51 protein-coding genes are annotated in these 55,441 nt (G+C 74.0%); 23 read left to right on the top strand and 28 right to left on the bottom strand.

Annotation, left to right across the window (positions count from 1 at the left end):
- The first annotated feature begins 77 nt into the window (after positions 1-77).
- From ACFVX9_RS24655 to ACFVX9_RS24645, 3 genes are all read left to right on the top strand, one after another.
- Positions 78-797: a response regulator transcription factor gene (locus ACFVX9_RS24655; RefSeq protein ID WP_063346183.1), complete on the top strand. Its 720-nt coding sequence runs from the start codon at positions 78-80 to the stop codon at positions 795-797.
- Between the two features lie 79 nt (positions 798-876).
- The gene (locus ACFVX9_RS24650) at positions 877-1,257 is read left to right on the top strand and encodes a pyridoxamine 5'-phosphate oxidase family protein (protein ID WP_063346182.1); all 381 of its coding nucleotides are present in this window, start codon (positions 877-879) and stop codon (positions 1,255-1,257) included.
- A 224-nt stretch (positions 1,258-1,481) separates the two neighbouring features.
- Positions 1,482-1,934, top strand: a complete 453-nt coding sequence (locus ACFVX9_RS24645) for a GNAT family N-acetyltransferase (protein ID WP_208869037.1) — start codon at positions 1,482-1,484, stop codon at positions 1,932-1,934.
- A 4-nt stretch (positions 1,935-1,938) separates the two neighbouring features.
- Here the strand turns inward: ACFVX9_RS24645 and ACFVX9_RS24640 are convergent, their stop codons facing one another.
- Together ACFVX9_RS24640 and ACFVX9_RS24635 are read right to left on the bottom strand one after the other, a co-directional pair.
- On the bottom strand, positions 1,939-2,385 hold the full coding sequence (locus ACFVX9_RS24640) for a transposase (protein WP_387983481.1): 447 nt from the start codon (positions 2,383-2,385) through the stop codon (positions 1,939-1,941).
- 93 nt (positions 2,386-2,478) lie between these two features.
- The gene (locus ACFVX9_RS24635) at positions 2,479-3,750 is read right to left on the bottom strand and encodes a hypothetical protein (protein WP_380487566.1); all 1,272 of its coding nucleotides are present in this window, start codon (positions 3,748-3,750) and stop codon (positions 2,479-2,481) included.
- A gap of 158 nt (positions 3,751-3,908) precedes the next feature.
- Here ACFVX9_RS24635 and paaI point away from each other — a divergent pair, with 158 nt between their 5' ends.
- Positions 3,909-4,319, top strand: a complete 411-nt coding sequence (paaI, locus tag ACFVX9_RS24630) for a hydroxyphenylacetyl-CoA thioesterase PaaI (RefSeq protein WP_380487568.1) — start codon at positions 3,909-3,911, stop codon at positions 4,317-4,319.
- Between the two features lie 66 nt (positions 4,320-4,385).
- On the opposite strand, the gene ACFVX9_RS24625 is transcribed toward paaI, so the two are convergent.
- The 11 genes from ACFVX9_RS24625 to ACFVX9_RS24575 all read right to left on the bottom strand — a co-directional run bounded on the left by ACFVX9_RS24625 (position 4,386) and on the right by ACFVX9_RS24575 (position 18,870).
- Positions 4,386-5,645, bottom strand: a complete 1,260-nt coding sequence (locus ACFVX9_RS24625) for a phenylacetate--CoA ligase family protein (protein ID WP_380380647.1) — start codon at positions 5,643-5,645, stop codon at positions 4,386-4,388.
- An 18-nt stretch (positions 5,646-5,663) separates the two neighbouring features.
- Positions 5,664-6,656 carry an SDR family NAD(P)-dependent oxidoreductase gene (locus ACFVX9_RS24620; protein WP_387983479.1) on the bottom strand — a complete coding sequence of 331 codons (993 nt, stop codon included), beginning with the start codon at positions 6,654-6,656 and terminating at the stop codon, positions 5,664-5,666.
- Positions 6,653-8,014: an MFS transporter gene (locus tag ACFVX9_RS24615; RefSeq protein ID WP_387983477.1), complete on the bottom strand. Its 1,362-nt coding sequence runs from the start codon at positions 8,012-8,014 to the stop codon at positions 6,653-6,655. Before ACFVX9_RS24615 ends, ACFVX9_RS24620 begins: the two co-directional genes overlap by 4 nt.
- A complete protein-coding gene (locus tag ACFVX9_RS24610; protein WP_387983475.1) occupies positions 8,011-9,240 on the bottom strand; it encodes a phenylacetate--CoA ligase family protein in 1,230 nt (409 codons plus the stop codon). Before ACFVX9_RS24610 ends, ACFVX9_RS24615 begins: the two co-directional genes overlap by 4 nt.
- On the bottom strand, positions 9,237-10,382 hold the full coding sequence (locus ACFVX9_RS24605) for a RimK family alpha-L-glutamate ligase (RefSeq protein ID WP_387983473.1): 1,146 nt from the start codon (positions 10,380-10,382) through the stop codon (positions 9,237-9,239). Before ACFVX9_RS24605 ends, ACFVX9_RS24610 begins: the two co-directional genes overlap by 4 nt.
- Positions 10,379-11,767, bottom strand: coding sequence for a KamA family radical SAM protein (locus ACFVX9_RS24600; RefSeq protein WP_387983472.1), 1,389 nt, complete (start codon positions 11,765-11,767; stop codon positions 10,379-10,381). Before ACFVX9_RS24600 ends, ACFVX9_RS24605 begins: the two co-directional genes overlap by 4 nt.
- 6 nt (positions 11,768-11,773) lie before the next feature.
- Positions 11,774-13,597, bottom strand: coding sequence for a class I adenylate-forming enzyme family protein (locus ACFVX9_RS24595; protein WP_387983471.1), 1,824 nt, complete (start codon positions 13,595-13,597; stop codon positions 11,774-11,776).
- A gap of 103 nt (positions 13,598-13,700) precedes the next feature.
- Positions 13,701-15,137: a flavin monoamine oxidase family protein gene (locus ACFVX9_RS24590; protein ID WP_387983469.1), complete on the bottom strand. Its 1,437-nt coding sequence runs from the start codon at positions 15,135-15,137 to the stop codon at positions 13,701-13,703.
- Positions 15,134-15,376 (bottom strand): phosphopantetheine-binding protein, encoded by a 243-nt coding sequence (locus tag ACFVX9_RS24585; RefSeq protein ID WP_063346173.1) that lies wholly within the window; start codon positions 15,374-15,376, stop codon positions 15,134-15,136. The genes ACFVX9_RS24590 and ACFVX9_RS24585 overlap by 4 nt, the downstream gene beginning before the upstream one ends.
- Positions 15,366-16,949 (bottom strand): amino acid adenylation domain-containing protein, encoded by a 1,584-nt coding sequence (locus tag ACFVX9_RS24580; RefSeq protein ID WP_387983467.1) that lies wholly within the window; start codon positions 16,947-16,949, stop codon positions 15,366-15,368. The genes ACFVX9_RS24585 and ACFVX9_RS24580 overlap by 11 nt, the downstream gene beginning before the upstream one ends.
- Before the next feature lie 223 nt (positions 16,950-17,172).
- The gene (locus tag ACFVX9_RS24575) at positions 17,173-18,870 is read right to left on the bottom strand and encodes a GAF domain-containing sensor histidine kinase (protein WP_363373498.1); all 1,698 of its coding nucleotides are present in this window, start codon (positions 18,868-18,870) and stop codon (positions 17,173-17,175) included.
- Positions 18,871-19,209: 339 nt separating this feature from the next.
- On the opposite strand from ACFVX9_RS24575, the gene ACFVX9_RS24570 reads away from it, so the two are divergent.
- Positions 19,210-20,076: a universal stress protein gene (locus ACFVX9_RS24570; RefSeq protein WP_380487588.1), complete on the top strand. Its 867-nt coding sequence runs from the start codon at positions 19,210-19,212 to the stop codon at positions 20,074-20,076.
- A 153-nt stretch (positions 20,077-20,229) separates the two neighbouring features.
- Here ACFVX9_RS24570 and ACFVX9_RS24565 read toward each other — a convergent pair whose 3' ends face one another.
- Both ACFVX9_RS24565 and ACFVX9_RS24560 read right to left on the bottom strand, forming a co-directional pair.
- The gene (locus tag ACFVX9_RS24565; RefSeq protein WP_387983465.1) at positions 20,230-20,748 is read right to left on the bottom strand and encodes a copper chaperone PCu(A)C; all 519 of its coding nucleotides are present in this window, start codon (positions 20,746-20,748) and stop codon (positions 20,230-20,232) included.
- Entirely contained in the window at positions 20,745-23,084 is a 2,340-nt protein-coding gene (locus ACFVX9_RS24560; RefSeq protein ID WP_387983463.1) for a heavy metal translocating P-type ATPase, read from the bottom strand. Before ACFVX9_RS24560 ends, ACFVX9_RS24565 begins: the two co-directional genes overlap by 4 nt.
- Before the next feature lie 611 nt (positions 23,085-23,695).
- Here ACFVX9_RS24560 and ACFVX9_RS24555 point away from each other — a divergent pair.
- Positions 23,696-24,133, top strand: coding sequence for a hypothetical protein (locus ACFVX9_RS24555; RefSeq protein ID WP_387983461.1), 438 nt, complete (start codon positions 23,696-23,698; stop codon positions 24,131-24,133).
- Positions 24,134-24,225: 92 nt separating this feature from the next.
- Here ACFVX9_RS24555 and ACFVX9_RS24550 read toward each other — a convergent pair whose 3' ends face one another.
- From ACFVX9_RS24550 to ACFVX9_RS24540, 3 genes are all read right to left on the bottom strand, one after another.
- Complete coding sequence (locus ACFVX9_RS24550; RefSeq protein WP_380482769.1) at positions 24,226-24,639, bottom strand: NTP pyrophosphohydrolase; 414 nt, start codon at positions 24,637-24,639, stop codon at positions 24,226-24,228.
- Between the two features lie 113 nt (positions 24,640-24,752).
- On the bottom strand, positions 24,753-25,163 hold the full coding sequence (locus ACFVX9_RS24545; RefSeq protein ID WP_380482771.1) for a PPOX class F420-dependent oxidoreductase: 411 nt from the start codon (positions 25,161-25,163) through the stop codon (positions 24,753-24,755).
- 25 nt (positions 25,164-25,188) lie between these two features.
- A complete protein-coding gene (locus ACFVX9_RS24540) occupies positions 25,189-26,484 on the bottom strand; it encodes a D-alanyl-D-alanine carboxypeptidase family protein (protein WP_380482849.1) in 1,296 nt (431 codons plus the stop codon).
- A 212-nt stretch (positions 26,485-26,696) separates the two neighbouring features.
- Here ACFVX9_RS24540 and ACFVX9_RS24535 point away from each other — a divergent pair, with 212 nt between their 5' ends.
- Entirely contained in the window at positions 26,697-26,894 is a 198-nt protein-coding gene (locus ACFVX9_RS24535; protein WP_363373336.1) for a hypothetical protein, read from the top strand.
- A 31-nt stretch (positions 26,895-26,925) separates the two neighbouring features.
- Here the strand turns inward: ACFVX9_RS24535 and ACFVX9_RS24530 are convergent, their stop codons facing one another.
- Positions 26,926-27,729 carry a TetR/AcrR family transcriptional regulator gene (locus ACFVX9_RS24530; protein ID WP_380482773.1) on the bottom strand — a complete coding sequence of 268 codons (804 nt, stop codon included), beginning with the start codon at positions 27,727-27,729 and terminating at the stop codon, positions 26,926-26,928.
- 82 nt (positions 27,730-27,811) lie between these two features.
- Between ACFVX9_RS24530 and ACFVX9_RS24525 the strand changes: the two genes are divergently transcribed.
- The 3 genes from ACFVX9_RS24525 to ACFVX9_RS24515 all read left to right on the top strand — a co-directional run bounded on the left by ACFVX9_RS24525 (position 27,812) and on the right by ACFVX9_RS24515 (position 33,728).
- Positions 27,812-28,663 carry a siderophore-interacting protein gene (locus ACFVX9_RS24525; RefSeq protein ID WP_380482775.1) on the top strand — a complete coding sequence of 284 codons (852 nt, stop codon included), beginning with the start codon at positions 27,812-27,814 and terminating at the stop codon, positions 28,661-28,663.
- Positions 28,664-29,251: 588 nt separating this feature from the next.
- Positions 29,252-32,602, top strand: coding sequence for a S8 family serine peptidase (locus tag ACFVX9_RS24520; RefSeq protein WP_387983459.1), 3,351 nt, complete (start codon positions 29,252-29,254; stop codon positions 32,600-32,602).
- 157 nt (positions 32,603-32,759) lie between these two features.
- Complete coding sequence (locus tag ACFVX9_RS24515; protein ID WP_380371559.1) at positions 32,760-33,728, top strand: alpha/beta fold hydrolase; 969 nt, start codon at positions 32,760-32,762, stop codon at positions 33,726-33,728.
- A gap of 63 nt (positions 33,729-33,791) precedes the next feature.
- Here the strand turns inward: ACFVX9_RS24515 and ACFVX9_RS24510 are convergent, their stop codons facing one another.
- The 4 genes from ACFVX9_RS24510 to ACFVX9_RS24495 form a co-directional block, all read right to left on the bottom strand.
- Positions 33,792-33,992, bottom strand: a complete 201-nt coding sequence (locus ACFVX9_RS24510) for a hypothetical protein (RefSeq protein WP_063346158.1) — start codon at positions 33,990-33,992, stop codon at positions 33,792-33,794.
- Between the two features lie 137 nt (positions 33,993-34,129).
- The gene (locus tag ACFVX9_RS24505; protein ID WP_387983457.1) at positions 34,130-34,711 is read right to left on the bottom strand and encodes a TetR/AcrR family transcriptional regulator; all 582 of its coding nucleotides are present in this window, start codon (positions 34,709-34,711) and stop codon (positions 34,130-34,132) included.
- Between the two features lie 120 nt (positions 34,712-34,831).
- Complete coding sequence (locus tag ACFVX9_RS24500; protein WP_387983455.1) at positions 34,832-36,223, bottom strand: amidase; 1,392 nt, start codon at positions 36,221-36,223, stop codon at positions 34,832-34,834.
- Positions 36,210-36,488 carry a hypothetical protein gene (locus ACFVX9_RS24495; protein WP_387983454.1) on the bottom strand — a complete coding sequence of 93 codons (279 nt, stop codon included), beginning with the start codon at positions 36,486-36,488 and terminating at the stop codon, positions 36,210-36,212. Before ACFVX9_RS24495 ends, ACFVX9_RS24500 begins: the two co-directional genes overlap by 14 nt.
- Positions 36,489-36,617: 129 nt before the next feature.
- Between ACFVX9_RS24495 and ACFVX9_RS24490 the strand changes: the two genes are divergently transcribed.
- Together ACFVX9_RS24490 and ACFVX9_RS24485 are read left to right on the top strand one after the other, a co-directional pair.
- Complete coding sequence (locus tag ACFVX9_RS24490; protein WP_387983453.1) at positions 36,618-37,520, top strand: MBL fold metallo-hydrolase; 903 nt, start codon at positions 36,618-36,620, stop codon at positions 37,518-37,520.
- A gap of 457 nt (positions 37,521-37,977) precedes the next feature.
- The gene (locus tag ACFVX9_RS24485) at positions 37,978-38,634 is read left to right on the top strand and encodes a DUF4328 domain-containing protein (RefSeq protein WP_387983486.1); all 657 of its coding nucleotides are present in this window, start codon (positions 37,978-37,980) and stop codon (positions 38,632-38,634) included.
- Between the two features lie 65 nt (positions 38,635-38,699).
- Here ACFVX9_RS24485 and ACFVX9_RS24480 read toward each other — a convergent pair whose 3' ends face one another.
- The 3 genes from ACFVX9_RS24480 to ACFVX9_RS24470 all read right to left on the bottom strand — a co-directional run bounded on the left by ACFVX9_RS24480 (position 38,700) and on the right by ACFVX9_RS24470 (position 41,945).
- Complete coding sequence (locus tag ACFVX9_RS24480; protein WP_387983452.1) at positions 38,700-40,130, bottom strand: VWA domain-containing protein; 1,431 nt, start codon at positions 40,128-40,130, stop codon at positions 38,700-38,702.
- On the bottom strand, positions 40,127-40,999 hold the full coding sequence (locus tag ACFVX9_RS24475) for an AAA family ATPase (protein WP_387983449.1): 873 nt from the start codon (positions 40,997-40,999) through the stop codon (positions 40,127-40,129). The genes ACFVX9_RS24480 and ACFVX9_RS24475 overlap by 4 nt, the downstream gene beginning before the upstream one ends.
- A 274-nt stretch (positions 41,000-41,273) precedes the next feature.
- Positions 41,274-41,945: a hypothetical protein gene (locus ACFVX9_RS24470; protein ID WP_063346150.1), complete on the bottom strand. Its 672-nt coding sequence runs from the start codon at positions 41,943-41,945 to the stop codon at positions 41,274-41,276.
- A 387-nt stretch (positions 41,946-42,332) separates the two neighbouring features.
- Here ACFVX9_RS24470 and ACFVX9_RS24465 point away from each other — a divergent pair, with 387 nt between their 5' ends.
- The 3 genes from ACFVX9_RS24465 (at position 42,333) to ACFVX9_RS24455 (ending at position 44,411) form a co-directional block, all read left to right on the top strand.
- Positions 42,333-43,085, top strand: coding sequence for a TetR/AcrR family transcriptional regulator (locus ACFVX9_RS24465; protein ID WP_063346149.1), 753 nt, complete (start codon positions 42,333-42,335; stop codon positions 43,083-43,085).
- Between the two features lie 142 nt (positions 43,086-43,227).
- Positions 43,228-43,884 carry a DUF6230 family protein gene (locus tag ACFVX9_RS24460; RefSeq protein ID WP_363373305.1) on the top strand — a complete coding sequence of 219 codons (657 nt, stop codon included), beginning with the start codon at positions 43,228-43,230 and terminating at the stop codon, positions 43,882-43,884.
- A 2-nt stretch (positions 43,885-43,886) separates the two neighbouring features.
- A complete protein-coding gene (locus ACFVX9_RS24455) occupies positions 43,887-44,411 on the top strand; it encodes a DUF6114 domain-containing protein (protein ID WP_380371536.1) in 525 nt (174 codons plus the stop codon).
- Between the two features lie 145 nt (positions 44,412-44,556).
- Here ACFVX9_RS24455 and ACFVX9_RS24450 read toward each other — a convergent pair whose 3' ends face one another.
- Complete coding sequence (locus tag ACFVX9_RS24450; protein ID WP_387983447.1) at positions 44,557-45,651, bottom strand: NAD(P)-dependent alcohol dehydrogenase; 1,095 nt, start codon at positions 45,649-45,651, stop codon at positions 44,557-44,559.
- Between the two features lie 158 nt (positions 45,652-45,809).
- Between ACFVX9_RS24450 and ACFVX9_RS24445 the strand changes: the two genes are divergently transcribed.
- Entirely contained in the window at positions 45,810-46,706 is an 897-nt protein-coding gene (locus ACFVX9_RS24445) for a helix-turn-helix domain-containing protein (RefSeq protein WP_380482791.1), read from the top strand.
- Positions 46,707-46,822: 116 nt separating this feature from the next.
- A complete protein-coding gene (locus ACFVX9_RS24440; RefSeq protein WP_387983444.1) occupies positions 46,823-48,100 on the top strand; it encodes a globin domain-containing protein in 1,278 nt (425 codons plus the stop codon).
- Positions 48,101-48,173: 73 nt separating this feature from the next.
- Here the strand turns inward: ACFVX9_RS24440 and ACFVX9_RS24435 are convergent, their stop codons facing one another.
- Positions 48,174-49,580 carry a selenium-binding protein SBP56-related protein gene (locus ACFVX9_RS24435; RefSeq protein ID WP_063346144.1) on the bottom strand — a complete coding sequence of 469 codons (1,407 nt, stop codon included), beginning with the start codon at positions 49,578-49,580 and terminating at the stop codon, positions 48,174-48,176.
- 247 nt (positions 49,581-49,827) lie between these two features.
- On the opposite strand from ACFVX9_RS24435, the gene ACFVX9_RS24430 reads away from it, so the two are divergent.
- The 6 genes from ACFVX9_RS24430 (at position 49,828) to ACFVX9_RS24405 (ending at position 55,299) form a co-directional block, all read left to right on the top strand.
- Positions 49,828-50,844 (top strand): alpha/beta hydrolase, encoded by a 1,017-nt coding sequence (locus ACFVX9_RS24430; protein WP_380343095.1) that lies wholly within the window; start codon positions 49,828-49,830, stop codon positions 50,842-50,844.
- Positions 50,845-50,927: 83 nt separating this feature from the next.
- A complete protein-coding gene (locus ACFVX9_RS24425; RefSeq protein ID WP_363373491.1) occupies positions 50,928-51,722 on the top strand; it encodes a fused MFS/spermidine synthase in 795 nt (264 codons plus the stop codon).
- A 186-nt stretch (positions 51,723-51,908) separates the two neighbouring features.
- The gene (locus ACFVX9_RS24420) at positions 51,909-52,721 is read left to right on the top strand and encodes a class I SAM-dependent methyltransferase (protein WP_387983443.1); all 813 of its coding nucleotides are present in this window, start codon (positions 51,909-51,911) and stop codon (positions 52,719-52,721) included.
- 202 nt (positions 52,722-52,923) lie between these two features.
- Positions 52,924-53,589, top strand: a complete 666-nt coding sequence (locus ACFVX9_RS24415; RefSeq protein WP_363373283.1) for a DedA family protein — start codon at positions 52,924-52,926, stop codon at positions 53,587-53,589.
- Positions 53,590-53,697: 108 nt separating this feature from the next.
- A complete protein-coding gene (locus ACFVX9_RS24410) occupies positions 53,698-54,366 on the top strand; it encodes an O-methyltransferase (protein WP_380371515.1) in 669 nt (222 codons plus the stop codon).
- 33 nt (positions 54,367-54,399) lie between these two features.
- On the top strand, positions 54,400-55,299 hold the full coding sequence (locus ACFVX9_RS24405; RefSeq protein ID WP_380371513.1) for a Gfo/Idh/MocA family protein: 900 nt from the start codon (positions 54,400-54,402) through the stop codon (positions 55,297-55,299).
- The last annotated feature ends 142 nt before the right edge of the window (positions 55,300-55,441 follow it).

Raw genomic sequence — 55,441 nt, 5'->3', positions numbered from 1 at the left:
CCCTGCGGCGGCCGGTGGGCGATGATGCCCTGGGCCCTGCCGGGAGTGTGCGGGGGTGACGAAGGTGGAGCCGCGTGATGGCGACCAAGACGGCGGGCGCCGGGGCACCGGCGCCGGTGCGGGTGTTCCTGCTGGACGACCACGAGGTGGTGCGCCGCGGGGTGCACGACCTGCTGGACGGCGAGCCCGATCTGGAGGTGGTCGGCGAGGCCGCCACCGCCGAGCAGGCGCTCGTCCGGGTGCCCGCGCTGCGGCCCGACGTGGCGGTGCTGGACGTCCGGCTGGGCGACGGCGACGGGGTGTCGGTCTGCCGCGAACTGCGCTCCCGGATGCCCGGCCTGGCCTGCCTGATGCTGACCTCCTTCGACGACGAGGAGGCGCTGCTGGACGCCGTCATGGCGGGCGCCGCCGGGTACGTGCTCAAGCAGATCAGCGGCACCGACCTGGTGGCCGCCGTGCGGACCGTCGCCTCCGGCCGCTCGATGCTGGACCCGGGCGCCGCCACCCGGCTGCTCAACCGCCTGCGCAGTGACGCCGAGCCCGCGCAGCCCGTCACCACCGGGCCCGCGCTGACCGTGCGCGAGCAGGAGGTGCTGGCGCTGATCGGGGAGGGCCTGACCAACCGGCAGATCGGCGAACGGCTCTACCTCGCCGAGAAGACGGTGAAGAACCACGTCTCGCGGCTGCTCGCCAAGCTGGGCGTGGAGCGGCGGGTGCAGGCCGCGCTGATCTCCACCGAGCTGCGCCAGGCGGCCGCCGCCGCGCAGCCGGGGCACCTGCGCTCCCTCCGGGGCTGACGCGACGTCCGGGCCCGGGACCCCCGGCGGGACCATCGGCCCTCGCGGCGCCGCCACCGCCGGGGCGAGCATCGAGGGCATGAACGGTGATCACGACCTGCTCGAACTGGACCGGGAGCGGGCGCTGGAACTGCTGGCCAGGGCCGCGGTCGGCCGGGTGGTCTACACCATCCGCGCCCTCCCGGCGGTGCTGCCGGTGTCCTTCCGGCTCGACCTGTCGGACGGCGGCGGAGTGCTGCTCTCGGCCCCGGCCGGCTCCGAACTCGCCCGGGCCGTGGACGACGCCGTGATCGCCTTCGAGGCCGACGAGGTGGACGGCGTGGACGGCTCCGGCTGGTACGTCACCGTCCTCGGCCGCGCCCAAGTGGGCCCCGCCGTCGGCCGCGCCCCCGGCGCCGTCCGGATCCGCATCCGCCCCGAACTCGTCGTCGGCCGCCGCCTTCCCCCGCGCACAAACTAGTGGCGCGTCTCGATTGGTCGACCGGGTAATTGATCTCTGCGGGGCGCCAACCTGGAGACCGGCATGCGTTGTGCATCCGGCAAGATCAATAGAGGATGCATGCTGGACGGCAGATGGAGGGAACCGCCTTGCTTGCCGCCCGGGTGGGGAAGTCGCAGGCAGCGCAGTCCTGAGTCCCTGGCCGTGCCGGCGCGAGGCGGCTGACTGGAGTTGGAGAGTCCGGCGTGGTGATTGCGGAGGAAACAGAGTTCGACCCGGAGGAGATGTTCGGGCTCTACGTCTCGGTCGGGTGGGAGGGGTACACCTGCGACGTCGACAAGCTCTGTCGCGGTCTGGCCAACTCGCACCTGGTCATCACTGCCCGCGATGAGTCAGGCGTGCTCCTTGGCCTAGCCAGGACGGTCTCCGACGATGAAAGCATCTGCTACGTCCAGGACCTGCTGGTCAACCCGAGGTTCCACCGGCAGGGGATCGGCCGGGCGTTGCTTGAACACCTGATGGAGCGGTACGCGCACTGTCGCTTCTTCCTGTTGTCCACCGACCATGAGTCGACACCGGAGGGGAAGAGGAACCACGCTTTCTATCGGCAGATGGGCTTCCTCTCCTACGAGGAGAAGCAGATGACGGGCTTCGGCCTGCCGAGGATCCGGGCGCCCCGAGGCCAAACCGAGACGTGACGCGCTACGCGGCCCTGGCTGGATACTCGGTCCAACTGCGGATCGGCGAGCCCAGGGCGAAGTTGGACTTGGGCTCGGAGCATGCGTTGTGCCAGCGGATGTAGACGTTGATGGCGGCGTTCTGCTCGGCGTGGCTGCGGTGGTCGGTGCCGTTGAGCGCGAAGTGACGAAGTGCCGCGAACTCGGACTCGATCCAGTTCAGCCACGAGCCGTAGGTGGGCAGGAAGACCAGCTCGACCTCGTTGTCCGCTGCCCAGGCCCGCACGTTCGGGTGCTTGTGCGGGGAGAAGTTGTCCAGCACGACGTAAGGCTTCTCCCCGGGCCAGCGGGAGCGCAGGGCCTTGAGCAGGCCGAGGAACTCACGCCATCGCGACGTCCGGCCGATCCGCTGCAGCCGCCGGCCCTCCTCCATGCTCACCGGCCGGACGAACACTCCCGGACGACGCCCCACGACCACCTCCAAGATCAGAACTCGGAGACAGCCTGACGGACTACCAGCAGCCGATCAATTTCCCGGTCGACCAATCGAGCCGAGCCACTGGTGCTAGTGCGGATCGCCCTCGATGCGGCCCGCCAAGGCGCGGACGGTGGGCGGGAGTTGGCGCAGACGCACGGCGAGGAGCGGGACGGCCAGGGCGAGGTAGACCCAGCTCAGCGCGACCCGGGCGGACTCGCCGGGGAGGGCGAACTGGACGGCGAACAAGGCGAACAGCAGCCCGGCCTTCCAGGGCAGGAACCGCAGGTCGAGCAGGAGCACCACGGCCAGGACGGTCTGCGCGGCGGTCAGCAGCACCTCGTCCACCTGGCGCTCGACCAGCGGGAGGGAGGCTGCGCCGCCGCCGGCCAGGTAGGCGAACGGGAGACAGCCGATCAGCAGGGTCCACTGGTTGACCTTGCTGGAGAGCAGCGCACCGAGGCCGTCGTCCCCGCGCAGCCGCCAGGCGAAGACGACCGCGACGATCAGCTCGGGCGCCTCGGAGGCGAGCGGGGCCAGCCACTGCACCAGCAGGAAGCGGTCGATGCCGAGCGAGGCGCCGGCGTCGACCAGCGAGGTGGCGAAGGGCTCGGCGCAGGCGAAGATCACCCCGGCCGCGACCGCGAAGACCAGGACGGTGGTCGCCCGGCGGCGCTGCCGCGGGAGGGCGGCCAACCGGGCCGGGACGCCGATGAGTTCCTCCTCGTCCTCCTCGCCGCAGCGGCTGACCCGGAAGAGGTAGTAGCCGTACCAGGCGATCAGGACGACCGCGAGCACCCAGGAGATCTGCCGGGTCAGCGGCATCACGAAGGCCACCAGGGCGGCGGCGCCGAGGAAGGCGGTGTCGATCCGGCGGTGCTCCCGCAGGGTGATCCCGGGGGCGGCGCCGCGCCGCCGGGCGGCGAAGTAGGAGGCGAGGGCGACCAGCGGCCAGCCGACGCCGACCAGCAGCCGGTTGGCGCCGGTCATGTTGGCGGCCGCGTAGGCGGCGTACTCGGGCCGGGTGCCGGCCGCGTACGCGAAGTAGAGGTCGACGGCGTACTCGGGCAGGACGGCGATGAACGCCAGCAGGGCCAGGGCGAGCGGGCCGGAGATGTCGGCCCGGGCGGTCTCCGCAGCCCACATCAGCAGCAGCGCCGCCGCCAGCACGCCGAGGCCGAAGACCACCATGCCCGGCACGGGCGCCAGGTGCACCCCGGCCAGCCGCAGCACCACGGAGGGCAGCGCGCCGGCCACGGCGGCCCCGATCCGCAGGGCCGTCACGGATCCGCTGGGCGGCTGCGCCGACGGGATCCCGCCGGTGCCCGGTGGGGTGGCGGTCGCGGGTGACTTCTGGGCCATCAGCCGTCCTTGCGCTCGGGGAACCTGAGCAGGCTAGGGTCGGCGGGCGGCGGGGCGGGCCGAACGGCGGGGCGGCGCGGCCGAGTTCCCCCGGACGGCGGCCGGGCGCCGTGCTCTACGCTGGCCCCGGACGCCGTCGACGGAGGGAACAGGACGCCATGCTCGACCCCGGGACCGCCGCCCTCTACGCGCGGGACGAGACCTGCCGGCTGCTGGGCATCGCGCTGGACGAGGTGTCCGCCGGCCGCGCGGTGACGCGGATGACGGTGGCCACGACGATGGTGAACGGCCACGGGACGGCGCACGGCGGCTTCCTGTTCCTGCTCGCCGACGCCGCGTTCGCGTTCGCGTGCAACAGCCACGGCCCGGTGACGGTCGCGCAGGCGGCGCAGGTCGTCTTCCTGGCCCCGGCGGCGGTCGGGGACGAACTGGTGGCGGAGGCGGTGGAGCGGTCGCGGGCCGGGCGCAGCGGGGTCTACGACGTGACGGTCCGGCGGGCGGACGGGAAGGTCATCGCCGAGTTCCGCGGGCAGAGCGTGGTGATCGGGGGCCGGCCGCAGACCGGCTGAGCGCCCAGTCCCCTACCGCTGCCCGGCCCCCGCCCCCGCCACCCGGCCCCTGCCATCACCGCCCGGTCAGGACTGCGGACGCTCGTCCAGTACCTGCTGGAGCTTGCCGGTACGCGGGTTGGTGACCAGTTCGGAGCGCGGCACCCACTCGACCGCGAGGTCGTGGATGCTGCCCAGCGCGACCTCGTCGGGGTAGAGCGGCCGGGCCGTGTACACGGCCTCGACGAGCCGGTCGGCGAGTTCGGGGCCCGGCCGCTGCCCGGTGTAGCCGAGGCGCAGGATCAGGCCGTCGCGCCCGGCCCAGCGGCGCTGCACGAGCTGCATGCCGGTGATGTGCCGCTCCGGGTCGGCGGCGAGCAGGACGGCCCGGATCTCCTCGGTGGGCATGGCGACGGTGCCGACCCGGGCGCCCTCGGTGGAGCGGCCGAGCAGGCGGAAGCGGCGGCAGCGGGCGTCGGTCCACTCGGCGCGGTCGCCGGTCGGGTAGCGCAGGATCGGCATCAGGGTGCGGAACAGGTTGGTGACGACGACCCGGCCGGGAGTGCCGGGTGTGGTGATCGTCTTGCCGGTGACGTCGTCGACGAGCTCCACCACCGTGCGGTGCGCGAAGGCCTCGTGCACCCGGACGTCGTCGCCGGGGACGGGCGAGCCGACCAGCCCGGCGTCGTTGGAGGCGTAGCCGACGGAGGCGACGGCGGCGTGGGGGAAGGCCCGGGCGAGGATCGGCCGCAGGTCGGCGAAGAGCAGATCGCCGCCGAACAGCAGCAGTTCGACCCCGTCGGCCGTCTCCCCGCGCTGGACCAGGCACTCGGCGACGGCGCTGAGCTTCATCGGCTCGCCGGCCAGCACGTGGACGCCGAAACCGGTGATGAGGTCGGCGATGTACGGGTCGGGGGCGGCGCCGCCGACGCCCAGGCGGACGTTGTCCACGGGTGCGTGGTGCAGGGCGCCCTCGATGTAGAGGAAGCCGCCGTAGAGTTCGCCGGCCGTGAACAGGTTGGCGACCCGGTGCCCGGGCCGCAGGCCGGCCCGGACGAGTCCGGCGCCGAAGGCGGTGACCGAGTCGGCGTGCTCGGTGCGGGTCCAGGGCGAGAACTTGGGGACGCCGGTGGTGCCGCCGGTCTTGTAGATGCCGGCGTCGCTGAGCGGGCCGGTCAGGACGCGGTTGTCTGGCCAGGTGTTGGCGGCCCAGAAGGCGGCCTGGTCGATGACGGGGAGCTGGTCGAGGCGCTCGGCGGCGGGGGGCAGGTCGCGGTACAGCTCGGCGTAGAACGGCGAGTTGGCGCGGGCGAAGGCGATCAGCTCGGCCAGGGGCTTGGCGGGCATGGTGGTCGGGTCCCTTGCTCAGGAGGAGGGTGCTGCGGGGGGTGCTTCGGCGGGTGCTTCGACTCGTGCTTCGGCTCGTGTTTCGAGGCGTGCTTCGCGGCGTGCGTCGGGCTGCCCGAGCCAGGTCCGGGCGAGGGACTGGACGGTGGAGCCGTCCGGGTCGGCGAGTTTGGCGGCCAGGTAGTCGGCGGCCCACTGGTTGGCGGGCACGCGGAAGGGCGGCCGGTCGGCGAGCAGGGTCCGTACGACGACCTCGGCGACCTCCCGGGCGGGCTGGCCGGCCGACTCCCAGCCCTGGCCGCCGACCCAGTCCAGGTAGCCGGCGAAGGTGGGCGCGTACGGGCCGGAGGCGGCCTGGATGGTGCCGCGGTCGATGTCCGGGAAGACCCCGAACCGGGTGTCCGGGACGTAGCCGGGCACGACCACCGAGACCTGGACGCCGTGCGCCGCCGCGACCGGGGCGAGCGCCTCCAGGAACCCCTCGACGGCGAACTTGGCGGCGCAGTACGCCTCGTTGAACGGCTGGCCGACCACGCCGTGCACGCTGCCGACGGCGACCAGGCGGCCTGCGGAGGCCCGCAGCAGCGGCAGCGCGGCCCGGCTGACGGCGGCCACCCCGAAGAAGTTGACCTCCAGGTTGGCCCGCAGCGCCGCGTCGGTGGACATCTCCAGGGTCGGGTCGGAGTTGGAGACGCCCGCGTTGTTGACCACGGCGTCCAGCCGCCCGTACGTCCGGGCCACGCCGTCCAGGCAGGCGGCGATCGAGCCGGGGTCGGTGACGTCGAGGCGGCGGACGTCCACGGTGACGCCGGCGGCCTCGGCGGCCCGCCGGAGCTCCCCGGCGCGGCCGGGTTCGCGCAGGGTGGCCACCGTGCGGTACCCGGCCCGGGCCGCCGCGACGGCGGTGGCCAGGCCGATGCCGGAGGACGTCCCGGTGATCAGCAGGACCTTGCCGTCGGCGTTCACATTGCGCACGGCGTTCCCGGCGTTCCCGGCGCTCGCGTCGCTCACGACGCGCTCTCCGCGAGTTCCCCGGGGGCGGCGGCCTCGCGCCCGGCGGCGTCCAGCAGCGGCTGGAGGCCGAGGGCGGGGAGGAAGGAGCAGGCGGCCAGCAGGGTGCCGCCCGCCATCACCGCCCGGGCCGCGTCCAGGATGCCCAGCGGGCCGGTGAGCAGGGTGACGGCCAGGCCGCCGACCAGCGCGGCGAGCGGGATCACGCCCCAGGTGACGGTCCGGAAGGCGGCGTGCATGACGCCCTGGTTGCGGGCGGTCATCCGGGCCTGCCGGGTGGGCGCGCTGCACACGTTGATGCAGGACATGAAGAATCCGTAGCAGCCCATGGTCACCGCGATCACCGGCCCGGGCGGCAGTGCGGGCGCGGCGAGCAGGCCGAGGCCGGCCAGGCAGTGCAGCAGCAGCGACCAGGCCATCGTCCGCCCCAGGCCGAACCGCCGGCTGAGCCGCGGGGCGACGAGGGCGCCGACCAGCGCGCCGAGCGCGGCCACCGACATGGCCGCGCCGAAGGCGCCGACCGTCACGCCCAGGCCCCGGTAGGCGAGGACGGGCAGGACGGTGACGAAGACCGGCCCGCCGCAGTTGAGCGTGACGGCCGCCAGCACCACCCGGCGCAGCACCGGGTCCGCCCAGTTGAGCCGGAAGCCGAGGGTCAGCCGCTCCCGGATCGAGCCGTCCTCGACCGTCCGCTCGCCCCACGGGCTCATGTACCGGAAGCAGACGGCCGAGACCAGGTAGCTGGCCGCGTCGACCAGCAGGGCGGCCACCCCGAGCGCGCTGTACAGGGCGGCGGCGATGGAGGGGCCGGCGACCTCGGCGACCGAGCCGCTGCCCTCCAGCCGGGAGTACGCGCGGACCATGCCGTCCTCGGGCACCACGGCGGGGACGGCGACCAGGTAACCGACGTTGAAGAAGATCGTCGCGCCGCTGATCACCGCCACGCAGCCGAACAGCAGCGGGGTGGACAGCACGTCGAGCCAGTACGCGAGCGGGATCGCCGCCACCGCCGCCAGCCGGACGAGGTCGCAGCCGAGCATGGTGCGGCGCTTGTCCCAGCGGTCGACCAGCACTCCGGCGACCGGCCCGAGCAGCGGGATGCCGAGGTACTGGGCCATCGCCACCACGCCGACCTGGAGGGCGGAGGCGTGCAGGACGAAGATCATCAGGGTCGGGACGACGAACACGGTGACCTTGTCGCCGACCAGGCTGACGGTCTGCCCGGCCCAGAACAGGTCGAAGCCCCGGCCCAGCGGCGCCGGCCGGACGGGCGCCGCCCCGCCTCCCGCCGGGTCGGACGCCGCCCCGCCTCCCGCCGGGTCGGACGTCACCCCGCCTCCCGCCGGGTCGGACTTCACGCGCCCTCCCGCAGGACCAGCCCGGCGGTCTTGCCGGTGCGGCCGTTGCTGATCAGCTCCTCGACCGGCCGCACCCGGAAGGACTCCGGGTCGTGCTGGAAGGCGGTGCTGAGCGTGAAGGTGGCGGCGAACAGCTCCTTGCGCAGCCGCTCGGTGTCGGGCGCGGCGCCCGTCCCGCCGGTGAGCAGCAGGACCTCCACCCCGGTGGCCCGGCCGCGCTGTTCGGTCAGCACCACCTGGGCCCGGGCCACGCCCGGTTCGCGCTCGGCCCGGGCGATCAGCTCGGCCACGTCCAGCCCGAGGCCGCGGACCTGGACGACGCTGTCGCGCCGGCCCAGCACCCGCATCGCCGGGCCGGGCCTCCCGCACGGGCAGTCGGTCAACTCGCCCGCGTCGCCGGTGCGGTAGCGCAGCACAGGATTGAGCATCTCGGGGTTGAGGGTGGTGAAGTCGAGCAGGCCGTCGGTGTCGGCGTGGACCAGCTGGTCGGGCAGCGGGTGGAAGGTGTCGGCCGGGCAGTCGGGGGTGTTGGTGGCCGCCACCCAGGTCTCGGTGCTGCCGAACATGCCCCAGCGCTGCGCCTCGGGCGCCACCACGGCGAGGTCCTCGGCGAGTTGGGGCTGCCAGGCCTCGCCGAGCCACAACACCTTGCGCAGGGAGGGGAGTCGGATGCCGGCGGCGCGGGCGTGCGCGAACCAGAGCCGCAGCACGCTGGGCGTCCCGCCGATGGCCGTCACCCGGCGCGCGGCCAGGAAGGCCAGCCAGTCGCCGTACTCCTCGGCGGCGACCGAGCCGAGCGCGATGATCCGGCAGCCGGAGAGGTCGGCGAGCGCGGCGGCGAGGAAGTGCGCGCCCCACATCCGGCCGGCGCCCCAGGCGTTGACGAAGACGTCCGTCCGGTCGAGCGGCTGCCAGTGGGCGTGCACGCCGGCCATGTAGAAGCCGGTGGGGGCGTAGCCGACCTGGGGGGCGCCGGTGCTGCCGCCGCTCTGGAACAGCCAGGTGGCGGCCTGGTCGGCGGCGGGCTCCAGGTGGGCGAGGGCGGTGTTGAGGTCGTCCTTGGCCAGGGGCGGGAGCGTGGCGAGCCGGTCGAGGGTGTGGACGTTGACGTGGCTGGCGTAGCGCGGGGCCAGGGCGGGGACGCTGCGCAGCCGCTCCAGGGTGCGCCGGGCCACGTGCAGGCGGGGCACGGCGGTCTCGGGGGGCAGGGAGAAGGAGGCGGTCATCGGGAGTCCGTCCGGGGGTCGAGGGATTGGGTGTGGGAGGGGCTGTGGGCGGGGCTTCGGGTGGGGTCGAGGGTGAGCGGGCGGGCGCCGTCCGCGAGCCACTTGGCATGGCCGTCGCGGTAGGCGGCGAAGCGGGCGCGGGTGACGTCCCGTTGGAGGGTGCGGTCCGGGTCGGTGAGGTCGGGGGCGATCACGCCGTCCGGTTCCAGTTCGGAGAACCAGTACCGCTCGCCGTCGTACAGGAAGTCGACGCAGAAGAACGGGATCGGCAGCCGCCCGGCGAACCAGGCGGTGGCGGCGGCGAGTTCGGGCGGCACCGGGGGGAACTCCATGTCGCCGCCCCGGCTGGCATTGGCGACCGGGGAGCCGGGCTCCGGGGTCCGCTTCATCACCGCGTACGGCTCGCCGTCGACGACGTACACCCGGTAGTCGATCGTGCCGTCGCCCAGGTAGGGCTGGACCACCAGCGTGGTGTCGCCGCCCTGGGCGAGGCTGGCCAGGCCCCGGACGTCCTCGGGGCCGCGGGCCAGGTTGATCCCGCCGCCGCCGCACCAGCCGGCGGGTTTGACGATCGCGGGGTAGGTCATGTTCCGCAGGCCCACCTCGTAGCCGTGCTTGCTGATGTCCCGGCCGGTGCCGATCCGCACCGTCGGGATGGTCGGCACCGGGGAGCCGCCCAGGAACAGCAGGGTGGCCAGCTTGTCGTTGCCGATCAGCGAGACCTGCGGCGGGAAGGGCAGGTAGAACCCGGCCTGTTCGAGCACCGCGTACAGCGCGTACTGGTTGAAGACGTCCATCGACTGGTACGGCAGCGAGTAGAGCGCGGTGATGAACAGGGTGTCCTCGGGGGTGACCGGCTCGTCGTCCACGTAGACCCGGGGGCGGCCGGGCCCGGTGGCGTCCACCGTGACGGCCTCCGGGGCGTGCCTGGTCCAGCGAAGGCCGAGGTCGGCGGCGCTCTCGGCGTAGAGGTCCCAGAAGAAGCCGTGCCACATCGCGGCCATCCGGGAGGACTCCCGGTCGGGGAAGATCCAGCACAGGCGGCGCAGTTCGCCGTCCCGGGGAGGGGCGGGGCTCGGGTCGGGGCTCGGGTCGGGGCTCGGGGCAGGGCTCGGGCCGGGGCTCGGGTCGGGGGTGCTCATCGCGCTCCTCGTGCGGTGGACGGCCCGGACCACCAGCGGCGGCCGGTCTCCGGGAGGGTGTCCACCGGGTCGTAGTAGGGGTGGCGCCGGTCGAGCGGGGCGTCCTGGCCGCCGTCGCCGCTCTCCAGGCCGGTGCGGTAGTTCTTGGTCCAGTACGAGATGCCGAGCTCGCGGTCGTAGGCCACCGCCTGGTGCACCCAGCGCTTGCCGACGTGCGGGACGTCGCAGACCAGGCGCGGGGTCGCGTAGCCGGGCAGGTAGCCCATGATCGCCTCCTGGAGGCGCTGCGCCTGGTGCAGCGGCGTCCGCCAGTGTTCGGCGCCCGGGATCACGTCGCAGAGGTAGAAGTAGTACGGCAGGATGTTCGCCTCGCCCTGGAGGGCGAAGCACAGGTCGAGCAGGTCCTCGGGGGTGTCGTTGACGCCCCGCATCAGCACGCCCTGGTTGCGGACGTCCCGCACACCCGCGTCCAGCAGGGCCCGGGCCGCCTCGGCGACCAGCGGGGTGACCGAGCGCACGTGGTTGGCGTGGGTGTGCACGGCCAGGTTGACCGCGCGGCGGGCGGCCAGTTCGGCGACCCGGGCCAGGCCGTCCAGCAACTGCGGCTGCAGCCAGTGCTGGGGCAGGCCGACCACGGCCTTGCTGGCCAGCCGGATGTCCCGGACGGTGCCGAGGTCCAGCAGCCGCAGCAGGAAGGACTCCAGCCGGGGCCAGGGGACGTTGGCGAGGTCGCCGCCGGACAGCACCACGTCGCGCACGGCGGGGGTGCGCTTGAGGTAGTCGAGCATCTGCTCCTGCCGGTCGGCGGGGCGCAGCAGCAGCCGGGTCTTTGCCACCTGGGGTGTCGAGGTGCCGACCAGGTCCATCCGGGTGCACTGGCCGCAGTACTGCGGGCAGGTGGCGGTCAACTCGGCCAGCACCTTGGTGGGATAACGGTGCGTCAGACCTTCGACGGCCCACATGTCCGCCTCGTGCAGCGAGTCCCGTTCGGCCCGGGGGTGGCTGGGCCAGTGCGGGTGCCGGTCGGTGCGCACCGGCAGCATGTAGCGGCGCACCGGGTCGGCCAGGAACGCCTCGGTGAAGGCCTGCGGGTCGGCCGGGGCGTCCGGGGCCATGGTGTTCAGCAGCTGTGGCGGCAGCAACATCGGCATGGTGGCGAACCCGGCCTGGTCGGCGGCGAGTTCCTGGTAGAAGTGGTCGGAGAGCCGGTCGCCGACGACGGCCCGCAGCTGCCGGGCGGTCTTCACCGAGTGGGCCCGCTGCCACTGGGCGTCGCGCCACTGCGCCTCGGTGACGTGGCGCCAGCCCGGCAGCCGCCGCCAGTCCGGCTCGACCAGCGCCGTCCGCGCGTACGTGTACGGCTGGCGGATCACGGGGTGGTCCATGGCCGGCTACTGGCCGGCGGAGGGGGCGGTGGAGGGCCCGGCTTGGGTGCCGGTTCGGGGCTCGGTTCGCGGGTCGGTTCGCGGGTCGGTTCGCGGGTCGGCTTGGGGGTCGGCTTGGGGGTCGGTGAAGAGGCCGGCGAAGCGGGTGCGCAGCTCGCGCTTGAGCACCTTGCCGGTCGGCCCGAGCGGGAAGTCCTGCGGCGTGCGGGCGATCCGGACGGCGGCGAGCGCGGCCAGCCCGGCCGCGGCCAGCGCCTTGTTCGCCGCGTCCTGCACCTCCTCGGCGCCGGCCCCGGCGGCCCCTCCGGCCCCGGCCTGCAACCGGACGACGGCGACCGGGCGTTGGCCCTCGCCGACCGCCCCGGGGACGCCGACCACCGAGCAGTCCTGCACCAGGTCGGCGCAGTCGGCGAGCAGCACCTCCTCGATCGGCAGGCTGTAGACCGGGCCGTCGGTGGTGTCGATGACGTCCACCGTGCGGTCGAGGTGGTAGAACCGGCCGTCGGACGCGCGGCGGGCGACGTCGCCGGTGAGCCAGTAGCCGGCCAGCTCGAAGCTCTCGGTCAGCCGCCGGTCGTGCCAGTAGCCCGGGGTCCGGGAGGGGCTGACCACGCCGAGCAACCCGACCGTGCCGTCCGGGAGTTCGGTGCCGTCCTGGTCGAGCACGGCGGCCTTCAGGACCACCTCCAGCGGCCTGCCGACGCAGCGGTCGTCGCGGGCGCTCTCCGGGGTGGTCACCTGGCCGAAGAGCGCCATGCCCATCTCGGAGGAGCCCAGGCCGTCGACGAACTGCGAACCGGGAAGCGCGGGTTGGTCGGCCCGGTCCTGCGGCAGCAGCCAGGGGCGGATCAGCCCGGCCGGCCGCTCGCCGAGCGTCACCAGGCGGCGGATGTGCCCGTGGTGCGCGCTGTCGCCGGTGTTGAACCAGGAGTGCACCCGGGCCGCGCCGCGGACCGGGAGGTCACCGGTGGCCAGCTCGACGAAGGTCCGGGGGAAGGAGGCGACCATGGTCGGCTGGAAGGCCTCCATCACCGGCTCGACGACGGCGCGCCGCCAGTCGGACATCACCACGGTGGGCAGGCCGAGCAGGGTCGCGGTGAGGAAGTAGCTGAGCCCGCCGGCGTGGGTGTGCGGCATCAGCGACATCAGCCGGTCGTACGGCTCGGCGGGGAAGCGCTCCATGCGTGGCTGCTTGCCGTCCCAGAACTGGCGGTGCGCCAGCATCGTGGACTTGGGGGTGCCGGTGGTGCCGGAGGAGTGGATCAGCGCCACCACGTCGTCCGGGGCGTGCCGGTACGGGTGGCCGGCGGGCAGCTCGACGGCGTCGGCGTCGAAGGCCTGCACCTCGGCGGCCAGGGCGAGGAAGCGCGGGCGGCGGCCCGGGTCCTCGCGGTACGCGGCGGCCAGCCGGGTGGGGTCGTCGCCGACCACGCCGACCACGCCGACGTGGTCCAGGTAGCGGACCAGCACGTCGTGCCGCATCGCGTCGTTGACCAGCGCGGGGACGGCGCCCAGCGAGGTCAGCGCGAGGAAGTGCAGCAGCGGCTCCAGGCCCTCGCCGACCACGACGCCCACCGGCTCGCCGGGGCGCACCCCGTTGGCGTGGTACCAGGCGGCGTAACGGTCGCGCAGCGCGGCCAGGTCGAGCAGGCTGTGGCCGCGCAGCACGACCTCGCCACGGTGGTCGGTGCGGTGGGTGAAGACGGACGGGACGGCGCGGTGCGGGTTGGCCGCGAGGGCGTGGTCGAGGAAGTTGCCAGCGCCCAGGGCGGGTTCGGTCATCAGCCGCTGTCTGACGGCGAGGGGCGCGATGGAACTGCGGTCGCTCATGGGGGTCTCCCGAGGGGGTACCGGGCGCGGGTTCTCGTGGAACCGGCTCCGGGGAGGGGGAAAGGCGGGGGGAAGGCGGGTGTGCGGGCGTCGGGCGCTGGTTTCAGGCGCGGGCGAGGACGTCGGCGACGACCCGGTGGCCGGAGCGGATCGCGCCCTCCATCAGCCCGAAGTACGCGGTGCTGGTCTCGGTGCCGGCCCAGTGCACCCGGTGGTGCGGCGCGGTCAGCGCCGGGCCGAGCCGCGGCCAGTCGCCGGGCCCCAGCAGGGCGGCGTAACAGCCCTGGCTGAACGGGTCGTTGAGCCAATCGGTGACGTGGCAGGCGGTCGGCTCGGGGAGCATCGGGAAGAGCTGCGCGGCCTGCCCGACGGCCGCCGCGCGTTGCTGCCGCGGGGTGAGGGCGGCGAAGCGGTGCGCCTCGGCGCCGGTGACGAAGCCGGTCAGGACGCCGATGCCGGCCTCGGCGGGGGAGTCGTCCACGGTGGAGAGCAGCGGCCCCCGGGCGTTGACCGACCAGCCGGACAGGCCGTGGTCGCGCCACAGCGGCGCCGGGTAGACCAGGTGGACCTTGACCGCGCAGCCGCGCGCGGTGCGCTCGCCGGCCCGGCGCACCGGCAGGCCGGGCCGGTAGTCGATCGCGTCGGCGAGCAGCGGCGGCAGCGCCATGACGGCGACGTCCGCGCGGTGTTCGCCGCGGTCGGTGTGCACGGTGACGGCGTCGGCGTCCTGCTGGACGGCCCGGACCGGCTCGCCCAGCCGTACCCGGCGGCCCAGGCGCTCGGCCAGCCGCTCGCACACCTGGTGGGCGCCGCCGGCGATCCGGTCCTGCTGGGCGCCGCCGGCGAAGGCGTTGAGGTAGCGCAGGCCGCCGCCGGAGCGCAGGTAGAAGGCGAGGTGGAGGACGGAGATGTCGGCCGGGTCGGCGGCCGTCATCTCGCCCAGGAACAGCGGGAAGAACAGCCGGGCGTCGGGGTGGGTGAGGTGCTGCTCGGCCCACTCGGCGGCGGTGAGGGCGTCCAGGCGTTCGGCGCCGGGGGTGAGCCAGGGCGCCTCCGGCCGTACGGCGGCGGTGAGTTCGGACAGCCGGTCGAACAGGTCGCCGAGCGCGACGCCGTCGAGCGGTGGGAACCGGCCGTCGCGGGTCGCGGCGTCGGGGCCGGGTTCGGCGTCGCTGCCGGTGCCGGTGCCGCCGCCGAGCGCGAACCGGCTGGCGCCGGACATTGTGGTGGGAGTGGTCTTGAGCCCCAACTCGTCCATCATGGCGAGGAGTTCGGTGTGCCGGTCGCCCAGGTAGGCGGCGCCGGCGTCGACCAGGACGCCGGGGGCGGCCTCGATGCCGTGGGTGCGTCCGCCGACTCGGTCCCGGGCCTCCAGGACGGTCACGTCGAAGCCGTGCGCCGCCAGCCCGGTGGCGGCGGTGAGCCCGGCCAGTCCGGCGCCGACCACGACGGCGGTGCCTGCGGGCTGATGGTCGTTGAACTGCTGGTCGTTGAACTGCCGGCCGTTGAACGGGTGGTCGTCGGACGGGTGGTCGTTCATCTCGCGGCCGTGATTCTGCGCGCGAGCGCGGTGGGGGTGGGCGCGAGCAGGAACTCGTCGAAGGTGAGCTCGACGGCGTAGCCGCGCGCGACGGCGCTCAGCACCCGGGTGGCGATCAGCGAGTCGCCGCCGAGGTCGAAGAAGTCGGAGTCGGGCGCCACGTCGTCGCGTTCCAGCACGCGCCGGAAGACGGCCACCAGGTCCTGCGGGGTGGCGGGGGTGGTGAGGTCAGTGCTCAACGGAGGTCTCCTTCGACCTGTCGTGGGCGCCGTAGCGCAGGTGGCAGCCGGCCCGGTCGACCTTGCCGCTGGGGGTGTGCACGAGCCGGGGGACGACGGTGATCCGCCCGGGCACGAGGTGGCCGGGCACCCGGGCCCGCAGGTACGACAGCAACTCGCGGGCCAGGTCCGGCGGGGAGGTGTGCCGGCGTGCCACGACGTACGCGAGCAGCGTGGTGCGGTCGGCCAGAGTGGCACCGGTGACGGCGGCCGCGGTCACCTCGGGGTGGCCGGTGAGGTGCGCCTCGACCTCCGCCGGGTCCACCCGGACGCCGCGCACCTTCAATTCGCCGTCCAGGCGGCCCTGGTGGGTGAGCAGGCCGTCCGGGCCGCGGCTCACCCGGTCGCCGGTGCGGAAGTACCGCTCGCCGTCGACGGTGGTGAACCGGGCCGCCGTCGCCTCGGGCAGGCCGGGGTAGCCGAGCGCGAGGCCCGGCCCGCCGATCAGCAACTCGCCCTGCTCGCCGAGACGTTCGATGACGTGCGGCAGGGCGTGGCCGATCGGTGCGGGGCGGATCGGTGCGGGGCCGATCGGTGCGCGGTGGGCGCCGGGCCCGACCGGTTCGCGGGCGAGCGGTCCGGACAGGTCGACGGCGTGGGTGATCTGGGTGGTCTCGGTGCAGCCGTAGGTGTTCAGCAGCCGGATCCGTCCGGTGTCCAGCCGGGCCCAGTCGTCCAGCCGGGCGGGCTGGACGGCCTCCCCGCCGATCACCAGGAGCCGGACGCAGGGCGGCAGTTCGGCCCGGTCTTCGACGAGGTGGTGGACGAGCTCGTGCCAGAAGGCGGTCGGCAGGTCCAGGACGGTGATCCGCTCGCGCTCGACCATCCGCAGGAAGCGCGGGAACGATCCGCAGTGCGCGTCGGGGTCGAGGACGAGGGTGGCGCCCGCGGTGAGTGCCGGGAGGATCTCCTCGAAGCAGGTGTCCCAGTTGAGCGAGGCGAACTGGAGCACCCGGTCCTGGGGGGTGAGGTGGAAGAGGTCGCGCAGTGCGTGGGCCGTGGCCGCGACGGCCCGGCGGGGAGTGGCGACGGGTTTCGGCTGCCCGGTCGAACCCGACGTGAAGAGAATGTAGGCCGGATGTTCCGGGCCGCTTGCGGAACGGTCCGCCGGAAGGGTTCCGGGCGGTTCTCCGGGGAATTCCGAGAGGGCGGGTAACTCCACTAATCGAGTGCCGAGTTGGTGGTCCGCGACGGCTTCGCCGAGTATCGCCGTGCGGCAGTTCGCGGCCGTCGCCATGGCGTGTCGACGGGCCTCCGGGAATGCCGGATCGATCGGGCAGTACGTACCTCCGGCGGTCAGCACGCCGAGAAGTGCGACCACCGTTTCGGCCGTGTGGACGGCCGGCACGCAGACCGTGCCGGGGTCCGGTCCCAGGCGCCTGGCCAGGGTGTTCGCCAGCTCTGCGAGCCGGCCGTAGTCGAGGGTGCGCCCCCGCTGGACGATCGCGGGGTGTCGGGGATTGCGGCGTGCCATTTTTGTGAACGCGTGGATCAGGTCGGGAGCGACCTGGAGGGTGTCCTGATTAATTGACATGGCCGCCCCAAATGATGCTGTCGAATGCTCATCCGTGCTCGGCGAACGGCGACTCTACCGTCGAACATGCGTGGCGACAATGGATGTTGAGAGCGTTCTTCGAGGGGGGCGTGCTCGACGTGTGAACCCGCCCGAGGGCGTTCGGTCGTTCGAGTAGGGACGGCGCACGCAAGGGCGCGGAGCGGCGTGGGCGAAGGCCCGGCGACATCCCGGTGACGGCGCGTCAGGAGCCGAGCGGGGCCTCCCAGGAGAGCCGGGTGCCGCCGCCCTCGGCGGGCTCGACCGTGAAGGTGCCGCCCACCCGCTCGGCCCGCTCGGCGAGGTTGCGCAGCCCGCTGCGCCGGCCGCCCTCGGGCACGCCCACCCCGTCGTCGGCCACCACCAGGGCCACCCGCCCGGCGAGCGCCCGCAGCGTCACCTCCACCCGGCCCGCCCGCGCGTGCCGGGCGGCGTTGCTGAGCGCCTCGCCGAGGACGGCCACCGCGTGGTCGGCCAGTTCCTGCGGCACGTCGGTGTCCAGCAGGCCCTCCATGCTCAGCCGGGGCGCGAAGCCGAGCGTCCCCTGTGCCTCGGCGACGACGCGGGTGGCGCGGGCGCGCAGGCCCCGGTCGGGCTCGCTGTGGGCGCGCAGCCCGAAGATCGTCGACCGGATGATCTTGATGGTCTCGTCCAGGTCCGCCACCGCGCGGGCGACCCGGTCGGCGGCGGCCGGGCTGTCGATCAGCCGGCCCGCGCTCTGCAACGTCATCCCGGTCGCGAACAGCCGCTGGATCGCCAGGTCGTGCAGGTCCCGGGCGATCCGGTCACGGTCCTCCAGCAGCGTCAGGTGCTCGGCGTCGCGCCGCCGCTCGGCCAGCTCCAGGGCCAGCGCCGCCTGGTCCGCGAAGCCCAGCAGCGGCCCGGTCTCGTCCGGCCCGAAGGCCGGCTGCCCGGCCGCGCGGGCCAGCAGCAGCACGCCCCGCCCGTACCCCGCCCCGGTGCCCAGCGGCACCGCGACCGCCGGGCCCAGCCCGTCGAAGCGCCCCGCCGGGCCCGCCGGGTAGCGGGCGTCGCAGGCCAGGTCGTCGCTGGTCACCGGCGAACCGGAGGCGTACGCGGCGCCCGACAGCGTGCCGTCCACCGGCACCGTCACCCCCAGCCGCGCGGCCGGCGCGCCGCCCAGCGCGACCTCCACCGTCAGCTCCTCCGCCCGCTCCTGCGGACCGTCCAGCGCCACCGAGACGTCGGCCAGCTCGGCGCCGGCGATCTCCCCGGCCCGGCGGGCGATCAGCTCCACCACCTCCAGCCGGGGCGCGCCCGACAGCAGGCTGCGGCTGATCTCCGCGCTGGCCCGCAGCCAGCGCTGGCGCAGCTGCGCCTCCTCGTACAGCCGGGCGTTGTCGATCGCCACCCCGGCCGCGACCGCCAGGGTGGAGATCACCGCCTCGTCGTCGGTGTCGAAGTCCAGCCCGCCTCGCTTGTCGGTGAGGTACAGGTTCCCGAACACCTCGCCGTGCACCCGCACCGGCACCCCGAGGAAGGTGTGCATCGGCGGATGGTTCGGCGGGAAGCCCGCCGAGGCCGGGTGTTCGGACAGCACCGGGCAGCGCAGCGGCTGCGGGTCGCGGATCAACTCGCCGAGGATGCCCCGGCCGGACGGCGGCGGGCCGATCTCGGCGATCTCCTCCTCGGACATCCCCACCGTCAGGAACTGCGACAGCGAGTGCCCGTCCGGGCCGATCACCCCGAGCGCGGCGTAACGGGCGTCCACCAGGTCGGCGGCGGCCTCGACGATCCGGTGCAGCGCCTGGGCGAGGTCCAGCTCCCGGCCGACCGCGAGCACCGCCTCCAACAGGCTGTGCACCCGGTTCTGGGTGCCGCGCGCCGCGTCGATCCGCCACTGGAGCTCCTCCAGCAGCTCGTCCAGGCGCAGCCGGGGCATCCGCGCGCCGCCACCCGCCGCGCTGCCGTCCGCTCCGCCCACCGCTGTCCTCCTCGTACTCGCCCTGGCCCGTCCTCCACCCGCCGCCGGAGGGCGCCAGGTGCCGCCCGATCAGGGCGATTGCCGGATTCACGGTAGTGCCCGGGTGTCGGCACCCCGCACGCCGGGGTGCGCCGTACGCTCCCACGGGCGGGCCTTTCGTCCCGTCGCGGAGGGGCCTGCGGCCTCTGTCGCGAGGCCCTGGCGGACCGCCAGGGTGGGGGAGGAGCGGACGGGCCGTCAGTGCGCACACCGTCCCCGCGCCGCCCCGCCAAGCGCCGACACAGTGGAGGAACCCTCATGACGCCATCCGTCCTGGCCGGGGTCGACGGCTCGCCGGAGAGCACCAACGCCGCCCTCTGGGCCGCCGACGAGGCAGTGCTCCGGGGCACCCCGCTGCGCCTGGTGCACGCCTGGCCGTGGCTGACCGACGGCGTGGCCACCTTCGCCGAGCCCGACGACCTGCCGGCCGCCGCGCAGCGGGTCCTGGCCTCGGCCGCCGACGCGATCCGCGAGCGCCACCCCGACCTGGCGGTGCACACCGACGCCGTCCTGGACGCGCCGGTGGACGGCCTGGTCGCCGCGGCCGCGGACGCTGCCCTCCTGGTGCTCGGCTCACGCGGCCTCGGCGGCTTCACCGGGCTGCTGCTCGGCTCGGTCGGCATGGCCGCGGCCGCCCGCAGCACGGTGCCGGTGGTCGTGGTGCGCGAGCCGGGCGCGCCCGACGGCGCCGGCGACGGCGTGCCCGAGGTACTGGTCGGCGTCGACGCGCACGCCCCGGAGGAGGAGGTGCTCGCCTTCGCCTTCCAGGAAGCCGCCCTGCGCGGAGCCCGGGTGCGGGCCGTGCACGGCTGGGACCTCCCGCCGGTCTTCGGCTACGCCGGCGGAGCCGTGCCGCCCACCGAGATCGCCCAACTGGAGGCGCTGGAGGCCAAACTGCTCTCCCTCGCCCTGGCCGGCCAGCGCGAGCGACACCCGGACACCGCGGTGATCGAGGACGTCCGGCTCGGCGCCGCCCGCGGCCTGGTCGAAGCCTCCGCCGGCGCCGCCCTCCTGGTCGTCGGCCGCCGCCACCGCTCCCTCGACTTCGGCCCCCGCCTCGGCCGCGTCGCCCACGCCGCCCTCCACCACGCCCAGTCCCCAGTCGCCGTCATCCCCCACCCCTGACCAACGCCCCGGCAGCGCCCGCCCGGAAAGCGGGCCAAGGCAACCCCTCACGAGTCCGAACCTCGCACCCTCCGCAGACAGATGGCCCGGACCGCACAGCGGTCCGGGCCATCCGTTGGGACCGGATCACGTCCCGACGGGGGCCGGGGAGTGTCAGGGTGTCGGCGGTTCGGTTGGGCGGGGGCGGGTGCCCGGGGGGAGGACTTGGGCCTTGAGGTGGAGGTCCGGGCTGTGGCGGAAGCCGAGGGTGAAGTCGACCCACTGGCCGGCTCGTAGGGGCGGGGGGTCGGCGATCATCAGGTCGGCGTCCTCCGGGGCCATTGCCAGTTCGCCGCGGCCCGGGATCGGGAGGGCGGTCACCGGCTCCCAGCGGCCTGCGGCGCCCTGGTGGAGGTGTCGCTTGATTGTGATCCGGCCGCCGAACTCCCAGCTGGCGGACGTCAGTTCGTCCGGTACGTCGCCCGGGTTGCGGATCGTGAAGAACGCCGCTGTGGCCGGGGCCGCGCCTGCCGTCGGCAGCAGCAGCCAGCCCGGGCCGGCCTCCACCGGCCGGGGCCGCCCGGCCCCGCCGACCGCGGTCCACCCGGTCAGCAGCACCAGCGTCAGTGCCGCCGCGCCCACCGGCGGGCCGACCACCCGCAGCCGTCCGAGCGCGCTCATCGCCCCGCTCATCGCCGGGCCCCCTTCCGGGCCGTCGAGGTGCCCCGTCCGGGCTGCCAGGTGCGCAGCCGCAGGCTGTTGCCGACCACCAGCAGCGAGCTGAGCGACATCGCCACCGCCGCCAGCATCGGGTTGAGCAGGCCGACGGCCGCCAGCGGGATCAGCACCACGTTGTAGCCGAAGGCCCACAGCAGGTTGGCCCGGATCGTGCCGAGGGTCCGTCGGGCCAGCCGGACGGCGTCCACCACCGCCTCGATGTCGCCGCGCACCAGGGTCAGTCCGGCCGCGCCGATCGCGGCGTCGCTGCCCGAGGCCAGCGCCACCCCGAGGTCCGCCGAGGCCAGTGCCACCGCGTCGTTGACGCCGTCGCCGACCACCGCGACCGTCCGCCCGGCGCCCCGCAGCTCGGCCACCACCGCGGCCTTGCCCTCCGGTGAGGCCGCGGCGTGCACCCGTTCGATGCCCAGCTCGCGCGCCACCGCCCGGGCCGCGCCCGGGCCGTCGCCGGTCAACAGGACGGTCTCCAGCCCCATCCCGCGCAGCCGGTGGAGCGCCCGCCAGCTGCCCGAGCGCAGCGTGTCGCCGACGGTGAGCACGGCCGCGGCCCGCCCGTCCAGCTCGACCACCACGGCCGTGCGGCCGGTGTCCGAGGCGGCGGTGACCGCGTCCGCGAGGTCGGCGGGCAGCGGCTGCGCCGTGCCGTCCGGGCGGACCACCCGTATGCTCCGGCCCTCGACCACCCCGGACACCCCGACCCCGGTGGCGGCCGCGAAGCCGTCCACCGCGGGCAGCGGACCGCAGCGCTCCCGCGCGGCCGCCGCCACGGCGCGCCCGATCGGGTGCTCCGAGCGGTGTTCCACCGCGCCGGCCAGCCGCAGCACCGCACCCTCGTCGAGCCCCGAGTCGAGCCCTTCGTCGAGCCTCGCGTCGAGACCTTCGCGGCGGCCTTCGTCGAGCCCTGCGTCGAAGCCCTGGGCGACCGTCACCGTCGCCAGTTCCATCCGCCCGGTGGTCAGCGTCCCGGTCTTGTCCAGCACCACGGTGTCGACCCGGCGCAGGCTCTCCAGCACCTCCGGGCCGCGCACCAGCACGCCCAGCTCCGCGCCCCGCCCGGTCGCCGCCAGCAGCGCCGTCGGGGTGGCCAGGCCCAGGGCGCACGGGCAGGCGACCACCAGGACCGCGACCGCCGCCGTCACCGCCGCCTGGGGGGCCGCGCCCGCTCCGAGCCAGAAGCCCAGCACGCACACCGCGCCCGCCAGCACGCACGGCACGAACACCCCGGCCACCGCGTCGGCGAGGCGCTGCGCCCGGGCCTTGCCGGCCTGGGCGTCCGCCACCAGTGCGGTGATCCGGGCGAGTTGGGTGTCGGCGCCGACGGCCGTCGCCCGTACCACCAGCGCGCCGCCGACGTTGACGGTCGCGCCGGCCACCGCGTCCCCGGGGCCGACCTCCACCGGCACGCTCTCCCCGGTCAGCAGGCTCAGGTCGAGCGCCGAACCGCCCTCGACCACCACCCCGTCGGTGGCCACCCGTTCGCCCGGCCGCACCACGAACTCCTGCCCTGGCAGCAGCAGTTCGATCGGTACCAGGCGCTCTTCGCCGGTCCCGCCGTCCCGGACGCACACCTGCTTCGCGCCGAGTTCGGCCAGTGCCCGCAGCGCGGAGCCGCTGCGCCGCCGCACTCGGCCCTCCAGCAGTCGCCCGGCCAGCACGAACAGCGGCACCCCGACCGCCGCCTCCAGGTAGACGTGCGCCGCGCCGCCGCCGTCCGCGGTCAGCGAGAACGGCATCCGCATGCCGACCTCCCCGGCGCCGCCGAACACCAGCGCGTACGCGGACCAGCCGAAGGACGCCACCACCCCCAGGCTGACCAGGGTGTCCATGGTGGCCGCCGCGTGCCGCAGCCCCTGCCAGGCCCGGCGGTGGAACCCGGCCGACCCCCAGGTGACCACCGGGACGGCCAGCGCGAAGCAGACCCACTGCCAGCCGGGGAACTGCAGTGACGGCACCATCGACAGCACCACCACCGGGACGGCCAGCAGCGTCGTCACCAGCAGTCGCCGGCGCTCCGCCGGCTCCTCGTCCGGCAGCCCGACGCCCGCCCCTGCGGGCGCCAACTCGGCGGTGTATCCCGCTCGTTCGACGGCTGCCACCAGCTCTTCGGCCGGCACCCCGGCCGGGTGCAGCACCCGGGCCCGACCGGTCGCCAGGTTCACCCCGGCCGTCACTCCGTCGATCCGGGCCAGCCGCTTCTCCACCCGGCCCACGCAGGCAGCGCAGGTCATCCCGCCGACCGCCAGATCGGTGCTCACCAGGGCCCCGGCGTCGGCCCCCGCGACCGGGCTCATCGCATCCCGCCCATGTCGTGCCCGCCCATCCCGGGCGCCCCGGGCGACGCGCCGCCCCCGGGCGTCAGCCCGGGAGACACCGGGCCCGCCTGCCGTCCCACCGCATACGCCACCACGAACACCACCACCAGCAGCAGGGCGAACCCCGCCAGCACACTCAAGGGCCGGACACCCGGCGACTTCGCACTCACCCCCCAGCAGTCGGACGGCGGGCGCGGTTGGTTCCCGTACGGTCCGAACCGGTGGGGAGCGCCCTGGCACCGCGGGCCCGGCGGGACCCGTACGGCAGGCTCCGGGCCCGGATTAATTCGGATGACGCACCCGATGTGACCAGGTAACGTCCGGGACGGCGCCTCCCGATGCGCTGGGTCCCGGCTACTACCCGTCAACTAGGTGCCGGTGCCCGTGGTCGGTTCCGGGAGGCGCCCATACGCGTTCGGCCCCGGGGCCGTTCCGGCCCGTGACCCGGGTCATGGCCCGGGGTCCGGGCGAATCCGCCCTCTGTCGAATCTGATCGTCATAAGATCTCTTCGTGTGCCGAAGACCGGCACCCGGCCCGGCCGCGCGAGCTCGTGCGGCCGGACGGATGGTCAACGCAGCGGGGAGTAGCGATGACACGTACGGGGAAGCGGATGCTGGCCGCAAGCGCGGCCGCGCTGGCGGGGGTACTGGCGGTCGCCGGGACGGCCTCGGCGCAGCCGGGCCCGGCTGCGGTCCAGAGCGGTATGGGGACGGGGGAGATCCTGCCGTACCCGGGGGAGACGGGCCTGATCTGGATCCCGGACTGGATCGGCGACGGCGGCGCGGTGACGGCCTCCGTCAACCCCTCGCAGCCCTTCACCGTGGCGGTGGGCTGCCAGGGCGGCGGCTCGGTCCAGGTCCATGTCGCCGGCCTGGCGCCGGCCGACTTCACGGTCCAGTGCCCGGTCGGCGCGACCGGCACCGGCTCGGTGGAGATCCCCGCCCGGCCCGGCCGGGACCTCCTGTTCACGGTGACCGCCTCCGACCAGGCGATCCACTGGGGCATGTACGCCACCCAGGCGGACTGACCCCGCCGCGCGTCCCGGAACGGGTCCCGTTCGGTCCTGCCGCGCGCGCGACGGCACTGAACGGGACTGAACGGGACTGGACGGGACCGGCCCTAACGCCGCACGCTGCGCGGCCCGGTGACCGCCGCGCCCAGCGCGCCGACCCGGGCCCGCAGTTCGCGGTCGGCGGTGACGACCAGGCAGTCCCGGTCCGGCTTTTCGGCCCTGGCCGCCCGGACCAGCTCGACGATCCGGTCGTCACCGCTGCCGGCCGCCGCGACCACCCGCACCTCGGGCAGTCCGTCCACGCCCCGGGCCGCGCCCTCCACGACCAGCACCACCTCCAGCGGCCCGGGCCGCTCCGGCAGGCCCTGCCCGGCGACGGCGACCAGCGCGTCCCGCAGCCGCTCGGCGGCGCCCCGTCGATCCCGCCACCACCCGTCGGGCACCGATCCGACCACGTTGGCCCCGTCCACCACCAGCAGCGGCAGCCCGCCCCGGGTCCCGATCGCGTCCCTGTCCTCCATGGCCTCTCCCACGCCCTTCCTCGTCACGCCTTTCCCAGGGCCGGCCCGGCGAGTGACCGGGCCGGCGGGGCCGCCGGGCGAGCCCACCGGGGCCCCGTCAGCCGGGTGGTGCGTCAGGTGAGGGTGATCCGGATGCCGACGGTGCCGCGCTCGCCGCGGCGCAGGCGGCTGCCGAGCAGGGTGAGCACGCCGAGCAGGCCGTACTTCTGGCGCAGCAGGGTGCGGTAGGCGGCGGTGCGTTCGGGGGAGAGGATCTCGGCGGTGGCGGGGTACTGCTCGCCGGTCGGCCGGCCCTTGACGTCGCAGGGGCCCACCAGGACGTCCGCGCGGTTGCGGATCCGCTTGACCTTCCAGGAGTCGGCGACGGTCCAGACGCCGAGCGCCTCGCCGTCGCGCACCACCCACACCGGGGTCGGCACGGTGGTGCCGTCCTTCTTGTAGGTGGTGACGAGCAGGTAGCTCCCGGAGGAGAGGCTGACGATCCGGGCGAGCCGGTCGGAGGGAGCGGGGTCGGGCGTGGTCATGGCCGGAAGTCTAGGGCGTGCCTGATCATTCCCGCCGGGCGCGCGGCAGGGCGTGCCTGACCAGGGCCCGGGCCCGGCGGGCCAGCCCGTGGTGGCGGTGCCCGCCGAGGGCGGTGGCGCCCGGGTCGGGGAGCGCGGCCGGGTCGGCGGCGAGTGCGGCGCGGCGGCGGGCGGCGGTGCGCGCGGCGGCCCACAGGGCGAGGACGGCGCCGAGTGCGATGGCCGTCCAGGCGGCCGGGGCGAGGCCGGGGTCGTTGCCCCGGGCGGCCTGCGGGTGCGCCTGGCCGGCGATGGCGGCGGGGACGGCGGACGAGGCGGCGCCGGCCCGGCCGGTGATGGTGGCCGGGTGGGCGGCGGCGGTGTCCTCCACCAGTTGCCCGACCGGCTGGACCTTGTCGGCCGCCGCGAAGCCCCAGTCGAGCAGCTCGGCCGCCTCGTCGTAGACCCGGGTCTGGGTGTCGGGGTGCATCACCGTCACCAGCAGGGTGCGGCCGCCGCGCTGGGCGGCGCCGGTGAAGGTGGCGCCCGCGTTGGTGGTGTAGCCGTTCTTGACGCCGATCAGGCCCTGGTACTTGCCGAGCAGCCGGTCGGTGTTGGCGATGTCGAAGCTGGTGCGCTGCCCGGTGAGCTTGTCGAGTCCGCCGGGGAAGTGCGCGGTGCGGGTGGAGCAGTAGGAGCGGAAGTCGGCGTTGCGCAGCCCGGCGCGGGCGAACAGGGTGAGGTCGTAGGCGGAGGAGACCTGGCCGTCCATGTCGTAGCCGTCGGGGGAGACCACCTTGGTGTCGCGGGCTTGCAGGGCTTGGGCGCGGGCCTGCATCTCGGCGACGGTCTGCTGGAGGCCGCCGTTCATGTGCGCGAGGACGTGGACGGCGTCGTTGCCGGAGCTGAGGAAGACGCCCCGCCAGAGGTCCTCGACGCGGTACGGCAGGTCCTCCTTGACGCCGACGAGGCTGCTGCCGGCGCCGACGTTGGCCAGTTCGGCCGTGGTGACCTTGTGCTCCGTCGTGCGGTCGAACTTGGGCAGCACGGTGTCCGCGAAGAGCATCTTCAGGGTGCTGGCCGGGGGGAGCTGGAGGTGGGCGTTGTGGGCCGCGAGGACCTCGCCGGTGCCGGCGTCGGCGATGAGCCAGGACCGCCCGGTCAACGTGGGCGGCAGCGCGGGCGCCCCGGCCAGCGGAGCGACCTGGACGGTGGACTGGCCGAGCCGTTCGCCGCCGATCGCACCGGCGGCGTCCTGCCCGGGGGCGGTCGGGGCGCCGGCGGCGAGCATCAGGGTGGACACCGCGGCGGCCGCCGCCACTCTGCTGACATGCTGTGGCATCTGCTGCACACGGCGAACGTACCCGGGGCGCCGCCGGGCCGCCGCGCCTGCTGCTCCGTCCGGATCCCGGGCGGTACGGCGGTACGGAGGTCCGGATCCCGGGCGGCACGGCGCCGGGACGGCCGGGGGATGGCGCCGGGACGACTTTGGTCATCCCCGGGTCGCGCCGAAAGTCGGATTCCCGGGCGCCGGGAGCTGCCTAGGCTCGGGGTATGAAGACGCTGCTCGGCTATCTCGGTTTCGTGCTGATCCTCGGCGGCGGGTCCGGCCTGGCGGCGGACTGGCTGGGGGGCTTCCGGCTGTTCGGCTTCGTCCGTTTCCTGGTCCCGGACGGCCATGAGACCGCCGGGTACGCCACTCTGCTGGTGCTCGGCATCCTGCTGGCGATCCCGGCGGCCCGCCGGGGCTGATCAGCGGCTCAACCAGCGGCCCGATCAGCGCTCAGTCCGCAGCCCGATCAACGCCCTGATCAGCCCCCGCCCCCGCCCCCGCCCCCGAGGCCGCCACGCCGTCGAGCAGGACGGCGAGCCCGGTGCGGAAGGCCGCCCGGTCGCGGTCCTGCGGCGTGCCGTCGCCGGCGCCCTGGAGGGCGGTGAGCAGGGGGAAGCGGTCGGTGAAGTCCGGTGCCAGTTCGGCGAGTCGGGCGGATCGGGTGGTCCACCAGTCCTCGTCGGCGATGCCGGTCGCGGCGGCGGCGCCGCGCGATTCGGCGGCCACGGCGGCCGTGCCGCGGACGAACTGCCAGAGCGCCGCGACGACGCCGTGCAGCCGCGCGGGTGCGAGGGCGGCCGGTTGCAGGGCGCGCAACAGGCCTTCCATGGCGGCGAGTTCGGCCGGTCCGAGCACCGGGCGGGCCTGCGAGACCTGGAGGATCCAGGGGTGGCGCAGGTAGCAGGCGTACAGTTCCTCGGCCCAGGAGGTGACGGCGGGGCGCCAGCCGTCCAAGTCTGCGACGTCCAGCCGTAGTTCGCCGAGTGCCCGGTCGTGCATCAGGTCGAGGAGTTCGGCCTTGCCCGGGACGTAGGTGTAGAGGGCCATGGCGGTGCGGCCGAGCCGTTCGCCGACGGCGCGCATCGAGAGCGCGGCCATGCCGTCCGCGTCGGCGACCGCGATGCCGGCGGAGACGATCGCGTCGACGCTGAGGCCCGGTTTGGGGCCGCTGCGCCCGGTGTGCGGTTGCGGTGGTGTGCCCCAGAGCAGGGACAGGGACCGGTGGGCGTCGCCCTGTCCGGCGTAGACGACCATGCAGCAACTCCTTATGGCGTAAAGTATCCTCGGCCGCGACAACTCTTTATGCCGTAAGGTTATCAACCGAAGGGGTTTTTCGATGACACTGCCCGTCACCTTCGTCGAGGTCGTCGAGGTCCGCCGGATCACGCCGCGCACCGCCCGGGTCACCTTCGAGGCCGAGGCCCTGGCGGACTCCGTGGGCGCGGCGCCCGACCAGCAGGTGAAGCTGTGCTTCCCCCGCCCCGGCCAGGCGGTGCCCGAACTGCCCGCGCAGAGCGACGACCCGATGAGCTGGTACCAGGCGTACCTGGCGATCCCCGAGGCCCGGCGCCCGCTGCTGCGCAGCTTCACCCTCCGGCGCCGCCGGCCCGGCACCCGCCTGGTCGAGATCGACTTCGTGCTGCACGGCGACACCGGCCCGGCCGCCGCCTGGGCGGAGCGCGCGGAGCCCGGGCAGCGGCTCGGGATGGTCGGCCCCTCGGCGCTGTACGCCCCGCCGGTCCCGCTCGCCGAGGCCGCCGCCGCTGCCGACTGGGTGCTGCTGGCGGGGGACGAGTCGGCACTGCCGGCGATCGCGACGCTGGTCGAGGCGCTGCCCGCCGGGGTGCGGGCCCTCGCGTTCGTCGAGGTCGCGGACGAGGCCGAGCGGCAGCCACTGGAGAGCCGCGCCGAGCTGGCCGTGCACTGGCTGGCCCGGGGCGGGGCGGCCCCCGGGGTCGTGCTGGCCGGGGCCGTGCGGTCCGCCGAGCTGCCGGCCGGCACGCCGTTCGCCTGGCTCGCGGGGGAGGCGGGCGCGGTGCGGGCGCTGCGCCGCCACCTGGTGGCGGAGCGCGGCGTGCCGAAGCCGTCGATCGACTTCACCGGGTACTGGCGCCACCGGCTGACCCAGGACGACGTGCCCACCGCCGAGGATCTGGCGGACGCCCAGGAGCGAATGGCCGCGGGCTGATCGGGTGCTGATCGCCCGGTGGCCGGGGGATTCCGGCCACCGGGCGGCGGTGTGACCGCCCGCCCGTTCTGTCATGTCCGGTTTCAGAGTGGGTCCGGGGGGAAGGGTGTGTGGCGGTGCTGACGGTGTGTCCCAGGTGGCGGTGGTCCGCCACTGTCCAGAGTTCGCCACCGATTTTTTCCGACCGGGATCGGACAGTTCCGACCGGGTCTGGTCAGCGAAAAGGGGCGGACATGGCCCGATTTCTGCCGTGAATTTTACTTTCTGATGGTCTTTTTTACTTTCTAATGGGGATTTCCCCCCTTGTCGTGGTCGTGTCGGATGCGCTGGAATGCGACCGCTGTCGGGACGCGCGGTCCGGAGCAACCACGCGTCCGACCTGGATCCGCGTACGCCGGGCCGCGCAACCTGACGTCTCATCAGACGAAAGGATGTCCATTGATCGGCTGGCGGAAATCCCAGCTAGCGGCTGCCGTCACGGTCACCGCCGCGTCCATGGTCCTGACCTTCGGGTCCAGTGCCAACGCAGCTCCGCTCCCGGACCCGCAGAACGCCCCCGTGGCGTCCGCGGACGGGACCCCGGTGCCGGTGATCGTGATTCTCAAGGACCAGATAGCGGACGCCCCGGCCGACAGCGGCCACCTCGGCGCCCGTCAGCAGAAGGCCGCGAACGCCCAGGCGCCGCTGCTGGACAAGGTCAAGGCCAACGGCGGCACCGACATCAAGAGCTTCGTGGTCGGGAACGCGTTCTCGGCCACGGTGAGCCCCGCGCTGCGTGCCGCGCTGCTGGCCGACCCGGCCGTCGCCTCGGTCGTCGCGGACGAGCAGGTCACCGTCACGCCGCCGGCCGCCGGCAAGGCCGCGGCCGCGAAGGACGCCGCGGACACCAAGGCCGGCGCCAAGTCGGCCAAGGCCGCCGCCCCGCAGGCCGTTTCGGGCAGCAACGGCCAGGGCGCCGAGCAGAACGCGACCAACACGATCTGCCCGTCCGACCCGTCCCAGCCGCTGCTGGAGCCGGAGGGCCTCTACTCGACGCACGCCGTCGGCGCCGACGGCAAGCCCGGCGCGGCCGACCTGGCCACCGGCAAGGGCGTCAAGGTCGCCTACATCGCGGACGGCCTCGACCCGAACAACCCGGACTTCATCCGGGCCGACGGCTCGCACGCGGTCGTCGACTACCAGGACTTCGCGGGCGACGGCGTGAACGCGCCGACCGGTGGCGCGGAGGCCTTCGGCGACGCCTCGGCGGTCATCGCCCAGGGCCGCCAGGTCTACGACGTCTCGAAGTTCGTGAACGCCTCGCGCGGTCTGCCGGCCGGCTGCAACATCCGCATCCGCGGCCTCGCCCCGGACGCCTCGCTGGTCGCCCTGCGGGCCGGCGGCGAGATCATGTCGAACTCGTCGATCCTGCAGTCCATCGACTACGCGGTCTCGGTCGCCAAGGTCGACGTGCTGAACGAGTCCTTCGGCGGCAACGTCACCCCGGACAGCGGCGCGCACGACACCATTTCGCTGTTCAACGACCAGGCCGTCAAGGCCGGTGTCACCGTCTCCGTCTCCACCGGCGACGCGGGCATCAGCGGCACCATCGGCACCCCGGCCACCGACCCGAACGTGATCGCGGTCGGCGCCTCCACGGACAACCAGAACTACCAGCAGACCGGCTACGCGGCCGCCCAGTTCTCCAACAAGACCTGGAGCAACAACCGCATCTCCGCGCTCTCCTCGGGCGGCTTCACCCAGGCCGGCCGCACGGTCGACCTGGTCGCGCCGGGCGAGTCGGACTGGGCGCTCTGCTCGCCCGACACCAGCAAGTACACCGACTGCACCGGCTTCAGCGGCCAGGGTTCGCCGATCCAGTCGTTCGGCGGCACCAGCCAGGCCGCGCCGTTCGTCACCGGTGCCGCGGCCCTGGTCATCCAGGCCTACCGCGACACCCACAACGGCCAGTCGCCCGCCCCGGCGCTGGTGAAGAAGTTCATCACCGGCACCGCCCAGGACCTCGGCGTCCCGGCCGAGGAGCAGGGCGCCGGCCTGCTGAACGTCCGCGCCGCCGTCGAGGCCGCCCGCGGCTACCACGCCGGCTCCGGCGCGTCGGACAGCAAGACCGTCGTCGTCACCACCGGTCAGGTCGACATCGCCGGCAACCCCGGCTCGACCCACACCGCCGACGTGACCGTCACCAACACCAGCTCCGCCCCGCAGACGGTCAGCGGCGCGACCCGCACCTTCGTGCCGCAGTCGAGCAACCAGCAGACCGTCCAGCTGGACACGGCCTCCACCGACACCTTCAAGTACGCCACCAACGGCGCCACCTGGGTGCAGAAGCAGGTCAAGTTCACCGTCCCGGCCGGCGCCGACCGCCTCGCGGCGTCGATCGCCTGGCAGGGTGCGGCCAGCCCGGTCACCAACGGCTCCGTGGTCCGCATGACGCTGCTCGACCCGTCGGGCCGCTTCGAGACCAACACCCGTCCGCAGGGCGGCGCCACCCCGGCCGACTTCGGCCTGGTGGACGTCCCGCACCCGGTGGCCGGCGAGTGGACCGCCGTCCTGTACACCCCGGCGGGCAAGGCCGGCTACAACGGCCCGGTCCAGCTGGGCACCGCCACCCAGCGCGCGGTGCCGGCCGGCGCCGTCAGCCCGAGCGTCGCGGACCTGAAGCCGGGTGAGACCAAGACCCTCAAGGTCCAGCTCACCACCCCGGGCACCAGTGGCGACTCCAGCCAGGCGATCACCGTCGCCAGCTCCAACGGCACCGCCACCAGCGTTCCGGTCGTGCTGCGCAGCCTCGTCCCGGTCAACCAGGGCAAGGGCACCTTCACCGGCACCATCACCGGTGGCAACGGCCGCAACGCCTCGCCGACGCAGAGCTTCGCGTACGCCTTCGACGTCCCGAAGGGCCAGAAGGACCTGCGGGTCGGCGTCACCGTCGCCAAGGACCCGAAGCTGCTCATGCAGGGCGCGCTGATCAGCCCGAACGGCACCCCGATCGACATCGAGGGCAACGGCCTGCTCGACGCGCAGGGCAACCTGACCGGCACCACCGCCGGCGTCTCGGCCACCACCGTCAACCCGGCCGCCGGCCGCTGGCGGTTCGTCCTGAACGTGCTCGGCCCGGTCAGCGGCCAGGAGCTCGCCCAGGACTTCACCGGCACCGTCGCGTTCAACCAGAACGTCGCCACCGCCGCCGGCCTGCCGAACGACCCGCACGCCAAGCTGGCGGCCGGCAAGCCGGTCACCGTCCAGGTGAACTACACCAACAACACCGTCGCCACCCAGAAGATCTCGGCCGACGGCCGCCTGGACCGCCGCACCGACCTCCCGCTGGTGCCGCAGGGCGCCTCCGCGACGGTCACCCTGCCGCTGAGCCTCACCTCCGCGGTGCCGTCCTTCCTCGTCCCGCCGGGCACCGACCAGCTGAAGGCGGTGGCGGCCTCCTCGACGCCGGCCCACCTGGAGCTGTCCGGCACCACCGGCTCGCCGGACCTCTTCGGTGACCTGAAGAAGGCCCAGGACGGTTCGACCATCTCGGTCGTGACCGACAACGGCAGCGCGTCGCAGCCGGTCCTCCCCGGCGTGTGGGGCACCTTCCTGCAGCAGGTCGGCCCGTTCGGCACCGCCGGCGCCCCGGCCGGCACCGCCACCATCACCGCGACCGCGCACACCCAGGCGTTCGACCCGGCGCTGACCTCCAGCACCGGTGACCCGTACGCCCTGGCGGTCAACGCCTCGGCCCCGGCCGCCAACCCGGTGACCGTCCCGTCGGGCGGCAAGGGCTCGCTCCAGGTGACCGTCACTCCGACCGGTCCGAAGGGCAGCACCGTCCACGGCGTGCTGTACCTGGTGTCCGCCCCCAGCTCGGTGGCGACCGCCAACAACACCCTGGGCACCACCGGTTCGGTGCTCGCGGCGATCCCGTACAGCTACACGGTGAACTGACCTTCCATCACCACGCCGAGGCCGTCCCGGAGTTCCGGGGCGGCCTCGGTCGTTTGCCCGGGGCCGGCGGGAATGCCCCGTGCCCCGCCGGTGTTGCGCCGGGTGGGACCGGGGCGAAGCGGATGCCCCGGCCCTTCCAGCGGACCGGGAGCGGGACTTGAACGACGCGATCAAGCACAGCCACGTCGAGGTGAACGGTGTCCGTCTGCACGTCGCGGAACAGGGCGAGGGCCCGTTGGTCCTGCTGCTGCACGGCTTCCCGGAGAGCTGGTACTCCTGGCGCCACCAGTTCGCCCCGCTCGCCGCGGCCGGCTACCGGGTCGTCGCCCCCGACCAGCGCGGCTACGCCCGCAGCGAGCAGCCCGAGCGGGTGGACGCGTACTCCCTGCTGCACCTGGTCGGCGACGTCACGGCGCTGATCGGCGCGCTCGGCGAGGAGCGGGCCGTCGTGGTCGGGCACGACTGGGGCGCGCCGGTCGCCTGGGCCACCGCCGCGCTGCGGCCGGACCTGGTGCGCGGGGTCGCCGGGCTGAGCGTGCCGCCGCTGGCCAGCGGGCCGCGGCCGCTGCGGGAGTCCCGGGAGAACTTCGGCGAGGGCTTCTACCAGATCTACTTCCAGGAGCCGGGCCGCGCCGACGCCGAACTGGCGGCCGACGTGAAGTCCAGCTTCCGCCGCATCCTGGGCGGTGGCCTGCTCCGCGAGGGGAAGCCGCAGCCGTGGGTCGTCCCGGAGGGCAAGGCCCTGCTGGACACCATCCCGGAGCCGGCGCAGCTGCCGGCCTGGCTCACCGAGGCGGACATCGACGCCCTCGCGGCCGACTACGCCCTGCACGGCGAGCACGCCTTCACCGGCGGGCTCAACTGGTACCGGAACATCGACCGCAACGCCGAGCTGATGGCCGCCTTCGACGGCGTGACGATCGACGTGCCGGCGCTGTACGTGGCCGGCGAACAGGACATGGTGAACGCGCTCGTCCCGCCGGCGGTGCTGGCCCACCTGCTGAGCCGGGTGCCCAAGCTGCACCGCCACGTCCGGCTGCCGGACACCGGGCACTGGACGCAGCAGGAGCGCCCGGCGGAGGTCAACGAGGCGCTGCTCGACTTCCTCAAGCACCTGGACGCCTGACGCCCGCCCGGCTCCGGCCCGGGTGCCGGGTCGGAGCCGGGTGGCGGAGGTCCGGCGGCGCGATCAGTGGTGGTGGTGGCTGCCCATGGGGTGGTCGCAGGCGCGGCACCTCCGGATGAAGAGGAGGCTCAGGCCGACGGTGACCACCGCACCGAGCGCCACCCCGGTACCCCGCACCGTCTTGCGGGCCGCGTTGCCGCCGATCGAGCCGGTGCACCGCGAGCAGTTCTGGCATCCGGTCCGGACCGGGATCTTCTTCCCCACGACGCTTCCTCCCAGGCGAGGTCCCGACCACCGGCCGGGCTCGTGAACGTCCCGCAGCAGCTTATAACTTGAGCTGCCCGTTCATGACTTGAGCTGCCCGTCCTCGCCCGGCGAACGATCATCCGCCCGGCGAACGATCATCCGCTCGACGGACCGGCCCCGTACGGGTCGAGGAGTTCGGCCACGAGCCGGCGTGCGTACGCGGGATCGAGGCCGGCCGGGCGGAAGAGGATGCGGTACATCAGGGGGGCGACGACGCCGTCCATGACCGCCTCGACGGCGGGCGTGTCCTCCCCGCGGCCGCCCGCCCGGCTCAGCACCGCGTCGACCTGTTCGGCCGCGTAGTCCGAGCACTGGCCGGCGTTGCCGCCGTCCGGGTCGCCGAGCAGGGCGTCGCGGATGTAGGCGCGGCCCGAGGGGGAGGCCATCTCGTCGAGGAACTGCTCGGCCCAGGCCGTCAGGTCGGACCGCAGGTCGCCGAGGTCCGCCGGTGCCGCGTCGGGCCGCAGGCGCTCCACCGCGACGTCGGACAGCAGCTCCTGGAGGTCGCCCCAGCGGCGGTAGACCGTCGACGGGGTGACGCCCGCGCGCTGCGCGACCAGCGGCACCGTCAGCGCGTCGCGGCCCACCTCGGCGAGGAGTTCACGCACAGCGGTGTGCACCGATGCCTGGACCCGGGCGCTGCGCCCGCCGGGGCGCACCATCTGTTTGCGACTCATGATAAACACCTTAAAGCACAATCCTTGCGTTTACGGGTGCCGGGGTGCCGGGGTGCCGGGGTGCCCGCCTCGGAGCCGAGCGGCGGGCCGGCGCCGTCCGGCCCGGCCCGCCTGCTGTTCTCAGACCGCCGGCGCGAGCGCCCGCGCGGGCTGCGTCCGCTCGTAGGCGTGGCCGACCCGCAGCAGCGTGCGCTCCCCGAGCGGCCGGCCGAGCAGCTGCATGCCGATCGGCAGGCCCGCCGCGTCCCGGCCGACCGGGACGGACAGGGCGGGCACCCCGGTGATGTTGGCGGGGGCGGACAGGCGCACATAGGCGTCGGGGACGCCCTCGACCGTGCCGTCGGGCCAGGTGACGGTCTCCTGGTCGGCCCGTACCGCGGTGACCGGGACGGTCGGGGCGGCGATCACGTCGACCTCCTCCAGCATCCGGGCCCACTCCCGCCGCATGAGCGTCCGGGAGCGCTGGGCGCGCAGGTAGTCCCCGGCGGTCATCAGCTCGCCGGCCTCCAGCAGGACGCGTACGTCCGCCTGGTACAGCTCGGGCACCGCCCGCAGGGAGTGCTCGTGGTAGGCGGCGGCCTCCGGCGCCACCAGCCCCCACAGGGTCGCCTGGAGGTAGCGGGTCATCGGGATGTCGACGTCGACGAGCCGTGCGCCGAGTGCCTCCAGGTGGCCGATGGCGCGCCGGACGGCGGCCTCCACCTCCGCGTCGACGTGGTCGAAGTAGTAGCTGCGCGGCACGCCGACGCGCAGCCCCGCCAGGTCCGTGCCCGCGCCCGGCCGGTGGTCCACGGCGGGGGCGGCCAGCGAGGCGGGGTCGCGCGGGTCGTGTCCGGCGAGGGCGTCCAGGACGAGGGCCGTGTCCTCGACGGTCCGGGCGATCGGGCCGACGTGGTCCAGCGACCAGGACAGGGACGTGACGCCGTGGCGGGGGACGAGGCCGTAGGTCGGCTTGAGGCCGACGACCCCGTTGAGCGCGGCGGGCACCCGGATCGAGCCGCCGGTGTCGGTGCCCAGCGCGAAGGTCGCGGCGCCCGCGGCGACGGCGACGGTGGATCCGCCGCTGGAGCCGCCGGCGACCCGCTCGCGGTCCCAGGCGTTGCCGGTCTGCGGGGTGGTCAGGCCGTACGCGAACTCGTGGGTGTGCGTCTTGCCGACCAGGATCGCGCCGGCCGCGGCCAGGCGGGCGGCGACCGTGCTGTCGGTCTGCGCGCGGTGGTCGGCGCGGACCCGGGAACTGGCCGTGGTGGCCAGCCCGGCGACGTCGATCAGGTCCTTGAGCCCCATCGGGACGCCGTGCAGCGGCCCCCGGTGCAGGCCGCGCGCCGCTTCCTGCTCGGCCTCGCGGGCCGCCCGGCGCGCCCGCTCCGCGGTGACCGCGACGTAGGCGCCGAGGTGCGGTTCCACCTGCTCGATGCGGTCGAGGACCGAGTCCACCAGTTCGACGGGGGACAGTCGCCGGGCCCGGATCTCCTCCGCGGCGGCGGCGAGGGAGAGCTCATACGGCTGCATCGCGCTCCTCCCCTTCCGTGTCGTGGGCGCTTTCCGCGCGGTAGGCGCTCGCGGGCGGGGTGTCCCCGAAGTCCAGATCCCGCAGGACGGCGACGACGGAGAGCAGCTGGTTGGCGGTGGCCGCGACCGCGTCGTGGCGGTCGGCGGGCAGGGGGAGCCCGGCCCGGGCGGCCCAGCGGGCGGCCTCGGGCGGCGTGAGGTCGGTGGCGGGTGGCGTGAGGTCGGTGGTGGGTGGTTCGCCTGAGGGGTGGTCGGCGGAGGACATGGGCGTTCTCTCCTGATCGGGGATGGCGCGAGATGGCACCCGCAGCAAAAGCTAACCGTTTGCGTTAGCCAGACTGTAGGTCCTACGATGGCTTAACGCAAACGGATTGCGTTTACGGGAGGAGCCCCCATGTCCAGCGCCACGTCCGACGCCCCCATCCCCGCCTGGACGGTGGGCGGCGTCACCGTCCACCGCATCGACGAGACCCTCCTGCCACCCGCGACCGGGCCCTGGCTGCTGCCCGAGGCCACCCCCGAGGTGGTGACCGGCCACGACTGGCTGCACCCCCACTTCGCCGACCACGAAGGCGTCCTGCACCTCGACAGCCACAGCTTCGCGTTCACCGTGGGCGGGCTGCGCGCCCTCGTCGACACCGGCATAGGCAACGGCAAGGAGCGGGCCAACCCGGCCTGGCACCACCTGCGGACCGACTACCTGGAGCGCCTCACCGCCGCCGGCTTCCCCCCGGACTCCGTCGACCTGGTGATCCTCACCCACCTGCACGCCGACCACGTCGGCTGGAACACCCGGGAGGTGAACGGCGAGTGGGTCCCCACCTTCCCCCACGCCCGCTACCTCACCTCCCGCACCGAGCGGGAGTTCTGGGCCGGGTACGACCTGGAGGAGGCGCGCAGGCAGATGTTCCTCGACTCCGTGATCCCGGTCGAGCGGGCCGGGTTGCTGGACCTCGTCGACGTCCCGGCCGAGGGCGTCGAGATCGCCCCGGGCCTGCGCCTGATCCCCACCCCCGGTCACACCCCCGGCCACGTCGCCGTCGAACTGACCAGCCGGGGCGAGGCGGCGCTGATCACCGGCGACTGCATCCACCACCCGGTTCAGCTCGCCCACCCCGCCATCGGCGCCTGCGTCGACATCGACCCGCGGCAGTCCGAGGCCTCGCGCCGCAAGCTCCTCGGCTCCCTCGCCGACACGGACACCCTCCTGCTCGGCACCCACTTCGCGCCGCCCACCGCCGGCCGCGTGCTCACGGACGGGGACGCCTACCGGCTGCTGCCCGCGCCCTCGGCCTGACGCCGCGTTCGACCTCCCCAGGACGCTCGCACCCCTTCACCGGTCCTGCGCCCGGAGCCCGTCGACCGCACACCCGGATCGAGCGGGACGGGCGCGCGGGGTGGGGGTGGTGAGCCGGAGTCGGCTCCCGGGGCTCGATTCCTGCGCGATCTGTCGTTTATCCGGCGATACCGCCGCTGAGCTGCGAAATCCCGCTGGCAGCGGACGTCGGTGATCCCCTAGAGTCGGCGCGCCCGCCCCGGTCGGGGCGCTGGCGGCACCGGCGTGCGAGTCCGAGCACGCGGCGATTCCAGGAGTTGACGATCTGATGGTGTGTGTGGCGTGTGGGGCGCGTCCCGCGGGGACCGAGAGCCGACGCTGCTTCGGCTGCGCGGAGGCGGCCCCGGGCTGGGCGGCGGCGCTCCGACCGGCGAACGGCCTTGCCGTCGCGGTCTACGTCCTGCTGGGGTTGAACGCGGTGTTGGCGGCGGCGGCGGTCGTGGCCGACGTCTGGGGCGATGTCCTGTTGGGCCGGTTGGTGGACGGCTCGGGCGACATCGGCCTTGACGAATTCGATGCCCTGGACTCCCTGGCGAACGGGCTGGACAAAGCCGTCATTCCGCTGACGATGGTCACCGCCGTGCTGTTCATCATCTGGTTCTACCGCATCCGCCAGAATGCCGACCTGCTGCTGCCGAACGGGCACCGCCTCGGACGCGGCTGGACCATCGGGGCCTGGGTCACCCCGGTCGTCCTGCTCTGGTTCCCCTGGCAGCTGATGGTGGACTGCTGGCGGGCGAGCGCTCCGCTGGACGCGGAGGGACGGCGCCGCGCGGTGTCGGAGAAGGTCCTGGTCCTGTGGTGGTCCACCTGGATCGGCGCGCTGGTGGTCAACCGGATCGCCAACTCGAAGATGAAGTACGTGGACGTGACGGTGCTCGCCAGCCTGGGGGACTTGCGCGAGACCATTCGGGTGGAGGCCGCCGGCTCGGTGCTGCGCCTGGTCGCGGCCGTCGCGGCGATCGTGGTGGTCCAGCGGCTGACGGCCATGCAGTCGGCGCGCCGGGCCGACATCAACCCGCTGGCCGCCAGGGCCGCGCAGGTGGCGGCCGAGGAGGCCCGGGCGCAGGCGTAGGCCCAGGCTCAGGCCGAGGCGTAGGCCCAGGCTTCGGCCGCCACGGCAACGGACTCGGAAGCTCCCTAGACCGGCAGCAGGCGGGCGATCAGTTCGCCGAGGCGGCGGGCGTTGCGGCAGGAGTGCATCTCCACGACGCCCGCGTACGCGGCTGCGGCGGAGTCGCCGGTCGGCCAGAGGGTGGGCTGCTCGGGGTTGAGCCAGTGGACCCGCCGGGCCCGGCCGGCGATCCGGCGCAGCGCGTCCAGGTTCGGGTCGCGGTGGTTGGTGCGGGCGTCGCCGAGGATCAGCACGCTGGTGCGCGGGCCGACCGCGTCCAGGTGCCGTTCGGCGAACTCGCCCAGGGCGGAGCCGTAGTCGCTGTTGCCGTGGTGGCCCATCACCTTGGCCTCGGTGAGGATCCGGGCGGCGAGCCGGGCCGGGTCGGCGTCGCCGCGCGCCAGCAGGGCGGTGACCTCGGCGGTGCGGTTCACGAAGGCGAACACCCTTACCTTGCTGAACTGTTCGCTCATCGCCTGCACCAGCAGCATCGTGAAGTCGGCGAATCCGGCCACCGAGCCGGAGACGTCGCACAGCAGCACCAGTTCCGGCCGGGCCGGGCGGCGCAGCCGGTAGGCCGGGCGCAGCGGCACCCCGCCGGTGGACAGCGAGCGGCGCAGGGTGCGGCGCAGGTCGATCTGTCCGCGTGCGGCGCGGCGGCGCCGGGCGGCCAGCCGGGTGGCCAGCTTGCGGGCCAACGGGTGTACGGTGCGGCGCAGTTCGGCGAGCTGGTCGCGGCCGGCGGCGAGGAAGTCGATCCGGTCGGCGGTGGGTGCGACGGCGCGTTCGGCGATCCGCTCGGCGCCGCGCAGTTCGGCGACCCGGCGGCGGGCCTCGGTGGCGACCAGGGCGCGGAAGTCCTGGATGCGGCGGCGGATCTCGTCGGCGAGGACGCGGTCGGACAGGTCCGGGGCGGTGGCCTGCTCGCGCAGGGCGGCGAGGATCCGGGCGAGCAGCGTCTCGGGGGCGAGCCGGCCGAGCGCCTGGTGGGCCGACCAACCGTCCGAGGCCGGCGTGGCTCCGGCGCCGTACCGGCCCAGGGCCTCCACCACCTCGCCGGCCAGCCGGGCCTGGGCGGCCCGGTCGTCGGCGGCCAGGGCGGCGGCGAGGCGCTCGCGCAGGTCGTCGCGCAGCGGGTCGGGCCGGCCGGGGCGCGGCGGCCGGGGATCGTCCGGGAGCGCGGGCGGGTCGGCGCGGACGGCCTCGGGGGCGCCGACGCCGAGTGGGAAGAACAGGTCGAACGTGGCGTCGAAGACGGCCCGTTGGGTGTCCGAGCGCAGCAGCGCGGCGGCCAGGCCGGCCCGCATCTGCTCGCGGTCGGCGAGCCCGAGGACGTCGAGGACGGCGGCCGCGTCGACCGTCTCGGCGGGGCCGATCCGCAGGCCGTGCCCGCGCAGCGCGCGGACCAGGCCGGTGAGCCGGGCGGCGGTGTCGGCCGGCGGTGGGGCGGTGGTCATGCGACGGTGAGCTTCCGTGCGGCCTTCCGGATGTCGTCCTGGTGCTTGAGGATCACCCCGAGGGTCTCTTGGACGACCGCCTCGTCGAGCGTGTCGGCGCCGAGCGCCAGCAGGGTGCGGGCCCAGTCGATGGTCTCGGCGACGGACGGCGCCTTGCGCAGGTCCATCGCGCGCAGCGCGCCGACCACCCGGACCAGCGAGGCGGCCAGCGTGTCGTCCAGGCCGGGCACCTTGAGCCGGACGATCTGCCGCTCCAACTCGGCGTCCGGGTAGTCGAGGTGGAGGAAGAGACAGCGTCGGCGCAGCGCCTCGGACAGTTCGCGGGTGGCGTTGGAGGTGAGCAGCACGAAGGGGCGGCGGCTCGCGGCGATGGTGCCGAGTTCGGGCACCGTGACCTGGAAGTCGCTGAGCACCTCCAGCAGCAGCGCCTCCACCTCGACGTCGGCCTTGTCCATCTCGTCGATCAGCAGCACGGTGGGCTCGTCGCCGCGGATGGCGGTGAGCAGCGGGCGGGTGAGCAGGAACTCCTCGCCGAAGATGTCGGTGCGGGCCTCGTCCCAGCCCTCGTCGCGGCCGGCGGTGATCCGCAGCAGCTGCTTGGCGTGGTTCCACTCGTAGAGGGCGCGGGCCTCGTCGATGCCCTCGTAGCACTGGAGCCGGACCAGCCGGGCCCGGCCGATCGCGGCCACCGCCTTGGCGAGTTCGGTCTTGCCGACCCCGGCCGGGCCCTCGACCAGCAGCGGCTTGCCGAGCCGGTCGGCGAGGAAGACGGTGGTGGCCACGGCGGTGGAGGCCAGGTAGCCGGTGGCGGCCAGTTGGTCGGCGGTGTCCGCCACCGATGCGAAGAACCCCGTGCCGTCGCCGCTCATCTGTCCGCCCCGTTCCTGTCCGCCCTGTCCGTGCGGCAGCACCCTACCGGCCGGTCACTTCGCTGTCTCGGGGGTTCGGCGGGGTGGCGCGGGGCCGGGGTCGTGGCGTGCTGCTGGATCACCTGGCGGGCGTGCGGGCGTGCGGGCGTGCGGGCGCGCCGGAGCGGTGTACGGCGACCACGGCCGCCGTACACCGCCCGTCTGTTCCCGCCGGTCTCGGCCGTCGGTTGACGACGTCTGACTCGACGTCAGGTGGTGCGTGCCCCTCGGGTCGTCAGTTGACGAAGATGAGCGGGCTGCCCGCCACCGAGGTGTCGGTGACCGGGCCGTAGGTGGCGCTGAACCAGCCGGTCGAGAAGCACAGGCCCGAGCCGGAGACCAGGTTGAACGGCTGGGAGGAGAAGCCGATGGTGTTGCCGGTGTTCGAGGTGGTGCCGTTGATCCCGGTGGTGGTCTGGTAGACGCAGTTGATGCTGCCGAGGATGGTGTTGAGCACCACCGTGGTCTTCATCGCGCCGGCCGCGCCGGGGGTGAGGGCGACCGGGTTGCCGGGGCCGTCGCCGACGGTGTTGGTGAACGGCAGGTTGTTGACGGTGATGCTCTTGACGCCGGTGACGCCGAGGACGTTGGAGGAGCAGGAACCGAAGGTCTGGGTGTTGAGCTGCTCGACCGCGCTGCCGGGGGCGGCCGGGTTGGCCGTCACGGTCGCGGAGAAGGCCGAGTTGGCGCAGCTGATGCCGCTCGTGCCGCTGGCACTGCTGTAGAAGGTGGCGGCGGTGCCCGAGACCAGGCTGGCGGTGAGGACGTCGCCGACGGCGACGTCCGGGCCGCTGCTGCTGCCGGTGGTCAGCACCGCGGAGCCGTCGGCCTGGGCGGGTGCGACGGCGGCGCAGGTGAAGGCGAGGGCGGCGAGGGCGGCGGTACCGAGCGTACGGCGAAAGCGCATGAGGGTGACCTCTCTCCGTGCGGAGACGGGTGGGGGTGGCCCGCGGTGCGGGTGTGGTGGCGTGCACGGCGGGGGAGGTGCGTGGGCATGGCGTGCCGGGGGCTTCGCGGGGCCGTGGTGCGGCGGGCCCGGCGCCACGGGCCCGCTCGTACGGCACAGCGGTGTGAAGGTGCGGACGTGCGCTGCGAGTGCAGGAGTGCACGTCGGCGGCTGCCACCGCCGCGGGCCTGCGTCCGCTCGTGGTCCCGTGGCCCGGGCTGTTCGCCCGGGGCCGTCGGAGCCCCTGGAGGTCGTCCGGTGGTGACAGGGTCGCCCACCGGTTGGAAACCTGTCAGTGTTGTAAACCCGATGTTGCGTCAATGTCAATACAGGTAACAGGAGTTGGTGATGGAACGGAAACACCTCCGAAGTGCCGACGTGATCCTGCTGCCGGGCGCGCGGGCCGGTCGTGACCCGGCCCGGTCCATCAAGCGCGGCCCGAGCCGGCTGCCCCCGGGCGTGGTGGCCGCGACCCAGCGCGAGCGGCTGCTCGACGGGCTGGTCCAGACGGTGGCCGCGCGCGGCTACCAGCACGCCACGGTCAGCGACATCTGCCGCGCGGCCGGGGTGACCAGGCCGGTCTTCTACGAGCTGTTCAGCGGCAAGGAGGACGCCTTCCTGGCCGCGCACCGGCACGGCACCGGAGTGGTGCTCCGGCGGATGGCGGCGGCCTTCGCGGCGGAGTCCGATTGGTGCGCCGGGATCCGGCAGGCGCTCGGCGCGATGCTCCATCTGCTGGCGGGGACACCGGCTTTCGCGACCATGGCGGTGATCGAGATCGAGGCGGTCGGACCGGCCGGCCGCCGCGAGCGGGACCAACTCCTCACCCGGTTCCGGGCGTTCTTCGCCGAGGTGCCCCAACCGCCGGTCGGTGTGCGGGTGGTGGAGCTGGTGGACGCCGTGGTGGGCGGGGTCTACAGCGCGCTCTACCGGCGGATCGACTCCGGCCGGACGGTTCAACTGCCGGAACTCCTTCCGGTGTTGAGCATGTTCTGCCTCGCACCCTTCCTCGGCCCGGCGCAGGCGGCCGTCCGGCTCGGGTTTCCGATCGGTGAAGATCCTTCGTGCACCCGTATTGACCCGGCCACTACCGGGCAGTAGCTTCCCAGTTACTCAAAGCGCGGCTCGACCGTGCCCGCCCCGCTGCCGAGGGGCGGGCGGCCCGGTCGGGCCGTGGAACGCTGTCCGCGCCAGGGCACCGTGCCAGTGCCTGCACATCCCACCCACCCAACAGGGAGCACACATGGCCATGTCCGAGGACGCCGCCGCCGCGGCCGAGACCCCGGAGACGCCGACCGGCAGCAGGAGAGGGCGGGTACGGCTCAAGCGCAGCGCCTGGATGGCCGTTCCGGCCGTCGCCGCGGGCGCCGTCCTGATGGCCCTCACCGCCCAGGGCGTACTCGCCGCCCAGTTCTCCATCAGCGGCATGCCGTTCACGATCACCGCGGACAAGCTCGACGGCAAGGGCTTCGCCCAGTTCGGCAGCCTGGACTCGATGATCCCCGACAGCCCCAACCAGGGCTCCACCGGCGGTCAGGTACTGGTCGCGGTCTCGGCGATCAAGAAGGCCGAGATCACCAACCTGTGCCAGAGCGTGGACCTCGGCGGCGTCAACCTGGTGATCCACGCCGGCGACGCCGGCACCCCCGTCTCCGCCACCGACCTCACCACCGACTCCGACATGCTGTCCGGTGACGCGGAGTTCACCAACATCGAGATCGGCGGCGACGCCAGCACGTACACCAAGGCCGGCAACGCGGGCAAGGGCAACCCGGGCGTCTTCGGGCAGCAGGCCGACACCGTCGTGCTGACGCACCTCAAGCAGCACAACTACGCGAGCACCGCCGTCGGGTTCAAACTGCCCAACCTGCGGCTGAGCTTCAGCTCCCAGGGCTGCTGACCATGACGGAGTCCGTACCGGAGCCGGCCGGTTCCGGCGAGGGCGTCGCGGAGGGGGCCGTGGGGACGGCTCCCGCCCCCGCTCCCGCCACCACCCGACCGGTCAAACGCGACTGGCGGGGCCAACGGCCGTTCTGGGGCGGGCTGCTGGTGCTGTTCGGCGGCGCCGAGATCCTGTTCACCCTGCGTGCCCCGCTGCCCGTCGTCCTGCACATCGGGATGCAGGGGCTGGCGGGCTACCTGGTGCCGGCGGTGATGGTGCTGTGCGGCCTGCTGATCCTGTTCAACCCGGCTCAGCGGCTGTTCTACTCCGTCCTCGCCGTGCTCGCCGCGCTGGCGAGCTGGCTCACCTCCAACCTGGGCGGCTTCGTGATCGGGATGCTGCTCGGACTGGTGGGCGCCTGCCTCACCTTCGGCTGGCTGCCCGATCAGCCGCTGCGCCGGGGGCGGCAACGGCGGGAGGACCGGCGCCAGGAACGCCGGTCGTCCCGAGCGGGCACGGCCGGGGCCGACCCGGCCGGGGTCTGACCCGCAGCCCGGGGCCGACCCGGCCGGGGTCTGGCCCGAGGCGCCCCGACGGCGCCCGCCCCCTGGTGATGGGAGAGCACCAGGGGGCGGGGCGTCGGGGCACGGGGGAGTGCGGGGTCAGGCCGTGACGGCCAGATCGTGACGGTCAGATCGTCGCGGCGTCGATCACGAAGCGGAACCGGACGTCGCCGGCCAGTACCCGCTGGTAGGCCTCGTTGACCTGCTCGGCACGGATCAGCTCGATCTCCGCGGTGATGCCGTGCTCGCCGCAGAAGTCCAGCATCTCCTGGGTGGCCGGCAGCCCGCCGATCATCGAGCCGGCCAGCGAACGGCGGCCGGAGAGCAGCGCGTGCGCGTTCACCGTGACCGGCTTCTCCGGCGCGCCGACCTGCACCATGGTGCCGTCGGTGCGCAGCAGGCTGAGGTAGGCGCTCAGGTCGAGGTCGGCGGAGACCGTGTTGACGATCAGGTCGAAGGTGCCCGCGAGCTCGGTGAAGGTGGCCGGGTCGGAGGTGGCCCGGTAGTGGTCGGCGCCGAGCTTCAGCCCGTCCTCGCGCTTGCGCAGCGACTGGCTGAGCACGGTGACCTCCGCGCCCATGGCGTGGGCGAGCTTCACGCCCATGTGGCCGAGCCCGCCGAGGCCCACGATCGCGACCTTCTTGCCCGGCCCGGCACCCCAGTGCGCGAGCGGAGAGTACAGCGTGATGCCGGCGCACAGCAGCGGCGCGGCGGCGTCCAGCGGCAGGTTGTCGGGGATGCGCAGCGCGTACGCCTCGTCGACGACCAGCTTCGAGGAGTAGCCGCCGTGGGTCGGCAGGCCGTCGTGGCCGACGCTGTTGTAGGTGAAGACGGTGCCGCCCTGGCCGGTGCAGTACTGCTGGAGGCCGGCCCGGCAGTTGTCGCACTCCCGGCAGGAGTCGACGATGCAGCCCACGCCGACCCGGTCGCCGGCCTGCCAGCGGGTGACGCCCGCGCCGACCTCGGTGACCACGCCGGCGATCTCGTGGCCCGGGACCATCGGGAAGATGCCGGTGCCCCAGTCCTCGCCGACCTGGTGGATGTCGGAGTGGCAGATGCCGCAGAACTTGATGTCGATCACGATGTCGTGCTCGCCCGCCGCCCGGCGGGTGACGGTGGTCTTCTCCAGCGGGGAGTCGGGCCGCGCCGCGGCGTAGGCGGCGACCGTGCGGGTGGTGCCCTCGGTGGTGCTCGTCGTCGTTGCGTTCGTCGAGTTCGTCATGCTTCCAGCCTGCGCCGGTGCGGTGCGACCAGCCAGACCAGAGCTCTTCGTACGCAGGCCACGCGTAGGGACCCCGGACGTACGACCGCGGAACGTACGCACGGCAGTATCACCCTTGCCCCCGCCCCTGCGGCCCGGATCCCCCGCATACTGCAGGCATGGACCAGCGCACCGAACTCAGCGAGTTCCTCCGATCCCGCCGCGCCCGGCTGCGGCCCGAGGACGTGGGCCTGCCGGACAGCACCACCCGGCGGCGGGTGCCCGGCCTGCGCCGCGAGGAGCTGGCCCTGCTCGCCGGAGTCAGCACCGCCTACTACACCCGGCTCGAACAGGGCCACGGCGAGAGCGTCTCCGCCGCCGTCCTGGACGCCATCGCCCGCGTGCTGCGGCTCAGCCCCGCCGAGCGCGAGCACCTCGGCCGGCTCACCAGGCCCGCTCGCCGCCGCCCCGGCCGGGCCGCCGCCCGCCCGCAGCGGGTCCGGCCCGCGCTCCAGCAGCTCCTGGACGCGATGGAGTGCGTGCCCGCGTACGTCCTCGGCCGGCGCCTGGACATCATCGGCTGGAACCGGCTCGGCACCGCCCTGCTCGGCGACTTCGCCGCGATGCCGCCCGAGCAGCGCAACATGGCCTGGCAGCTCTTCCTCGACCCGGCCTCCCGCGAGCTCTACGAGGACTGGGACGGCAAGGCCACCGACGTCGTCGGCATGCTGCGGCTGGACGCCGGACGGGATCCGGACGACCCCAGGCTCGCCTCGCTGATCGGCGAACTCTCCCTCAAGAGCGCCGACTTCCGCCGCCTCTGGGCCGCCCACAGCATCCAGGACAAGGGCCACGGCACCAAGCGGCTGCACCACCCGGTGGTCGGCCGGCTCAACCTCCAGTACGAGACGCTGCGCCCGGCCGGGGACGTCGACCAGGTGCTCGTCACCTACCACGCCGAGCCCGGCTCCAGCTCCGCCGAGTCCCTCCGCCTGCTGGCCAGTTGGGCGGCCACCGACTTCCACCCGGAGCCCGCCGAGCCTGCCGAGGCGACCCCGGTCGATCCCGTCCGGTAGCGCCCCTGGTAGGCCTTCCGGCCAGACCCTCCCGTCAAGGGGTCGATGGTCCCGGGTCCGATCGGGGCCATCGGCCCTTCTCGCCGGTAACCGGGCGGCGATTGACTGGGCGGGTCATGGACACCACCACCAGCGGAAACACCACCAGCGGCACCACCGCCGAGTACGACCGGCTGATCGCCCGCCACCACGCGATGCGGCTCCGGCGCCAACTCCTCATCCCCGCCTCGCCCTTCGGGCCCGACCCGGCCGGCTCCGGTGCCGACGCGTACGGCGGCACCGGCGGACCGGACGGCTACGACGGCTACGACGGCGCCGCCGACCAACGGCTGATCCGGCGCGACCTCGGCCTGCTCGACCCGCTCTCCGAACTGATCGACCACCTCTACGCGGTGATGTTCCGCCGCCGCCCCTACCTGCGCCCGCTCTTCCCCGCCTCGATGGAGTTCCAGCAGGCCCACCTGGAACGGATCCTCCGCCACCTGGTGGACCACCTCCACCACCCGGCCGAACTGGCCGCGACCCTGCGCCAACTCGGGCGCGACCACCGCAAACTGGGCGTCCGGCCGGTCCACTACGAGGCCTTCGAGGAGGCCCTGTGCGCGGCGATTCGGCACCGGGCGGGCGCCCGGTGGACCGAGGAGATGGAAGCGGCCTGGGTCCGGATGCTGCGCTTCGCCGTCGCGGCGATGACCGCCGGCGCCGACTCCGCGCTCACCGAACCCCCGTACTGGCACGCCGTGGTGACCGGCCACGAGCGCCGCCGCCCCGACCTCGCCGTCCTGCGCGTGCGCACCGGCGAGCCCTACCCGTACCGGGCCGGACAGTACGGCACGGTCGAGCACCCGACGCTCCCGCACACCTGGCGGCAGTATTCGATTGGCTGCGCGCCGCGCACCGACAACGAGTTGGAGTTCCACGTCCGGCGCACCGGGCCGGACGGGGTCAGCGCGGCCCTCGTCGAACGCACCGCCGTCGGCGACCGGCTGCGCCTCGGCCCGCCGCGCGGCGGCCTGCTGCCCGAGGACGACACCCGCGACCTGCTGCTGGTCGCCGGCGGCACCGGCCTGGCCCCGATGAAGGCCATCGTCGAGCAGCAGGCTGCCCAGCGCCCGCGCGGCCGCCGCGTCCACCTGTTCGTCGGCGCCCGGGACCGCGGCGACCTCTACGACTGGTCCGCCCTCGCCGAACTCGGCCTGCACAAGCCATGGTTGGCGCTCACGCCGGTCACCGCAGGCCGGCTCGCCGACGCCGTCGCGGGCGCTGGGGACTGGCGCGAGCACCTCGCCTGCGTCAGCGGCCCGGCCGGCATGGTCGCCTCCGTCCGTTCCGAACTGCTCGCCGCCGGGCTGCCCCTGGCCCAGGTCCGCTACGACCAGGCGCTCGCCCGTTAGCCGTACGTCCTGCCGGTAGTCGCACGTCCTGCCGGTGGACGTCCCGCCGGTGGACGTCCCGCCGCCGGACGTCCTACCGGTAGCAGTAGGAGTCCGAGGAGGCGTCGCCGCCCGCGAGGTGGGTCTGGTGCACCCGCAGGCCCCGGAAGTCGGCGCCGTGCGGGAAGAAGCGCTCGTCGACGCTCAGTCCGCCCGCCTCGGTGTCGGCGTCCAGCTTGACGATCCACGGCTCGATGCCGTCCGGGTAGAACTGGTCGTCCCAGGCGCCGTAGAGGGAGTTGGTGAGGTAGAGCCGGCGCCCGTCCCGGCTGATCTCGACCATCTGCGGGGCGCCGCTCAGCGGGCGCCCCGGCGCGGCCGGGTGCGGGGTGCGGGCGACGACCCCGCCCAGCCGCACCGAGTCGGCGAGCCGCGGGTGGAACGGGTCCGACACGTCGTACTGGAACAGCTCGCCGGTGCCCCACGCGGACACGTACAGCCAGCGGTCGTCCACCGACAGGTTGATGTCCGTGATCAGCGGCGGCACCGCGCCGAACGGTTGCAGCGCGGGCGGCAGGTCCTCCGTCTTGGCGGGCTCGGCGGGGATCTCGATCACCTTGCGCGCGGTGAACGCCGGGCCCTCCCGGTACCAGAGCCAGACCGAGGCGGACAGGTCCTCGACGTTGGTCACCACCCCGGCGAAGCCCCACTCGGCCTGCGGATCGTGCGCCGGGCGCAGCTCCAGCACCATCTGGTACTGGTCGCCGAGGTCGATCCGTTGGAGGTGCCGCCCCGAGTCCAGCTCCCAGAAGTGCAGCGCGTGCCCGTACTTGCGGCCCAGCAGCAGCTCCGGGACGACCCCGCCCTCCACCATCCAGGGCGTGCCCCACTCGCTGGTCACCCCCACGTTCGTCCCCAGGTGCCACCAGACGTCGTACGCGAAGTGCTGCGGCCCGCGCTCCGTCTCCCAGGCGCGCAGCACCTCGAAGGTGGTGTGGTCCAGCAGCGCCACCCCGCCGGGCCCGTCGTTCCCGTCCCCGCTGCCCAGGCAGGACAGGAACACCCCGTCCGGCCCGCAGTGCAGGGTGTGCGGGCGCGAGTAGCCGGCCTTGGCGGCGAGTTCCGCCGCCTCGACGGTCTTGACGAGGCGCGGCCGGACGGGGTCGGGCCGGGTGTCCATCACGTGCAGCCGCGAGGAGCGCAGGCCTGGGAGGAGGAGGTAGCGCCGCTCGGGGTTCTCGTGGCAGGCGTGTGCCAGCGCGCTGGAGCAGGCGTTCCACCCGAAGTGGTGCAACTCGTCGCCCAGCGTCGGCAGTTCGGCGAAGTTCAGGACCTTCCCGTAGCTCGCCGACGCCGGATCGGTGTCCACGGTGAGCAGCGCGTCCGGCCGCTCCCCGGCCCGGTCGAACCCGGCGACGTACGCCAGCGTCTCCGGTGGCGCGGCGATCGCCTCGGCGGCCGAACGGTACAGCGACGGATCGGTGTGGCCGGCCTGCGGCATGTGTTCTCCTCAACTCGCCTGCGTGACAACCGGAGTTGGATCTGTCCGGGTAGCGTTCCACACGACCACCGGCGCACAGCAGGCGCACGGGGAGCGATCAGGAGGCGCGGACGGCCGGGCCGCACCGGCGCCCGGCAGACCGGTGCCCGGCAGGCAGCCCCGGGCTACCGGCCGGTATTGTCGGGGTCCTGGATCGGGATCACCTGCGACGGACGGCAGGTCGAGCATGAGGACGGGTGCGGCGCAGATGGAGTTTCGGGAAGACATCCTGGGTGCCCCCTACGAGACGGCCGAGCTGACACTGCGGCCGGACGCCGAGGGGGAGGTCTGCGCGACGCTGGTGCGCCGGCTGGTGCCGGGGGCGGAGCGGGCCGTGCTGTACATCCACGGGTACAACGACTACTTCTTCCAGACCAACCTCGCCGACCACTTCGCCGCGCTCGGCTTCTCCTTCTACGCCCTGGACCTGCGCAAGTACGGCCGCTCCCTGCGCCCGCACCAGTCGCCGAACTTCGTGCGCGACCTCGCAGAGTACGACGAGGAGATCGACGAGGCGGTGCGGATCATCCGCGAGGTGGACGGGCACCGGCGGCTGCTGCTGAACGGGCACTCCACCGGCGGGCTGATCGGTGCGCTGTGGGCGGGGCGGCGCTCGGGGCGCGGCCTGGTGGAGGGGCTGTTCCTGAACAGCCCGTTCCTGTCGATGCCGGCCGCGCCCGCCGTGCGGACCGTCGGCGGCCCGGCCGTCACCGCGATCGGACGGCTGGCGCCCACCCGCGTGCTGCCGTCGACGCTCAACCCGCACTACACGCACAGCCTGCACAAGGACCACGAGGGCGAGTGGGACTTCGACCTCACCCTCAAGCGCCCCGAGGGCTTCCCGCTGTACGCGGGTTGGCTGTCCGCCATCCACCAGGGCCACCGGCAGCTGCGGCACGGGCTCGGGATCGACGTGCCGGTGCTGCTGATGGCGTCGACCAGGTCGATCACGACCACCAAGTGGCACAACGCCCTGCACCACGCGGACGCCGTGCTGCGCGCCGACGACATCGCCGGCCAGGGCCCGCGGCTGGGCCGGCACGTCACCATCGTCCGGATCGAGGGCGGCATGCACGACCTGGTGCTCTCGGGCGAGGCCGCCCGCACCCGGGCCTTCGCCGAACTGGACCGCTGGCTCGCCGCCTACCTCGACGTCCGGCCGGCGGACGTCCGGTCGGTGGACGCCCAGGCCGTGGACGCTCAGGCCGTGGGGGAGAGCGCGTGACGGACGAGTCGGTGACGCACGAGGCGGCGGCGGACGAGCCGGTGCCGGTCGGGCGCCACACCGACCTCGGCTTCGCCAAGCTCATGCCGGACCTCGACCGGGACGGCGGCTGGCTGCTCACCCTGGACGGCACCCCGCAGTCCTACGTCGACCTCGCCGACCCGACCCACCTGGAGTTCGAGTACACCCGGCGGCTCGGCCACCTCGCCGACGCCCTCGCCCCCGCCGGGCGGCCGCTGGACGTGCTGCACCTGGGCGGCGGCGCGCTCACCCTGCCCCGCTACCTCGCCGCCACCCGCCCCGGCTCGCGCCAGCGGGTGGTCGAGGTGGACGGGCCGCTGCTCGACCTGGTCGCCGAGCACCTGCCCTGGCAGGGGCCCGGCGCGGACATCACCGCGACCGTCGGCGACGCCCGCGCCGCCCTCGCCGAGACCCCGCCCGGCACCCGGGACCTGGTGATCGCGGACGTCTTCCACGGCTCGCGCACCCCCGCCCACCTCACCTCGGTGGAGTTCCTGCGGCTGGCCGCCGCCGCCCTGCGCCCCGGCGGCTGCTACGCCGCCAACCTGGCCGACGGCCCGCCGCTGGCCTTCGCCCGGGCCCAGGCCGCGACGGTCGGCGCGGTGTTCCCGTACACCTGCCTGGTCGCCGAGGCCCCGGTGCTGCGCGGCCGCCGGTACGGCAACATCCTGCTCGCCGGTTCGACGGCCCCGCTCCCGGCCGCCGAGCTCACCCGGCTGCTGGCCGGCGACATCTTCCCGGCCCGCCTCACCGACGGCGCCGACCTGGCCGCCCTGGTCGGCCGCACCGCCCCGGTCACGGACGCCGACGCCACCGACTCCCCGCCCCCGCCGGACGGAGCGTTCAGCATCGGCTGAGCGGCGCGGCGGCCCGAGCGTCCCCGCGCCCGGGGTGTCAGAATCGGCGGGTTCAGGCCGGAGCGTGGAGCACGTCGAGCGTCGAGCACGTCGAGCGTCGAGCACGTCGATCGTGGAGCACGCCGAGCGCGCAACACGTCCGGCGCGGAGCAGGTCCAGCGCGGAGCACGTCCGAAGGAGTGAGCGATGAGCGGCGGGGAGCGGCCGGAGTTGGCGGAGGTGCCGGAGACGGCGTTGTGGACGCTGTGGCACCGCGCGGTGGAGGCGCGTCGGCCGGACACGGTGCTGGAGGACCCGAAGGCGGTCGAGCTGGTCGACCGGATCGACTTCCCGTTCGCGGAGCGCTTCGGGGAGGGCGCGCTGGTCAGCCAGTTGCAGGCGCTGCGGGCGGCCTGCTTCGACCGTGAGGTGGCAGACTTCCTGACCCGCTGCCCGCGCGGCACCGTGGTCGGCCTCGGGGACGGCCTGGAGACCCAATCGTGGCGGGTCGACAACGGCCGGGCGGACTGGCTGGCGGTGGACCTGCCGGAGACGGCCGCGCTGCGGGAGCGGCTGCTGCCGCCGGACGAGCGGCGCCGGATCCTCGCCTGCCCGGTCACCGACCCGGGCTGGATGGACGAGGTGGATCCGGCACGCGGAGTGATGATCTGCGCCGAGGGCCTGCTGATGTACCTGCGGCCGGAGGAGGTGCGGGCACTGATCGCGGCCTGCGCCGAGCGCTTCCCCGGCGGGTCGATGGTGCTGGACGCGGTGCCGCGCTGGTTCAGCGCCCGGTCCGTCCAGGGCAAGCTGCGGAACCGGCACTACCACGCCCCGCCGATGCCGTTCGGCATGGACGCGGACGAACGCGGCAAGCTGGCCGGCGCGCACCCGGCGGTGACCGACGTGCGCGAGGTCTACCCGGAGGGCGGGCGGGGCCTGCTCCGCGCCCTGCTGCCGTTCGTGCGCCGGGTGAACGCGCGGCCGTCCGTGGTCGCACTTCGCTTTGCCGGATCTTGAAGAACGGCTGGTCAAGCGGGAACCATGGGGAACCACCGCACGTCGTAACCACGGGTGATCGGCCGGGGGGACAGGCCGCCCGGCACGTTAGGCTGCCCTTATGGGGAAGCGGCCGCGTTGCCGCCATCGGACAACTGCCGGAATCGGCGCGCGGCACCGCTGAGGGCCGCGCCGGCTCCGACCTGCCACGGAGGTACTGGCCTTGCACATCGACGCCTGGATCGAGAGCGTCCCACCGACCGCGGTGTACGCCCTGGTCGGCCTGATCATCGGCCTGGAGTCGCTGGGCATCCCGCTGCCCGGCGAGATCGCCCTGGTCACGGCCACCCTGATGGCGGTCAAGGGTGTGGTGAGCCCGGAATGGATCGCGGTGGTCGCGATCCTCGGGGCGATCATCGGCGACTCGATCGGCTACTCGATCGGCCGCAAGGGCGGCAAGCCACTGTTCGAGAAGCTCGGACGGAAGTTCCCCAAGCACTTCGGGCCGTCCCACCTGGCCACCGCCGAGCGCTCCTTCCAGAAGTGGGGGATGTGGGCGGTCTTCTTCGGCCGCTTCATCGCCCTGCTGCGCATCTTCGCCGGGCCGCTCGCCGGCGCGCTGAAGATGCCGTACTGGAAGTTCCTGATCGCCAACGTGCTCGGCGGCATCGTCTGGGCCGGCGGCACGACGCTGCTGGTCTACAAGGTCGGCAAGAGCATCGAGCCCTGGCTGTCCCGCTTCTCCTGGGCCGGCCTGGCCGCGGCGGTGCTGGTCGGCGGCGCCTCGGCCTGGTTCATGAAGCGCCGGGCCGCCAAGACCCACGCCAAGATCGAGGCGGAAGAGGCGGCCGCCGCAGCGACCGCCGCCAAGGCGCCCGTCGCGGAATAAGCGCAGTAAGCGCAGTGACGAGGCGTCTGCACTGAGCACGGCGGGGCTGTCGAGCCCTCGGAGTAGCATCGGCGGGTACCTGCCGATCATGCACAACTGGAGGGCCCGATGACCCAGTCGACGTGGGATGCCGTGGACGCGTACTTCTCCGAGCAGTTGGTGGGGCACGACCCGGCGCTGGAGGCCGCGGCCGCCGCCGCCGACGCGGCCGGGCTGCCGGAGATCGCCGTCGCCCCCAACCAGGGCAAGCTGCTGCACCTGCTGGCGCTGACCCAGGGCGCGCGGCGGATCCTGGAGGTCGGCACGCTCGGCGGGTACAGCGCGATCTGGCTGGCCCGGGCGCTGCCCGCGGACGGCACCCTGATCACCCTGGAGATCGACCCGAAGCACGCCGAGGTCGCCCAGGGGAACATTGCGCGCGCAGGGCTGGAGAAGGTCGCCGAGGTGCGGCTCGGCCGGGCCGCCGACTCGCTGGCCGCGCTGGTGGAGCAGGGCGTGGAGCCCTTCGACCTGGTCTTCATCGACGCGGACAAGCCCAGCAACCCCGAGTACTTCCGGCGGGCGCTCCAGCTGACCAGGCCCGGCTCGCTGATCATCGTCGACAACGTGGTGCGCGGCGGCGCCGTCGCCGACGCGGACAGCACCAACCCGGCGGTGGTCGGCACCCGGGCCCTGCACGACCTGATCGCCGCCGAGCCGAGGGTCACCGCGACGTCGGTGCAGACGGTCGGCAGCAAGGGCTACGACGGCTTCACGCTGGCCCGCGTGCAGAACTGAATTTTTCAAGTACCACGGAGGAACGGAGACATCGTGCGGATCGGACTGCTGGGCGCCGGCCCCTGGGCGGAGCGGGTGCACGCACCCGTCCTCGCCGAGCACCCCGGGCTGGAGTTCACCGGCGTCTGGGCCCGCCGGCCTGAGGCGGCCACGGCCCTCGGCGGGGCGTACGGCGTCCCCGGCTACGCGGACCTCGACCAGCTGCTCGCCGAGGTGGACGCCGTCTCGATCGCGCTGCCGCCGACCGTGCAGGCGGGCCTCGCGGTACGGGCCGCCGAGGCGGGCTGCCACCTGCTGCTGGACAAGCCGGTCGCGCTGACCGTGCCGGACGCGCAGGCCGTGGCCGAGGCCGTCCGGGCCCACGAGGTCGCCTCCGTGGTCTTCTTCACCGTCCGCTTCGGCGGGGAGCAGATCCCGTGGATCGAGCAACAGGCAGGCCTGGGCGGCTGGTTCACCGGCCGCTCGGACTGGCTCGGCTCGGTGTTCGCCCCCGGCAGCACCAGCCCGTACGCGGCCTCGCCGTGGCGCGAGGAGAAGGGCGCGCTGTGGGACGTCGGCCCGCACGCGCTGTCGGTGCTGCTGCCGGTGCTCGGCGACGCGACGCAGGTCACGGCGGTGGCCGGCCCGCTGGACACCGTCCACCTGGTGCTGCGGCACGCCGCCGGCGCCTCCAGCACCCTGGCGCTCAGCCTCACCGCGCCGGTCGGCGCCGGCGGCGCAGGCCTGGAACTGCGCGGCGAGCACGGCATCGCCCACCTGCCCGAGCGCGGCGAGGGCCCGACCGCAGCCCTGCACCGCGCCCTGGACGCCCTCCAGGCCTCGGCCGCCACCGGCCAACCACACCCCTGCGACGCGGAGTTCGGCCTGCGCGTGGTCGAAATCCTGGCCGGCGCCGAACACTCCCTGACCACGGGCGCACCGGTCGCGGTGTAGCTGTGACACCCGGGCGGGGAGGGCGTGGGAGAGAGGCGCAGGCGGACGCTAATGGAGCAGAGAAGGAAAAACAAGCATGACCCGCAAGGGAAACAGCAAAACAAAAAGAGAAAAAGGCTCGAACAGAGGGATCCCTCCCAAA

Origin of the sequence: Kitasatospora sp. NPDC058243 (genome assembly GCF_042882025.1) — a bacterium.
Classification (GTDB): domain Bacteria; phylum Actinomycetota; class Actinomycetes; order Streptomycetales; family Streptomycetaceae; genus Kitasatospora.
This window is presented reverse-complemented; position numbering and strand designations above follow the sequence as displayed.

Bases quoted from the DNA above. Each gene is read 5' to 3' on its own strand.
- ACFVX9_RS24550 (WP_380482769.1), bottom strand. From the start codon at position 24,639: ATGGAGGACAGGGACGCGATCGGGACCCGGGGCGGGCTGCCGCTGCTG.
- paaI (WP_380487568.1), top strand. From the start codon at position 3,909: ATGCTCGACCCCGGGACCGCCGCCCTCTACGCGCGGGACGAGACCTGC.
- ACFVX9_RS24625 (WP_380380647.1), bottom strand. From the start codon at position 5,645: ATGCCCGCCAAGCCCCTGGCCGAGCTGATCGCCTTCGCCCGCGCCAAC.
- ACFVX9_RS24425 (WP_363373491.1), top strand. From the start codon at position 50,928: ATGCCGGACCTCGACCGGGACGGCGGCTGGCTGCTCACCCTGGACGGC.
- ACFVX9_RS24480 (WP_387983452.1), bottom strand. From the start codon at position 40,130: ATGACCACCGCCCCACCGCCGGCCGACACCGCCGCCCGGCTCACCGGC.
- ACFVX9_RS24590 (WP_387983469.1), bottom strand. From the start codon at position 15,137: ATGAACGACCACCCGTCCGACGACCACCCGTTCAACGGCCGGCAGTTC.
- ACFVX9_RS24460 (WP_363373305.1), top strand. From the start codon at position 43,228: ATGGCCATGTCCGAGGACGCCGCCGCCGCGGCCGAGACCCCGGAGACG.
- ACFVX9_RS24605 (WP_387983473.1), bottom strand. From the start codon at position 10,382: ATGAGCACCCCCGACCCGAGCCCCGGCCCGAGCCCTGCCCCGAGCCCC.
- ACFVX9_RS24440 (WP_387983444.1), top strand. From the start codon at position 46,823: ATGGACACCACCACCAGCGGAAACACCACCAGCGGCACCACCGCCGAG.
- ACFVX9_RS24610 (WP_387983475.1), bottom strand. From the start codon at position 9,240: ATGACCGCCTCCTTCTCCCTGCCCCCCGAGACCGCCGTGCCCCGCCTG.
- ACFVX9_RS24465 (WP_063346149.1), top strand. From the start codon at position 42,333: ATGGAACGGAAACACCTCCGAAGTGCCGACGTGATCCTGCTGCCGGGC.
- ACFVX9_RS24495 (WP_387983454.1), bottom strand. From the start codon at position 36,488: ATGTCCTCCGCCGACCACCCCTCAGGCGAACCACCCACCACCGACCTC.
- ACFVX9_RS24505 (WP_387983457.1), bottom strand. From the start codon at position 34,711: ATGAGTCGCAAACAGATGGTGCGCCCCGGCGGGCGCAGCGCCCGGGTC.
- ACFVX9_RS24435 (WP_063346144.1), bottom strand. From the start codon at position 49,580: ATGCCGCAGGCCGGCCACACCGATCCGTCGCTGTACCGTTCGGCCGCC.
- ACFVX9_RS24490 (WP_387983453.1), top strand. From the start codon at position 36,618: ATGTCCAGCGCCACGTCCGACGCCCCCATCCCCGCCTGGACGGTGGGC.
- ACFVX9_RS24530 (WP_380482773.1), bottom strand. From the start codon at position 27,729: ATGGTCGTCTACGCCGGACAGGGCGACGCCCACCGGTCCCTGTCCCTG.
- ACFVX9_RS24410 (WP_380371515.1), top strand. From the start codon at position 53,698: ATGACCCAGTCGACGTGGGATGCCGTGGACGCGTACTTCTCCGAGCAG.
- ACFVX9_RS24540 (WP_380482849.1), bottom strand. From the start codon at position 26,484: ATGCCACAGCATGTCAGCAGAGTGGCGGCGGCCGCCGCGGTGTCCACC.
- ACFVX9_RS24650 (WP_063346182.1), top strand. From the start codon at position 877: ATGAACGGTGATCACGACCTGCTCGAACTGGACCGGGAGCGGGCGCTG.
- ACFVX9_RS24430 (WP_380343095.1), top strand. From the start codon at position 49,828: ATGGAGTTTCGGGAAGACATCCTGGGTGCCCCCTACGAGACGGCCGAG.
- ACFVX9_RS24470 (WP_063346150.1), bottom strand. From the start codon at position 41,945: ATGCGCTTTCGCCGTACGCTCGGTACCGCCGCCCTCGCCGCCCTCGCC.
- ACFVX9_RS24560 (WP_387983463.1), bottom strand. From the start codon at position 23,084: ATGAGCCCGGTCGCGGGGGCCGACGCCGGGGCCCTGGTGAGCACCGAT.
- ACFVX9_RS24635 (WP_380487566.1), bottom strand. From the start codon at position 3,750: ATGGCCCAGAAGTCACCCGCGACCGCCACCCCACCGGGCACCGGCGGG.
- ACFVX9_RS24525 (WP_380482775.1), top strand. From the start codon at position 27,812: ATGACACTGCCCGTCACCTTCGTCGAGGTCGTCGAGGTCCGCCGGATC.
- ACFVX9_RS24580 (WP_387983467.1), bottom strand. From the start codon at position 16,949: ATGTCAATTAATCAGGACACCCTCCAGGTCGCTCCCGACCTGATCCAC.
- ACFVX9_RS24445 (WP_380482791.1), top strand. From the start codon at position 45,810: ATGGACCAGCGCACCGAACTCAGCGAGTTCCTCCGATCCCGCCGCGCC.
- ACFVX9_RS24545 (WP_380482771.1), bottom strand. From the start codon at position 25,163: ATGACCACGCCCGACCCCGCTCCCTCCGACCGGCTCGCCCGGATCGTC.
- ACFVX9_RS24595 (WP_387983471.1), bottom strand. From the start codon at position 13,597: ATGAGCGACCGCAGTTCCATCGCGCCCCTCGCCGTCAGACAGCGGCTG.
- ACFVX9_RS24475 (WP_387983449.1), bottom strand. From the start codon at position 40,999: ATGAGCGGCGACGGCACGGGGTTCTTCGCATCGGTGGCGGACACCGCC.
- ACFVX9_RS24575 (WP_363373498.1), bottom strand. From the start codon at position 18,870: ATGCCCCGGCTGCGCCTGGACGAGCTGCTGGAGGAGCTCCAGTGGCGG.
- ACFVX9_RS24565 (WP_387983465.1), bottom strand. From the start codon at position 20,748: ATGAGCGGGGCGATGAGCGCGCTCGGACGGCTGCGGGTGGTCGGCCCG.
- ACFVX9_RS24535 (WP_363373336.1), top strand. From the start codon at position 26,697: ATGAAGACGCTGCTCGGCTATCTCGGTTTCGTGCTGATCCTCGGCGGC.
- ACFVX9_RS24450 (WP_387983447.1), bottom strand. From the start codon at position 45,651: ATGACGAACTCGACGAACGCAACGACGACGAGCACCACCGAGGGCACC.
- ACFVX9_RS24555 (WP_387983461.1), top strand. From the start codon at position 23,696: ATGACACGTACGGGGAAGCGGATGCTGGCCGCAAGCGCGGCCGCGCTG.
- ACFVX9_RS24420 (WP_387983443.1), top strand. From the start codon at position 51,909: ATGAGCGGCGGGGAGCGGCCGGAGTTGGCGGAGGTGCCGGAGACGGCG.
- ACFVX9_RS24455 (WP_380371536.1), top strand. From the start codon at position 43,887: ATGACGGAGTCCGTACCGGAGCCGGCCGGTTCCGGCGAGGGCGTCGCG.
- ACFVX9_RS24655 (WP_063346183.1), top strand. From the start codon at position 78: ATGGCGACCAAGACGGCGGGCGCCGGGGCACCGGCGCCGGTGCGGGTG.
- ACFVX9_RS24500 (WP_387983455.1), bottom strand. From the start codon at position 36,223: ATGCAGCCGTATGAGCTCTCCCTCGCCGCCGCCGCGGAGGAGATCCGG.
- ACFVX9_RS24570 (WP_380487588.1), top strand. From the start codon at position 19,210: ATGACGCCATCCGTCCTGGCCGGGGTCGACGGCTCGCCGGAGAGCACC.
- ACFVX9_RS24600 (WP_387983472.1), bottom strand. From the start codon at position 11,767: ATGGACCACCCCGTGATCCGCCAGCCGTACACGTACGCGCGGACGGCG.